Origin of the sequence: Bradyrhizobium canariense (assembly GCF_019402665.1) — a bacterium.
GTDB lineage: Bacteria > Pseudomonadota > Alphaproteobacteria > Rhizobiales > Xanthobacteraceae > Bradyrhizobium > Bradyrhizobium canariense.
This window is the reverse complement of record NZ_VSST01000031.1, coordinates 1-56,928: the sequence shown is the minus strand read 5'-3', so window position 1 is coordinate 56,928 and position 56,928 is coordinate 1. Positions and strand designations below refer to the sequence as shown.

At 63.8% G+C, this 56,928-nt stretch carries 52 protein-coding genes and 1 pseudogene (1 of these 53 only partly in view); 22 read left to right on the top strand and 31 right to left on the bottom strand.

The window, feature by feature from the left end:
- The 8 genes from FXB41_RS17010 to FXB41_RS16975 all read right to left on the bottom strand — a co-directional run.
- A protein-coding gene (locus FXB41_RS17010; protein ID WP_219682560.1) for a hypothetical protein crosses the window boundary here: on the bottom strand, positions 1-936 show its 5' portion. Its footprint begins 45 nt before the window's first position; only the first 936 of its 981 coding nucleotides appear in the window; the start codon lies at positions 934-936; its stop codon lies off the left edge, out of view.
- A gap of 717 nt (positions 937-1,653) precedes the next feature.
- Entirely contained in the window at positions 1,654-2,760 is a 1,107-nt protein-coding gene (locus tag FXB41_RS17005) for a polyamine ABC transporter substrate-binding protein (RefSeq protein WP_219682559.1), read from the bottom strand.
- Positions 2,761-2,765: 5 nt separating this feature from the next.
- A complete protein-coding gene (locus FXB41_RS17000; RefSeq protein ID WP_007592485.1) occupies positions 2,766-3,944 on the bottom strand; it encodes an aminotransferase in 1,179 nt (392 codons plus the stop codon).
- A gap of 8 nt (positions 3,945-3,952) precedes the next feature.
- The gene (locus tag FXB41_RS16995; protein WP_219682558.1) at positions 3,953-4,279 is read right to left on the bottom strand and encodes a rhodanese-like domain-containing protein; all 327 of its coding nucleotides are present in this window, start codon (positions 4,277-4,279) and stop codon (positions 3,953-3,955) included.
- A gap of 171 nt (positions 4,280-4,450) precedes the next feature.
- Positions 4,451-6,379, bottom strand: coding sequence for a potassium transporter Kup (locus FXB41_RS16990; protein WP_007592493.1), 1,929 nt, complete (start codon positions 6,377-6,379; stop codon positions 4,451-4,453).
- Between the two features lie 141 nt (positions 6,380-6,520).
- Entirely contained in the window at positions 6,521-8,419 is a 1,899-nt protein-coding gene (locus FXB41_RS16985; protein WP_007592495.1) for a potassium transporter Kup, read from the bottom strand.
- A gap of 273 nt (positions 8,420-8,692) precedes the next feature.
- Positions 8,693-9,523, bottom strand: a complete 831-nt coding sequence (locus FXB41_RS16980; RefSeq protein WP_007592497.1) for an OmpA/MotB family protein — start codon at positions 9,521-9,523, stop codon at positions 8,693-8,695.
- Positions 9,524-9,546: 23 nt separating this feature from the next.
- Positions 9,547-10,320: a motility protein A gene (locus tag FXB41_RS16975; protein ID WP_007592499.1), complete on the bottom strand. Its 774-nt coding sequence runs from the start codon at positions 10,318-10,320 to the stop codon at positions 9,547-9,549.
- Between the two features lie 160 nt (positions 10,321-10,480).
- On the opposite strand from FXB41_RS16975, the gene FXB41_RS16970 reads away from it, so the two are divergent.
- Entirely contained in the window at positions 10,481-10,657 is a 177-nt protein-coding gene (locus FXB41_RS16970) for a hypothetical protein (RefSeq protein WP_219682557.1), read from the top strand.
- Positions 10,658-10,675: 18 nt separating this feature from the next.
- Here FXB41_RS16970 and FXB41_RS16965 read toward each other — a convergent pair whose 3' ends face one another.
- The 4 genes from FXB41_RS16965 to FXB41_RS16950 form a co-directional block, all read right to left on the bottom strand.
- A complete protein-coding gene (locus FXB41_RS16965; RefSeq protein WP_007592501.1) occupies positions 10,676-11,395 on the bottom strand; it encodes an RraA family protein in 720 nt (239 codons plus the stop codon).
- Positions 11,396-11,526: 131 nt separating this feature from the next.
- Entirely contained in the window at positions 11,527-12,408 is an 882-nt protein-coding gene (locus FXB41_RS16960) for a CDP-alcohol phosphatidyltransferase family protein (protein ID WP_007592503.1), read from the bottom strand.
- An 86-nt stretch (positions 12,409-12,494) separates the two neighbouring features.
- Positions 12,495-13,199, bottom strand: coding sequence for a phosphatidylserine decarboxylase (locus FXB41_RS16955; RefSeq protein ID WP_256375820.1), 705 nt, complete (start codon positions 13,197-13,199; stop codon positions 12,495-12,497).
- Between the two features lie 77 nt (positions 13,200-13,276).
- A complete protein-coding gene (locus FXB41_RS16950) occupies positions 13,277-15,232 on the bottom strand; it encodes an ABCB family ABC transporter ATP-binding protein/permease (RefSeq protein ID WP_219682556.1) in 1,956 nt (651 codons plus the stop codon).
- A gap of 203 nt (positions 15,233-15,435) precedes the next feature.
- On the opposite strand from FXB41_RS16950, the gene FXB41_RS16945 reads away from it, so the two are divergent.
- The gene (locus FXB41_RS16945; protein ID WP_007592508.1) at positions 15,436-16,041 is read left to right on the top strand and encodes an LOG family protein; all 606 of its coding nucleotides are present in this window, start codon (positions 15,436-15,438) and stop codon (positions 16,039-16,041) included.
- On the opposite strand, the gene FXB41_RS16940 is transcribed toward FXB41_RS16945, so the two are convergent.
- The 4 genes from FXB41_RS16940 to cysS all read right to left on the bottom strand — a co-directional run bounded on the left by FXB41_RS16940 (position 16,038) and on the right by cysS (position 20,149).
- Positions 16,038-16,400 carry a VOC family protein gene (locus tag FXB41_RS16940; RefSeq protein WP_219682555.1) on the bottom strand — a complete coding sequence of 121 codons (363 nt, stop codon included), beginning with the start codon at positions 16,398-16,400 and terminating at the stop codon, positions 16,038-16,040. The two genes, FXB41_RS16945 and FXB41_RS16940, sit on opposite strands and share 4 nt — an antisense overlap.
- Before the next feature lie 146 nt (positions 16,401-16,546).
- Entirely contained in the window at positions 16,547-18,145 is a 1,599-nt protein-coding gene (gene cimA, locus FXB41_RS16935; RefSeq protein ID WP_007592513.1) for a citramalate synthase, read from the bottom strand.
- Positions 18,142-18,651, bottom strand: coding sequence for a GNAT family N-acetyltransferase (locus tag FXB41_RS16930; RefSeq protein ID WP_007592515.1), 510 nt, complete (start codon positions 18,649-18,651; stop codon positions 18,142-18,144). The genes cimA and FXB41_RS16930 overlap by 4 nt, the downstream gene beginning before the upstream one ends.
- A gap of 115 nt (positions 18,652-18,766) precedes the next feature.
- A complete protein-coding gene (cysS, locus tag FXB41_RS16925; protein ID WP_007592519.1) occupies positions 18,767-20,149 on the bottom strand; it encodes a cysteine--tRNA ligase in 1,383 nt (460 codons plus the stop codon).
- A gap of 293 nt (positions 20,150-20,442) precedes the next feature.
- On the opposite strand from cysS, the gene FXB41_RS16920 reads away from it, so the two are divergent.
- Both FXB41_RS16920 and FXB41_RS16915 read left to right on the top strand, forming a co-directional pair.
- Positions 20,443-20,748, top strand: coding sequence for a hypothetical protein (locus FXB41_RS16920; RefSeq protein WP_007592521.1), 306 nt, complete (start codon positions 20,443-20,445; stop codon positions 20,746-20,748).
- Between the two features lie 130 nt (positions 20,749-20,878).
- Positions 20,879-22,066, top strand: a complete 1,188-nt coding sequence (locus FXB41_RS16915; RefSeq protein WP_219682554.1) for a DUF2865 domain-containing protein — start codon at positions 20,879-20,881, stop codon at positions 22,064-22,066.
- Between the two features lie 167 nt (positions 22,067-22,233).
- Here FXB41_RS16915 and FXB41_RS16910 read toward each other — a convergent pair whose 3' ends face one another.
- The 3 genes from FXB41_RS16910 to FXB41_RS16900 form a co-directional block, all read right to left on the bottom strand.
- Positions 22,234-23,991: an NAD+ synthase gene (locus tag FXB41_RS16910; protein ID WP_219682553.1), complete on the bottom strand. Its 1,758-nt coding sequence runs from the start codon at positions 23,989-23,991 to the stop codon at positions 22,234-22,236.
- 98 nt (positions 23,992-24,089) lie between these two features.
- Positions 24,090-24,443: a diacylglycerol kinase gene (locus tag FXB41_RS16905; protein WP_007592527.1), complete on the bottom strand. Its 354-nt coding sequence runs from the start codon at positions 24,441-24,443 to the stop codon at positions 24,090-24,092.
- Between the two features lie 4 nt (positions 24,444-24,447).
- Positions 24,448-25,836 (bottom strand): class II 3-deoxy-7-phosphoheptulonate synthase, encoded by a 1,389-nt coding sequence (locus FXB41_RS16900; RefSeq protein ID WP_219682552.1) that lies wholly within the window; start codon positions 25,834-25,836, stop codon positions 24,448-24,450.
- A 181-nt stretch (positions 25,837-26,017) separates the two neighbouring features.
- Here FXB41_RS16900 and FXB41_RS16895 point away from each other — a divergent pair, with 181 nt between their 5' ends.
- Both FXB41_RS16895 and FXB41_RS16890 read left to right on the top strand, forming a co-directional pair.
- Positions 26,018-26,914, top strand: a complete 897-nt coding sequence (locus FXB41_RS16895; RefSeq protein ID WP_219682551.1) for an alpha/beta hydrolase family protein — start codon at positions 26,018-26,020, stop codon at positions 26,912-26,914.
- 136 nt (positions 26,915-27,050) lie between these two features.
- Positions 27,051-28,859 carry an adenylate/guanylate cyclase domain-containing protein gene (locus tag FXB41_RS16890; RefSeq protein ID WP_246648941.1) on the top strand — a complete coding sequence of 603 codons (1,809 nt, stop codon included), beginning with the start codon at positions 27,051-27,053 and terminating at the stop codon, positions 28,857-28,859.
- 130 nt (positions 28,860-28,989) lie between these two features.
- Here FXB41_RS16890 and FXB41_RS16885 read toward each other — a convergent pair whose 3' ends face one another.
- Both FXB41_RS16885 and FXB41_RS16880 read right to left on the bottom strand, forming a co-directional pair.
- On the bottom strand, positions 28,990-29,253 hold the full coding sequence (locus FXB41_RS16885) for a hypothetical protein (RefSeq protein WP_007592535.1): 264 nt from the start codon (positions 29,251-29,253) through the stop codon (positions 28,990-28,992).
- 187 nt (positions 29,254-29,440) lie between these two features.
- Positions 29,441-30,925, bottom strand: coding sequence for an aldehyde dehydrogenase family protein (locus tag FXB41_RS16880; protein ID WP_219682586.1), 1,485 nt, complete (start codon positions 30,923-30,925; stop codon positions 29,441-29,443).
- 113 nt (positions 30,926-31,038) lie between these two features.
- On the opposite strand from FXB41_RS16880, the gene FXB41_RS16875 reads away from it, so the two are divergent.
- Positions 31,039-32,121: a substrate-binding domain-containing protein gene (locus FXB41_RS16875; RefSeq protein ID WP_007592538.1), complete on the top strand. Its 1,083-nt coding sequence runs from the start codon at positions 31,039-31,041 to the stop codon at positions 32,119-32,121.
- Between the two features lie 33 nt (positions 32,122-32,154).
- Here the strand turns inward: FXB41_RS16875 and FXB41_RS16870 are convergent, their stop codons facing one another.
- Positions 32,155-32,730 (bottom strand): hypothetical protein, encoded by a 576-nt coding sequence (locus tag FXB41_RS16870; RefSeq protein WP_007592540.1) that lies wholly within the window; start codon positions 32,728-32,730, stop codon positions 32,155-32,157.
- Between the two features lie 157 nt (positions 32,731-32,887).
- On the opposite strand from FXB41_RS16870, the gene FXB41_RS16865 reads away from it, so the two are divergent.
- Together FXB41_RS16865 and FXB41_RS16860 are read left to right on the top strand one after the other, a co-directional pair.
- Complete coding sequence (locus FXB41_RS16865) at positions 32,888-33,826, top strand: LysR family transcriptional regulator (RefSeq protein WP_219682550.1); 939 nt, start codon at positions 32,888-32,890, stop codon at positions 33,824-33,826.
- A 95-nt stretch (positions 33,827-33,921) separates the two neighbouring features.
- A complete protein-coding gene (locus FXB41_RS16860; protein WP_219682549.1) occupies positions 33,922-34,869 on the top strand; it encodes a helix-turn-helix domain-containing protein in 948 nt (315 codons plus the stop codon).
- 37 nt (positions 34,870-34,906) lie between these two features.
- On the opposite strand, the gene FXB41_RS16855 is transcribed toward FXB41_RS16860, so the two are convergent.
- From FXB41_RS16855 to FXB41_RS16835, 5 genes are all read right to left on the bottom strand, one after another.
- Positions 34,907-35,491, bottom strand: coding sequence for a TIGR00645 family protein (locus tag FXB41_RS16855; RefSeq protein ID WP_219682548.1), 585 nt, complete (start codon positions 35,489-35,491; stop codon positions 34,907-34,909).
- 33 nt (positions 35,492-35,524) lie between these two features.
- Positions 35,525-36,160, bottom strand: coding sequence for a TerC family protein (locus FXB41_RS16850; protein WP_007592545.1), 636 nt, complete (start codon positions 36,158-36,160; stop codon positions 35,525-35,527).
- On the bottom strand, positions 36,157-36,519 hold the full coding sequence (locus tag FXB41_RS16845; RefSeq protein ID WP_219682547.1) for a hypothetical protein: 363 nt from the start codon (positions 36,517-36,519) through the stop codon (positions 36,157-36,159). Before FXB41_RS16845 ends, FXB41_RS16850 begins: the two co-directional genes overlap by 4 nt.
- Positions 36,520-36,521: 2 nt before the next feature.
- Entirely contained in the window at positions 36,522-36,995 is a 474-nt protein-coding gene (locus FXB41_RS16840) for a tellurite resistance TerB family protein (protein ID WP_219682546.1), read from the bottom strand.
- A 276-nt stretch (positions 36,996-37,271) separates the two neighbouring features.
- Positions 37,272-37,652: a nuclear transport factor 2 family protein gene (locus FXB41_RS16835; RefSeq protein WP_219682545.1), complete on the bottom strand. Its 381-nt coding sequence runs from the start codon at positions 37,650-37,652 to the stop codon at positions 37,272-37,274.
- A 165-nt stretch (positions 37,653-37,817) separates the two neighbouring features.
- Between FXB41_RS16835 and FXB41_RS16830 the strand changes: the two genes are divergently transcribed.
- The 7 genes from FXB41_RS16830 (at position 37,818) to FXB41_RS16800 (ending at position 46,300) form a co-directional block, all read left to right on the top strand.
- The gene (locus tag FXB41_RS16830) at positions 37,818-39,575 is read left to right on the top strand and encodes an MOSC and FAD-binding oxidoreductase domain-containing protein (RefSeq protein ID WP_219682544.1); all 1,758 of its coding nucleotides are present in this window, start codon (positions 37,818-37,820) and stop codon (positions 39,573-39,575) included.
- A 15-nt stretch (positions 39,576-39,590) separates the two neighbouring features.
- A complete protein-coding gene (locus FXB41_RS16825; protein WP_007592552.1) occupies positions 39,591-40,187 on the top strand; it encodes a redoxin domain-containing protein in 597 nt (198 codons plus the stop codon).
- Positions 40,188-40,237: 50 nt separating this feature from the next.
- Entirely contained in the window at positions 40,238-41,704 is a 1,467-nt protein-coding gene (gene pdxR, locus FXB41_RS16820) for a MocR-like pyridoxine biosynthesis transcription factor PdxR (protein ID WP_219682543.1), read from the top strand.
- A gap of 74 nt (positions 41,705-41,778) precedes the next feature.
- Positions 41,779-42,405 (top strand): FMN-binding negative transcriptional regulator, encoded by a 627-nt coding sequence (locus FXB41_RS16815; protein WP_219682542.1) that lies wholly within the window; start codon positions 41,779-41,781, stop codon positions 42,403-42,405.
- A 92-nt stretch (positions 42,406-42,497) separates the two neighbouring features.
- A complete protein-coding gene (locus tag FXB41_RS16810) occupies positions 42,498-43,325 on the top strand; it encodes a class II glutamine amidotransferase (RefSeq protein ID WP_219682541.1) in 828 nt (275 codons plus the stop codon).
- A gap of 21 nt (positions 43,326-43,346) precedes the next feature.
- The gene (locus tag FXB41_RS16805; RefSeq protein ID WP_219682540.1) at positions 43,347-44,573 is read left to right on the top strand and encodes a carboxylate-amine ligase; all 1,227 of its coding nucleotides are present in this window, start codon (positions 43,347-43,349) and stop codon (positions 44,571-44,573) included.
- 587 nt (positions 44,574-45,160) lie between these two features.
- Positions 45,161-46,300: a glucuronate isomerase gene (locus FXB41_RS16800; RefSeq protein ID WP_219682539.1), complete on the top strand. Its 1,140-nt coding sequence runs from the start codon at positions 45,161-45,163 to the stop codon at positions 46,298-46,300.
- A 7-nt stretch (positions 46,301-46,307) separates the two neighbouring features.
- Here FXB41_RS16800 and gor read toward each other — a convergent pair whose 3' ends face one another.
- From gor to rpiA, 3 genes are read right to left on the bottom strand one after another with little or no spacing between them, the layout of a single operon-like run.
- Positions 46,308-47,696 (bottom strand): glutathione-disulfide reductase, encoded by a 1,389-nt coding sequence (gene gor, locus FXB41_RS16795; protein ID WP_219682538.1) that lies wholly within the window; start codon positions 47,694-47,696, stop codon positions 46,308-46,310.
- A 55-nt stretch (positions 47,697-47,751) separates the two neighbouring features.
- On the bottom strand, positions 47,752-48,270 hold the full coding sequence (locus FXB41_RS16790) for a DUF2059 domain-containing protein (RefSeq protein WP_219682537.1): 519 nt from the start codon (positions 48,268-48,270) through the stop codon (positions 47,752-47,754).
- 2 nt (positions 48,271-48,272) lie between these two features.
- On the bottom strand, positions 48,273-48,986 hold the full coding sequence (gene rpiA, locus FXB41_RS16785) for a ribose-5-phosphate isomerase RpiA (protein ID WP_219682536.1): 714 nt from the start codon (positions 48,984-48,986) through the stop codon (positions 48,273-48,275).
- 175 nt (positions 48,987-49,161) lie between these two features.
- Between rpiA and FXB41_RS16780 the strand changes: the two genes are divergently transcribed.
- From FXB41_RS16780 to FXB41_RS16760, 5 genes and pseudogenes are all read left to right on the top strand, one after another.
- Positions 49,162-49,851, top strand: a complete 690-nt coding sequence (locus FXB41_RS16780; protein WP_219682535.1) for an HAD family hydrolase — start codon at positions 49,162-49,164, stop codon at positions 49,849-49,851.
- A 136-nt stretch (positions 49,852-49,987) separates the two neighbouring features.
- Positions 49,988-50,487, top strand: a pseudogene (locus FXB41_RS40845) (hypothetical protein).
- A gap of 108 nt (positions 50,488-50,595) precedes the next feature.
- Positions 50,596-51,630, top strand: coding sequence for a GTP 3',8-cyclase MoaA (gene moaA, locus FXB41_RS16770; RefSeq protein ID WP_219682533.1), 1,035 nt, complete (start codon positions 50,596-50,598; stop codon positions 51,628-51,630).
- A 169-nt stretch (positions 51,631-51,799) separates the two neighbouring features.
- Entirely contained in the window at positions 51,800-52,381 is a 582-nt protein-coding gene (locus FXB41_RS16765; protein ID WP_219682532.1) for a TRAP transporter small permease subunit, read from the top strand.
- A 27-nt stretch (positions 52,382-52,408) separates the two neighbouring features.
- The gene (locus tag FXB41_RS16760; protein ID WP_219682531.1) at positions 52,409-54,064 is read left to right on the top strand and encodes a TRAP transporter large permease; all 1,656 of its coding nucleotides are present in this window, start codon (positions 52,409-52,411) and stop codon (positions 54,062-54,064) included.
- 71 nt (positions 54,065-54,135) lie between these two features.
- Here the strand turns inward: FXB41_RS16760 and FXB41_RS16755 are convergent, their stop codons facing one another.
- Entirely contained in the window at positions 54,136-55,224 is a 1,089-nt protein-coding gene (locus FXB41_RS16755; protein ID WP_007592577.1) for a TRAP transporter substrate-binding protein, read from the bottom strand.
- Between the two features lie 278 nt (positions 55,225-55,502).
- Here FXB41_RS16755 and FXB41_RS16750 point away from each other — a divergent pair, with 278 nt between their 5' ends.
- Entirely contained in the window at positions 55,503-56,804 is a 1,302-nt protein-coding gene (locus FXB41_RS16750; protein WP_219682530.1) for a M20/M25/M40 family metallo-hydrolase, read from the top strand.
- Positions 56,805-56,928 lie beyond the last annotated feature (124 nt).

The following is a 56,928-nucleotide window of genomic DNA, read 5'->3' as shown; positions in this document are numbered from 1 at the left end:
TTCCTTGAGGGTGGCCAAGACGATCGCCGTCGCGGCGAGATCAAGCACCTGAAGCGATCGGTCTTCATCAAGAGCGCCGAGCTGCGGTCGCGGTATGAAAAAGTCTTCACCGTTGAAATTGACTTGTACGGCCGCGACCGGTGGTCCGGGGTTGCCGCGCCTGACGACAAACAAGTTCACCAGATGATGGTGTCCGTCCGGGCCTCCGAGAAGGACCTTCGGCTCATAACCTTGTGCCGAGTAGTTCTGCGCAGCGATGAGTTCGCCCAAGAAATATAGAATGCCTTCTGCCGACCGCATGTAGGTGGATTTGAATTCATAACCCAACAGTCGGTATGTTCTCAGCAAAATCTGAAACTGGTTCATCGAGCAGAATTCACGTGCCGAGTTGACAAATTCGTAGCGTCCCTTCGAGAGGCGGGGCGGCGGACAATTGAATTCGGAATGGTCCTGTAGATATTCATCTTCCGCAATTTGACGGCATATTTCCATGGTGCGCGGATCGGACTCGCGGCATTTGAGGTCCTTCATGCTGCGAGCCTTGGTATATTCTGCAGGTGTCAATTCAACCCGCTGAAAAAGGATGCGCTGAACGACTTCTTCGGGCCACTTCTCTGAATTGAAGTAATCAACGATCTTGCGGCTCAATGGCTGATGCATCGTGCTCGCAAACTGCACATGGTTCAGATTGTTCATCTGGAACGACGTGAACCCTCCTCCATAGGACACGGTAGGATTCAAAGAGTAGCCTGTGAGGGCACTCGGGCTTAAATTGAAAGTACCGTTGGTGCTGCCTGAGAACACCGGACTGGCGGAGACATCGCCGAGCCCCACGAACGACATAGGCGCGCGCTGGCTCGCACGAACGGCATTCAACAGGATTTGCCTATTGTTGGAGTCCCAGATGGCCGCGTCGTAAGCATCGGCCTTGTTCACGAGCTCGGCTCGGGTACAAGCCCCACACAACACGGACAAGAAAACGGATGACAGCACAAATGCACACTTAAACAAAGCAGCCCCCAAACTCCCGACGTTAAATTCATCCCACGATTGAAAGGTCGTACTGTTTCACCTCGGCCAGGCGCCGTCTAGCCTAGGTTGAGCTTTTTCAACGATCCGGTGGGGGCCATGAGACGGTAATTCGGTATTGACGTCGGAGCACGCAAGCTCCTTTGCACAAACTTCTCCTTCGTTGGACGGGGGTTTGCGTATGCGCAAACAGCGGCGCATGACCCCTGGGCTTCGCCGAGACAGCAGTGCGGTCGAGCTTGCCGCGAACACGAAGGTTTATGATCCGTGCTTGTGTTCCAGTGGCAAGAAATTCAAGAAGTTGCTGCGAACGATTGATCGACCTGACGGCTACGCGTCCAGCGCGTCACTTATCTAAGCCCGATGGCCACGATGCAATTTGCCGCTGTTTTGCCGACGAGGCAAATGACCGGAGCCTGTGACGTCACGCGCGTTCGGCCTCCATCGCGCTTCATTTCGCGCCCGCACGCGCGCTGCTTCGGGTCATTGCGCCGGCGCGTCGATTAAGCCAAGCCGCACTACGGCTTGGGCACTGCCAGCGGCGCGCCAGTCGCGATTCTACTGTGATGGGGTTGTTTTGCAGAAAATGACTTGCCGGGTTAATCCCAGCACGACCGCGGCGTCTCACCTTCCCGTCTTCACCCTGGTCCAGAGCCGATTGATAACCCGCTGGGTCGCCGGATCACGCGCCGTGATCACGAACAGCTTTGCGAGCGTCGCCTCGTCCGGATAGATGTTCCTGTCGTTCAGGATCTTCGGGTCGACCAGCTTCTGGCTGGCGAGGTTGCCGTTGGCGTAGGACAGGAAGTCTGTATTCTTGGCGGCCACGTCCGGACGGTAGAGATAGTTGATCAGCTCGTAGGCCTCCCTAACGTTCCTGGCGTCCGCGGGGATCGCGAGATTGTCGAAGAACATCTGCGCGCCCTCCTTCGGGATGGCGTAGCCGATCTCGATGCCGCTTTTGGCTTCGGCAGCGCGGGCGCGGGCCTGCATGATGTCGCCGGACCAGCCGACCACGAAGCAGATCTCGCCGGTGGCGAGCGCGCTTAAATATTCGGACGAATGAAACTTGCGCACGGAGGGCCGCACCTTGGCGACGACATCGGCGGCCTTTTCGAGGTCGGCCTGCTTGGTCGAGTTCGGATCGAGCCCGAGATAGTTCAACGCCGCTGGAAAGATGTCGTCGGCGGAGTCTAACATGTGCACGCCGCAATCCTTGAACTTGGCAAGGTTCTCCGGCTTGAACACGATGTCCCAGCTGTCGATCTTCGCATCCGCTCCGAGAATCTGCTTCAGTTTTGCGACGTTGTAGCCGATGCCCGTCGTGCCCCACATGTAATTGGCAGCGTAGACATTGCCGGGATCGTAGATCGCGAGACGTTCGGTCACCACCGGCCAGGCATTGGCCAGGTTCGGGAGCTCCGACTTGTCGAGCTTCTGGAAGATGTTGGCCTTGATCTGGCGCTGGAGGAAATAGGCGGTGGGCACCACGACGTCATAGCCGGATTTGCCGGCCATCAGGCGCGTCTCCAGGGTCTCGTTGGCATCAAAAGTGTCGTAGACCACCTTGATGCCGGTCTCCTTGGTGAAGGCCTCGAGAACGTCGGGCGCCACGTAGTTCGACCAATTGTAGAAGTTGACGACCCGCTCCTCGGCCCCTGCGGGGGCGGAGAGCAACGTCAGCGCGGCGGCGATCGCGAGGCCAAAACCAAAGCGGCTGACGTTCGTCATCTCTCCTACCTCTTGCGCCCGCGCACCGCGTCCGACAGCCGCTCCAGCGCGGTGTCGAGCGTCTCGTCCTTCTTGGCAAAGCAGAAGCGCACCACCGAGGTCACAGGGTCCTGCTCGTAGAAGGCCGACACCGGAATTGCCGCGACCTTGTAGTCCTTCACGATCCGCCAGCAGAACTCGGTGTCGCTCTCGTTCAGCCCGAGCGGGGACAGGTCGACGGTGAGGAAGTAGGTGCCCTGCGACTTCAGCACCGGGAAGCCGAGGCTCTCCAGTCCCTTGGCGAGGCGGTCCCTGCTCCGCGCCAGGTCCTTGCGCATCGACAGGAAATACTCGTCCGGCTTGCCGAGCCCGTAAGCGACGGCGGCCTGGAGGTTCGGCGCGGTGGTGAAGGTCAGGAACTGGTGCACCTTGGCGGCAACGCGCAGCAGCGGCGGCGCGGCGCAGACGAAGCCGATCTTCCAGCCCGTCAGCGAGAAGATCTTGCCGGCAGAGCCGACCTTGATGGTGCGGTCGCGCATGCCGGGGATGGTGATCAGCGGGATGTGCTTGTGCTCGTCGAAAGTGACGTGCTCCCAGACCTCGTCGCAGATCGCGATGACGTCGAACTCCTGGCAGTAGCGCGCCAGCAGCTCGAGGTCCTCGCGCGGAAACACCACTGCGGACGGATTCAGGGGGTTGTTGAAGAGCACCGCCTTGGTCTTTGAATTGAAGACGCTTTTCAGCATGTCCTCATTCAGCCGCCAATGCGGCGGCTCGAGCCGGACCAGGCGCGGAATGCCGCCGGCCTGGCGGATGATCGGCAGGTAGGAATCGTACACCGGCTGGAAGCACACCACCTCGTCACCGGGCTGGACGACGGCGAGGATGGCCGAAGTCAGGGCCTCGGTGCCGCCGGAGGTCACCATCACCTCGCTCATCGGATCGAGCTCGAGGCCGTGCCAGTGGCCGTAATGGGTCGCGATCGCCTGGCGCAGCTCCGGCAGGCCCATCATCGACGGGTACTGGTTGTAGCCGTTCAGCGAAGCCTCGGCCGCGGCGCGGCGGATGTCCTCGGGGCCGGGATCATCAGGGAAGCCCTGGCCGAGATTGATCGCGGCGTTGTCGCGCGCGGCCTGCGACATCGCCTCGAAGATGGTGACCGGAAGGTCCGCGAAGACCTTGTTGAGGGACGAGCTCTTGGACATCGGCGGGGTCAGCCGCCGACCTTGCTGGGAAGACCCGCCGCCTTCCAGCCGAGCATGCCGCCGGCCAGATGCTTGTCGTACGGCAGCCCTGCCGCCTGCGCCGCCAGCGAGGCCGTCACCGAACGCTTGCCCGAACGGCAGGCGAACACGACCTCCTTATCCTCGGGATCGGGGATCGCCTTGGGATCGAAGGTCGAGAGCGGCACGACCACGCCGAAAGGATAGGCTTCGGCCTCGACCTCGTTCGGCTCGCGCACGTCGACGAGGAGATAGCGGCCCTCCGCGACACCCTTGGAGACCTCGTCCGGGGTCAGATCCTGTACTTGATTTGCCACATCATCCTCCAACGTCGCGGGCCGCTGCCGGGGCGATCCCGGCGGCCGGCAACCTCGCCTCTCGGCCGGTGAAAATCAAGCGCTACAAAGGCTTGAGCTGCCTTGCGCAAGTTAAAGCTAAATCGCAGCGACTTGAAGCGCGACCTTCAAATGGAGGATCAGATCGTCGCTTCAGATGGTGACCTGGGTGCCGACCTCGACAACGCGGCCGGAGGGGATCTGGAAATAGTCGGTGGCGTCGTTGGCGGAACGGCTGAGCGAGATGAACAGCCGGTCCTGCCAGCGCGGCATGCCGGAATGGGCGGCCGGCTTGAGCGCCCGCCGCGACAGGAAGAAAGAGGTCGACATGATGTCGAACTGCCAGCCGAGCTTGCGGGCGATCGCCAGCGCCTTCGGCACATTGGGCGATTCCATGAAGCCGAACTTCAGCGTCACCTTGGAGAAGGTCGGCGAGATCTGCTCCAGCTTCACCCGCTCGGCCGGATCGATGCGCGGGGTCTGCGCGGTCTCGATGGTGAGAATGACGTTCTTCTCGTGCAGCACCTTGTAGTGCTTCAGACTATGCATCAGCGCCGTGGGCGCGCTGAGGGGATCGCTGGTCAGGAACACGGCGGTGCCGGGCACGCGCTGCGGCGGCCGCTTCTCCAGCATCGCCACGAGGTCGGCGAGCGGGAATTCGAGCTTGCGCGACTTCTCGAACAGCAGCCGGCTGCCGCGCCGCCACGTGTACATCAGGATGATCATGAGCGCGCCGAGCGCCAGCGGCACCCAGCCGCCCTCGAACACCTTGAGCAGATTGGCGGCCAGGAAGGTGAGGTCGAGAAACAGGAACGGCGCGATCAGGGCGGCAGCCGTGAACGGCGACCACCGCCATACCTTCCAGATCACCACGAAGCCCATCATCGCCGTGACGACCATGGTCCCGGTGACGGAGATGCCGTAGGCCGAGGCCAGCGCGCTGGAGGAGCGGAACAAGAGCACCAGCAGGACCACCGCGACCAGCAGGAGCTGGTTGATGCGCGGGATGAAGATCTGGCCGGAATGGGCTTCAGACGTATGGCGAATTTCAAAGCGCGGCAACAGACCGAGCTGGATCGCCTGACGCGTCAGCGAATAGGCACCGGTGATGACCGCCTGGCTCGCGATGACAGTTGCGGCGGTCGCCAGCACGACCATGCAGCCGCGGAAAAAACCTTGCGGAAAGAGCTGGAAGAACGGGCTGACGATCGCCCCGGGATCGCCGAGCACGAGCGCACCCTGCCCCAGATAGTTCAGCGCCAGCGACGGCAGCACGATGAACAGCCAGGCGGTCTGGATCGGCCGCTTGCCGAAATGGCCGAGGTCGGCATAGAGCGCCTCCGCGCCCGTGACTGCCAGGAACACCGCGCCCAGCGTCACGAAGCCGATGATGCCGTGGTGGAGCATGAACGACACCGCGTAGAGCGGGTTCAGCGCCAACAGCACCTGCGGCTGCTGGATGATCGGGTGGATCGCCGCGATCGCGATCACAGCGAACCAGACGCACATGATCGGGCCGAAGAAGGCGGCGACGCGAGCGGTGCCGCGGGATTGCACAGCAAACAGACCGACCAGGATGATCACGGTCAGCGGCACGATGTAGGGCTCGAAGTGCAGGGTGATGTCCTTCATGCCCTCGATCGCCGACAGCACCGAGAGCGCCGGCGTGATCACGGCGTCGCCATAGAACAGGGCGCCGGAAATGATGCCGAGCAGGACGATGGTTGTTCCGCGGGTGCCGACTGCGCGCTGGGCCAGCGCCATCAGCGCCAAAGTGCCGCCCTCGCCGTTGTTGTCGGCACGGAGCAGGATCACGACGTATTTGAGCGTCACCACGATGATGAGCGCCCACAGGATCAGGGAGAGCACGCCGAGCACGGCCGCCGGCGTCGGCACCCCCTCCGCGCCGGACGCCGCCATCACCGCCTCGCGGAACGCGTAGAGCGGGCTGGTGCCGATATCGCCATAGACGACGCCGATGCTGCCGAGTGTCAGCGCACCGAAACCGGCGGTGGTGTGGGCGTCGCCATGCCCATTGGCCGCCGCCGTTTCCGGGGCGGAAATCGCTACATCACTTGTCATGGGAGAGCCTGATGGCCTCTAAAAAATGCTTCACTGCACAACGGCGGGGAGCGCGGGGCTTATAGGCCTGCGCTACCGGCATAGCCTAGCCCGATTTTGGGGCTTAGGTATGCAATTTGGCATGTCTCTGCCAATCGCCGCTTAGATGGTGACCTGGGTTCCGACTTCAACCACCCGGCCCGTGGGAATCTGGAAATAGTCGGTGGCGTCGTTGGCGGACCGGCTCAGCGCGATGAACAAATGGTCCTGCCAAAGCGGCATGCCGGACTGCGCCGACGCCTTCAGCGAGCGCCGCGACACGAAGAACGAGGTCGACATGATGTCGAACTGCCAGCCCTGCTTGCGCGCGATCGCGAGCGCCTTGGGCACGTTCGGCTGCTCCATGTAGCCGAAGCGCAGGCGGACCTTGAAGAACTTGTCGCTGATCTTCTCCATCCGGAAACGCTCCGACAGATCGACCCGCGGCGTATGCGCGGTCTCGATGGTCAGGACCACGTTATGCTCGTGCAGCACCTTGTTGTGCTTGAGATTGTGCAGCAGCGCGGTCGGCACGAAGGAGGGATCGCTGGTCAGGAACACCGCGGTGCCCTTGACGATGTGCGGCGGCCGCTTCTCCAGGCTCCGGATCAAATCGTCCAGCGGCACCTCGATGCGGCGCGTTTTCTGGATCAGGATCGCGGACCCTCGCCGCCAGGTCCAGATTGTCCCGGCCATGATCGCGCCGAACAGCAGCGGCACCCAGGCGCCTTCAAGCAGCTTCAGAAGATTCGCGCTGAAGAAACTTATGTCGACCACGACGAAGGGCAGGATCACCGCTGCGGCCGTCGCGGCGCGCCAGTTCCACAATTTCCAGATCACGATGAAGCCCATGATGCCGTCGGCAACCATGGTGGTGGAGACCGCAATACCGTAGGCCGAAGCCAGATTGCTGGGGGTGTGGAACAACAGCACCAGCAGCATCACACCGATCAGGAGCAGCCGGTTGACACGCGGCAGATAGATCTGGCCGGCATGAGTTTCCGAGGTGAAGCGCACCTCGAAGCGCGGCAGGAGGCCGAGCTGCACAGCCTGATAGACCAGCGAATAGGCCCCTGTGATCACCGCCTGGCTCGCGATCACGGTCGCCGCGGTCGCAAGCCCGACCAGCGGCAGCACGAAGTGCTCGGGCACCATACGATAAAAAGAGTGCTCGATCGCGCTGGGGTCTGACAGCACCAAAGCACCCTGCCCGAAATAGTTGATCAGGAGTGAGGGCAGCACGAAGAACATCCAGGCCGACTGGATCGGCTTGCGGCCGAAATGGCCAAGATCTGCGTAAAGCGCCTCGCCGCCGGTCACCGCGAGGAACACCGCACCCAGCGTCACCAGGCCGATCGTGCCGTGCGACAGCAGGAATTGCAGCGCGTAATAGGGATTGATCGCTGCCAGCACCGACGGATCGTCGGCGATGTGAACGACGCCCAACACGGCAAGAACGGTGAACCAGACGACCATTACCGGCCCGAACGCCGAGGCGACCAGCGCCGTCCCCTTGCTCTGGACCGCGAACAGCAGCGCCAGGATGAGGACGGTCAGGGGAACGACATAGTGCTCGAAGGCGGGCGTTGCGAGCTTCAGACCCTCGACCGCCGATAACACCGAGATCGCCGGCGTGATCATGGAATCGCCGATGAACATGGAGGCGCCGACCACGCCGAGCGCCATCAGGAACCAGCTCCGCCGCCCGAGCGCGCGCTGGCCGAGCGCCATAAGGGAAAGCGTGCCGCCCTCCCCGTTGTTGTCGGCGCGCAGCAGCAGCAGCACGTATTTGGCGGTGACGACGATCAGCAGCGCCCAGAGGATCAGCGAGAGCACCCCGAGCACCATGACCCGCGAGACCGGCTGGCCATGGGCGGCACCCCTGACGGCCTCGTGGAATGCATAGAGCGGCGACGTGCCGATGTCGCCGAAGACAACGCCGATACTCCCGAGCGTCAGGCCCCAGAAACCAGAGGTGACCGGCCCGTCCGGAGCTTCGGTCGATGTGATGCTCGCCGTCATATGAAACTGGAACGCTTCTGCCCGAGAATTGATCCGGCGCCTTTTGACGGTTCCGGCGCCCCTGTCAATCAGCACATCACCATAGCAGGCGCCGGGACGGATGCTGTGACGGCGCAGCAACGGTCGTCGCCCACGCGACGACATGCCTCAGGTAAGATGGTGGCGCAAGAGCCCAGAGCCTTCCCGTTCCCGATTGAACGGGAATTGGCTCTACATCCTTGTTTTGTCGCGCTTTCTTCGCGCGAAACAGGGCCCGCTTCGCTCGAATGCGCCCTACGGCTTCAGATTCGGCGGTAGCGGCGGGTCTTCGCGCATCAGGGTGATGGTCACCCGCCGGTTGGCAGCGAGCGAGGGATCGTCCGGAAACAGCGGCTGGGTGTCCGCCTTGCCGGCGACGGCGAAGACATGGGCGGCCGGCAAGCCCTCGCGTTCGAGAATCTGACGCACGGCATTGGCGCGGTCGGCCGACAGGTCGAACGCGCCGTAGTCGCTGCGGGTCGGCACGAATCCAGCCGCGGTGTGGCCGGCGATGGAGACCCGCAGCGGCGTCGCCTTGAGCGGGACAGCGAGCTTCTCGATCAGGCGACGGGTGCGGTCATAGGGCACCTTCGAGCCGTCGGCGAACATCGAGCGGCCGTCCTGGTCCACGATCTCGAGGTTGAGGCCCTGCTTGGTCTCCTCGAACATGATGTGCTTGGACATCTCGGTCAGTTCCGGCATGTCCTGCAACGCCTGGCGCAGCGAGGCCGCAGCCAATGCAAAATTCCGGTCGACCTTGATCTTTGCGCCCGAGGTGCGGTCACGATCCTCCTGGTCCGGCGTCGGCGTGTTGGAGGAATCCTCAGGCTGAATGTGATCGACGTTCTTCAGCCGTGGGCGGGTCGGCAGGCCGTCGGATTCGACAATGCCGGAATAGCGCGCTTCGGTCTGGACACCAAAGGCGTCGCGCATGGAGCCTGCGACGACCTTCAGCTTGTTGGCATCCTGGGTCGAAAACGCGACGAGCATCACGAAGAAGCTCATCATCAGGCCCATCAGGTCGGCGAAGGTCACGAACCAGCCGTGACCGCCTCCGTGTGAATCGCCGCGCTTCTTCTTGGCCATGTCTCAAATCCCGACGCGCGGCCTCAGGCCGGCACCGGCTCGCCTTCAGCGTGGCGGTGCTTCTCGGGCAGATAGGCCAGCAGCATTTCCCGGACCAGCGTCGGGCTCTTGGAATCGCGGATCATCAGGATGCCGTCGATGATCAGCGTGCGGTTGGTCTCTTCGTCCAGGAGCTTGCCATGCAGCTTGTCGGCGATCGGGATACAGAACAGGTTGGCGACCAGCGCGCCGTAGAGAGTGGCGAGCAGCGCGGTCGCCATGAACGGGCCGAGCTTTGACGGGTCGGTCATGTTGGCGAACATCTGCACCATGCCGATCAGCGTGCCGACCATGCCGAAGGCAGGCGCGCAGTCGCCGATGGCGCGGTAGATCTTGCTGCCTTCGTCCAGATGCATCAGGAAATTGTCGCGGTCGCGCTCGAGATTGTCGCGAATGAAATCGAGGTCGTAGCCGTCGGCGACATAGCGGATGCCCTTGGCGAGGAACGGTTCGTCGGTCTCGACCTTTTCCAAACCCACCGGCCCCTGCTTGCGGGCGATCTCGGCGATGCGGGCGAGTTCGTCGACCAGATCATGCGCTGACAGACGGCTCATCGTGAAGGCAAACTTGGCGCCGAGCGGCAGGCCGTGGATCAGCGTCGAGAGCGGAAAGCGGATCATGGTCGCAGCCGTCGAGCCGCCGAAGATGATGATCATCGCATGCTCGGAAATGAACATGTGGAGATCGCCGCCCAGCAGCATCATCGTCGCGATGACGACAATGCCCGCCACGAGCCCGATGCTCGTCATGATGTCCATGGGAGACTCCAACGCGAACGCAACAACGGCCGTCCTGGCCGATGGCGCGGCCCAACCCCGAACCGCATCGGAAACCCTAGTGAGCCGCGATTAAAGACGCGTAAAGGTTAAGTTGAGCCGGCGCGCCTGGCGGCCGCAGCGCGCTGAAAGGCGCCGGCTTTTGCCGACTGCCGACACGGATTTCAACATTTTGCTAACCATACGGCGGCCCCGCACCGTCACCCAAGGCGGGACGCGCGAAGTCCTCGGCTGCGCTGCCGCGATGCTCGGCGAGCCGGATCAGGCCGCCTTGTTCCTGACGGAACAGGGCAGCCTGCGAGCGGCGTCGCAACCGTAGATCGTTCCGGTCCCGCCGTTAGTGAATCTCCGCCGAACGCTTCAGCGCAGCTTTCAACTTCTCCAACGAGAAGTCGGGGCTGCGGGCGATCTCGAGGATCGGCGTCTCGCGGCGGCCGCAGAGCTCGGCTGCCTCGGGCAACTTTGCTGCGATGTCGTGCGGGATCACGATGGCGCCGTGCAGATCGGCGTGGATCAGATCGTCCGACTTCACGGTCATGCCGGCAACGCGCACCTCGCCGCCAAAGCTCTCGGCATGCACCCATGCATGCGACGGGCCGATCGAGCCGGCCAGTGCCTGGAAGCCCGGCGCCCATTGCGGGATGTCGCGGATCGAACCGTCGGTGATGACGCCGAGGCAGCCGAGCGCCTTGTGCACGTTGCTCTGCACCTCGCCCCAGAACGCGCCGTAGCCGACGTCGGGACCGTCGATATCCTGGATCACCGAGATGCGCGGACCGTGGCCGGTACCGACATATTCGTAATAGTCGATGCGGCGCTTGGACTGCTCTTCCGCCGGTAGCGAGTTTTTCAGCACCGAGCGGATCGCGACCGTGCGGGCATAGCCGACGATCGGCGGCAGATCGGGAAATGGGCAGACCAGCGGCTTGGTGGTGTAGCCGATCAGCCGGCGCTCGGGCGCCACGATCTCCATGGCATTGCAGATCGTCGGCGTGTCATAGCGGCCCAGCGCTTCGAGGACGGAAGCGGGCAGCGGCCCGGTCGCGATATTCGTCACGGCGTTCTCTCCCAGATTGGCGGCCGCTGTTGGCGCGGTGCCGCCGTCACCAGGCGATATAGCCGAGATCGGGCCTCAACCCAACTCAGGGCACCTCATGGCAGATATCCAAGTCTTGCTGCTTAAGTGGCTCAGTGCAGCCGGTCAGGCCGGTCGTCGTCGCGCGGCGGCTCCGACAGGTTTGCCAGCGTCGGTGCCGACGGCGGCGACGAGACCTCGCCTCCCGCCGGCGCCGTGGCTTCCATCGCGCGCGCCTGGTCGCGATAGGATTTGTAGCCGAGCGGCAAAGCGAGCAGATACAGCACCGTGCCGATCGACAGCACGTGCCAGGGATAGGCGATCAGGATCGCGATGAAGACGATCACCGCGACGAACGCGGGCAGCACCAGTTCGGGCGGCACGCGCATGCGCTTGGTCTTGCCGGAGAACACCGGCAGGCGCGACACCATCAGGAAGGCGATCAGCAGCGTATAGGCAGCCGTCACCGCCGCAGGCAGCCGGCCGAGATCGAGGAACGCGACATAGATCGGCAGCAGCACCGTGATCGCGCCCGCCGGCGCCGGCACGCCGGTGAAGAAATTGGCGGCGAAGGCCGGCTTGTTGGGATCGTCCATGGTGGCATTGAAGCGCGCTAGGCGGAGGCCACCGGAGATCGCGAACACCATGGCGGCGATCCAGCCGGCATTGCCGAGTTCGTGCAGCTGCCAGAAATACAGCATCAGGCCGGGCGCCACGCCGAAATTGACGAAGTCGGCGAGGCTGTCGAGCTCGGCGCCGAACTTGGACTGCCCCTTGATCATGCGCGCGATGCGGCCGTCGATGCCGTCGAGTGCCGCCGCAAACACGATGGCGTAGACCGCGAGCGACATCCGCCCCTCGATCGAGAGCCGGATCGAGGTCAGGCCGGCGCAGATCGCCAGCAGCGTGATGACGTTGGGCACCAGCATGCGCACCGGGATCGGGCGGAACCGCCGGCGGCGCACATCAGGATCTTTGAAGTCGTAGGGCGTCATGGCTCGTCCTCACCTTGGGGCGAGATATAGCAAGCCGCGTTCCCCTCCGCCATTGCGGCGGAAGACCCTTCGGGCCGACTTATTGGTTAATTGGAGCGGTAGGCGCGGCTCGGGTCGTCTCCGGCGAGATCGGCCAGAATCGTCTCGCCGGCGATCGCGGTCTGGCCTTCCGAGACCAGCGCCCTGGTGCCCAGCGGCAGATAGACGTCGAGCCGGGAGCCGAAGCGGATCAGACCGAAGCGCTCACCGGCGCCGATTGCCTGCCCCTCTTTGACGAAGCAGACGATGCGCTTGGCGACGAGCCCTGCGATCTGGACCACGCCGATCCGCGCCGTCGGCGTCGTGATCGCCAGCGAGTTGCGCTCATTGTCCTCGCTCGCCTTGTCCAGCTCGGCATTGATGAACAGGCCGGGACGGTAGGCGATACGGTCCACCCGGCCCGTGATCGGGCTGCGGTTCACATGGCAGTTGAACACGCTCATGAACACCGAGATGCGCGGCAGTGGCCGGTCGCCGAGCCCGAGCTCGGCCGGCGGCAGCGCCATGGTGATCATCGAGACGCGGCCGTCGGCCGGCGACACCACGAGCCCCTCGCGCACAGGAGTCACACGCACGGGGTCGCGGAAGAACAGCGCGCACCACACGGTCAGGATGGTGCCGATCCACCCCAAAGGCGACCACAGCCAGAACAGGACGAGGCTTGCCAGCGCAAAGCCGCCGATGAAGGGATAACCCTCCTTGTGGATCGGCGGGATCTGACGCTGGATCGAATCGAGAATGGACATCGCTATCTGCCGCTCAGGGTTGATGGCGCAGGTCGTCCCGCGCGGTGGTGTTGTTTAGGCCAGAGTTGGGACCTGAGACAAGGTCACTCCGCCGCCGCAGGCGTCGTCAGGACATCGGCGACCGGCGGTGGCTCCCGGTTGGGCGCCTCGTCAGGGTCGGCCATCCTGGCCAGTTTCTCGCGCGCCGCCTCGGCCTCGCGCTGCCTGTTCCACATGCTGGCGTAAAGCCCCTCCTCCGCGAGCAGTTTCGCGTGGGTGCCGCGCTCGGCGATGCGGCCCTGGTCCAGCACGATGATCTCGTCGGCGCCGACGATGGTCGAGAGCCGATGGGCGATCACCAGCGAGGTGCGGTTCTTGGCCACGCGCTCGAGTGCGCCCTGGATCTCGTGCTCGGTGTGGGTGTCCAGTGCGGAGGTCGCCTCGTCCAGCACCAGGATCGGCGGCGCCTTCAACACGGTGCGCGCGATCGCGACCCGTTGTTTTTCACCACCTGACAGTTTCAGGCCGCGCTCGCCGACCTGGGTCTCGTAGCCTTTCGGCGCCATGCGGATGAAATGATCGATCTGCGCCAGCTGCGCTGCCTGCTCGACCTCGGCATCGCTGGCGTCCCAACGGCCGTAGCGGATGTTGTAGCGGATGGTGTCGTTGAACAGCACGGTGTCCTGCGGCACCATGCCGATGGACGCGCGCAAGCTCGCCTGCGTGACTTCGCGAATGTCCTGGCCGTCGATCAGGATCTTGCCGCCGGAAATGTCATAGAGGCGAAACAAAAGCCGCGAGATGGTCGACTTGCCCGCACCTGACGGGCCGACGATCGCGACCGTCTTGCCGGCCGGCACCTCGAAGCTGATGCCCTTGAGGATCGGACGGGACGGCTCATAAGCAAAGCGCACGTCCTCGAAACGCACATTGCCCGCGGAGATCACCAGCGGCTTCGCGCCCGGCCCGTCCTTGATTTCGGCCTCGCGCCCAAGCACGTTGAACATCTTCTCGATGTCGATGATCGCCTGCTTGATCTCGCGATAGACCATGCCCATGAAATTCAAGGGCTGGTAGAGCTGGATCATCATGGCGTTGACCAGCACGAAATCGCCGACTGTGTTGGTGCCGTTGCGCACGCCGATCGCGCACATCAGCATGGTCGCGGTCAGCCCCAGCGTGAAAATCACGGCTTGTCCGGTGTTGAGCACGGCAAGCGAAGTATAGGCCTGGACGCTCGACTCCTCGTAACGCGCGACCGATCGATCGTAGCGCTGCGCCTCACGGGTCTCGGCGCTGAAATATTTGACGGTCTCGTAGTTGAGCAGCGAGTCGATCGCCTTGGTGTTCGCCTCGGTGTCAGCATCGTTCATCTTGCGGCGGATGCCGATCCGCCACTCGGTCGCGATGTAGGTGTAGTACATGTAGACCGCGACAGTGACGAGGGTCGCGAGCACGTAGCGCCAATCGAACTGCCACAGCAGCACGGCCATCAGCAGCGAGACCTCGACGATGGTCGGGATCAACTGCAGGATCACCATGCGCACGATGACCTCGATGCCCTCGCGGCCGCGCTCGAGCACGCGCGTCAGGCCGCCGGTCTTGCGCTCCAGATGGAAGCGCAGCGACAGCTCGTGCATGTGGATGAAGGTGATGGTGGCGAGCTTGCGCACCGCGTGCATCGCGACGCGCGCGAAAATGCCGTCGCGCCATTGCGTGAGCACCGCCATCACGATGCGCATCACGCCATAGCTGGCGGTCAGCAGCAGCGGCGAGGCGATCACCCAGAGGTGCCAATTGTCGGCCTGAACCGGCGCGGTGTTGGCGCCGGTCAGCGCGTCGGTCGCCCATTTGAAGCTGAAAGGAACCGTCAGCGTGATCAGCTTGGCGGCGAGCAGCAGCACCATCGACCAGACCACGCGCATCTTCAGGTCGAAGCGGTCGCCCGGCCAGATATAGGGCCACAGATGCGCCAGCGTGCCCATCAGCGTGGCCCGCTCCAGCGGCCCCCCGGCGGGATCAGGAACGTTGGGGCCGGCGGGCAATTGAGCTTGGTCCATCAAGAAGCCTGAAAAAGCCCGTCGGATGCGGGCTGCGTTGCTATTAAGGATTTTCGATTGTCATATAGAGCCTTATCGATGCCCATGCACCCCGCCAGATGGCGAATCTTCGATTGTTCGCCGTCGTTTACCGGTAGATTTCCGGAAGTCCCGAATCACCGATTGGGCTTGACGCCTCTCCGCTGCAATGCATCATGGCACCAATGAGCACGATCAAAACCGTCTGTGTCTATTGCGGCTCCGGCCCAGGAACCAATCCCCGTTTCACCGAAGGCGCCAAGGCGTTCGGCAAGGCGCTCGCCGAGAACAACATCCGCCTCGTCTACGGCGGCGGCTCGCTCGGCCTGATGGGCTCGGTCGCGACCTCCGTGCTCGATCACGGCGGCACTGTCACCGGCATCATCCCCGATTTCCTGCGGATGCGCGAAAACGCGCTGACGCGCGTGCAGGAGATGATCGTCACCCCCGATATGCACGAGCGCAAGCGGCTGATGTTCGAACGCTCCGACGCCTTCGTGGCGCTGCCGGGCGGCGTCGGCACGCTGGAGGAACTGGTCGAGCAATTGACCTGGAAGCAGCTCGGACGTCACGCCAAGCCGGTGCTGCTGGCCAACATCGATAATTTCTGGGAGCCGCTGTTCTCGCTGCTGTCGCACATGCGCCAGACGGAATTCATCCGCGCCGGGCTTTCGGTCGACATCCTCAAGGCCGATCGGATCGAAGAGATTTTGCCGAAGCTGAAATCGGCGGCAGCGCAGATCGAAGATGCGGAAAAGCAGATCGCCCCGGAAATGGCGCGCAAGCTCTAGTCCGCAGGAAACGTCACCGCCTCGATCCGGTTACCATCGGGGTCGAGGACGAAGGCTGCATAATAACGCACGCGATCGTGCGGGCGGATACCCGGCGAGCCGGCGGACAGCGCCGCGGCGTGAAATGCATCGACCTCGGCGGTCGTCTTGGCCCGCAGGCAGATATGCACGCCGCTCTCCGGCGGCACGTGCGGCATGCCCTCGCGCAGATTGATCCAGAATTCGGGATAGGCCTTGCCAAAGCCGATCGTCCGCGGCCGCGTGACGATGCGCGTGAGCCCAAGGGCCCCGAGCGTTGCTTCGTAAAATGTCGCCGAACGTTCGAGATCGCTGACGCCGACGGAGATGTGATCAATCATGGGTCGCGCTCCCCTCTCTCCTCGTCATTGCGAGCGAAGCGAAGCAATCCAGACTGGCGCGGTGGACGCAGTCTGGATTGCTTCGTCGCTTCGCTCCTCGCAATGACGGCGTTTGTGGCGCCGCCATGGCTCACGGACACTATCCCCTACGCTGGCGCGCCCGACTTCACCAGCTTGTAGATCACCGAATCCATCAGCGCCTGGAACGAGGCGTCGATAATGTTGGGGGACACGCCGACCGTGGTCCAGCTGTCGCCGTTCTCGTCCTCGCTCTCGATCAGGACGCGCGTGACCGCGCCGGTGCCGCCGTTGAGGATACGCACGCGATAGTCGATCAGCGTCAGGCCTTCGATATATTTCTGGTACTTGCCGAGATCCTTGCGCAGCGCGACGTCGAGCGCGTTGACGGGACCGTTGCCTTCGGCCGCCGAGATCAGATGCTCGCCGGCGACGTTGACCTTGACCACCGCCAGCGCCACGGTGACGCGCTCGCCATGCGAATTGTAACGCTGCTCGACATTGACGTCGAACTGCTCGACCTCGAAATAATGCGGCACCTTGCCGAGCGTGCGCCGCGCCAACAGCTCGAACGAGGCGTTGGCGGATTCATAGGCGTAGCCTTGCGCCTCCCGCTCCTTCAACTCCTCGACCAGCCGCGACAGTTTCGGATCGCTCTTCTCGTAGGCGATGCCGGCGCGGTCGAGCTCGGCGATGACATTGGAGCGTCCGGCCTGGTCGGACACCAGCACCTTGCGGTGATTGCCGACCAGTTCCGGCAGGACGTGTTCGTAGGTCTGCGGATCCTTCAGCACGGCGGAGGCATGGATGCCGGTCTTGGTGACGAACGCGCTCTCGCCGACATAGGCTGCATGCCGGTTCGGCACGCGGTTGAGCATGTCGTCAAGCGTGCGCGACACTTTGACCAGGGTCGCGAGCTTCTCCGCTGTCACGCCGATCTCGAAGGCGTCGGCAAACTCGGCCTTCAGCTTCAAGGTGGGGATCAGCGAGCAGAGATTGGCGTTGCCGCAGCGCTCGCCGAGGCCGTTCAGCGTGCCCTGGATCTGCCGCGCGCCGGCGCGCACCGCGGCGAGCGAATTCGCCACCGCCTGCTCGGTGTCGTTATGGGCGTGAATGCCGAGATGATCGCCGGGGATGTGCTTCGTCACCTCGGCAACGATCGCTTCGATCTCGTTGGGCATGGTGCCGCCGTTGGTGTCGCACAGCACCACCCAGCGCGCGCCGGCGTCATAGGCAGCTTTCGCGCAGGCGAGCGCGAAACCGGAATCCTCCTTGTAACCGTCGAAGAAATGCTCGCAGTCGAGCATCACCTCGCGGCCGGCGGCCTTCGCCGCCGCAACGCTGTCGCGGATCGACGCGAGGTTCTCCTCCTTGGTCGTCTCCAGCGCAACGCGCACCTGATAGGCCGACGACTTCGCCACGAAGCAGATCACGTCGGCTTTGGCTTCCAGCAGCCCGGCCACACCGGGATCGTTGGAGACCGAGCGCCCCGCCCGACGTGTCATGCCGAACGCAGTGAAGCGCGCATGCGAAAACTTCGGCTTGGTGCCGAAGAACTCGGTGTCGGTCGGATTGGCGCCGGGATAGCCGCCCTCGACATAGTCGATGCCGAGTTCATCGAGCATCTGGGCAATGATTTGCTTGTCGGTCAATGTGAAATCGACCCCATTGGTCTGCGCACCGTCACGCAGCGTGGTGTCGAACAGATAGAGACGCTCCTTGCTCATTGCAGCGCTCCCGACGCGGGGCCACTGCCGAGCGTCTTTTGCATAGTGGTGTTGGCCAGCCACTCGTCGTTGACGGTGATGCTGTTGCGCTGCATGGCGACATAGCCGCGCTTGGCGAAAAAGCCCTGCGCGTTATCGCTGGCGTCGACCGTCAGCTTGTCGGCGCCGCGGCCGCCCGCAAGCTTTTCCAGCGCATCGACGAGCATCGTCGCCAGACCCTGCCCGGCCACGGCCGGATGCACATAGAGCATGCGGATATGGTCCTTGCCCCGCAGCGACGCAAAGCCCACCGGTGATCCCTCCAGCGTTGCGATCAGCGTCAGGTCGGAGGCGAGCCCCTTGCCGAACTCTTCGTCCTCCACCGACGCCATCCAGGCCTGCTGCTGCGCTTCGCTATAATCGTCGCCGGTCAGCTCTTCGATGCTGGCCGTGAAGATCGCGGCGAGAACCGGCACGTCCTCCGGCAGGAAGGGCCGCAAGCCGGGCTTTGGGAGTGCTTGTGCCATCGTCTTTACCACATCCCATAGAGTTTCAGTGCCAGCGCCACGGCGGCGCCGAGCAGCAGGATTTTCAGCGCGATGTAATAGAACCAGTGCCGCGGAAAAGGCGTGTCGGGCCGCTTCATCGTGCGACCTCCCACGTCGTGCCTTCCTTGGAGTCCTTGATCGCAACGCCCATCGCGGCAAGCAGATCGCGGATACGATCGGATTCCGCAAAGTCTTTGCGCGCACGCGCCGCCGTCCGCTCCGAGATCAGCCGCTCGACTTCCTTGGCATCGACGCCGCTCGCCTGCTGCTTGCGCCCTTCCCACTGTGCGGCGCTCTCGGAGAGAAAGCCGAGCAGCCGCAACGAACCCGCGAGGGCACCAACGTCGCTGCCGCGCAGGCCATGCAGCGCCGCGATGGCCAGCGGCGTGTTGAGGTCGTCGAGCAGCGGCTCGATCACCGACGGGGCGGGCTTGCCGGGTACGACGTCAGCCGCAACCCGATACCAGTCGTCGAGCGTCCTGGCGCTCTCCTCCAGCGACTTCGTCGTCCAGTCGATCGGCGAGCGGTAATGCGTCTTGAGCATATTCAGGCGCAGCACTTCGCCCGGCCATTCCGCGAGCAGCTCGTGAATCGTGACGAAGTTGCCGAGCGACTTCGACATCTTCTCACTCTCGACCTGCAGGAAGCCGTTGTGCATCCAGTAGTTAGCCATGCGCTCGCGGTGGAAGGCGCAGCAGGTCTGCGCGACCTCGTTCTCGTGATGCGGAAACACGAGATCGATGCCGCCGCCATGGATGTCGAAGTGCTCGCCGAGATGCTTCCAGGCCATGGCCGAGCACTCGACGTGCCAGCCCGGCCGCCCCTGCGCGGCGACGCCGGCCGGTGATGGCCATGACGGCTCGCCGGGCTTGGACGGCTTCCACAGCACGAAGTCGGTGTTGCCCTTCTTGTAAGGCGCGACATCGACGCGGGCGCCGGCGACCATCTCGTCCAGCGAACGGTTGGACAGCGCGCCATAGCGCGGCAGCCCGGAATCGACCGCGTTCATCGCCTGCGGCGAGAACAGCACGTGATCCTCGGCAACATAGGCAAAGCCGCCGGCAACCAGCCGCTCGATGATCTCGCGCATCTCGCCGATATGCTCGGTCGCGCGCGGCTCGACGCTCGGCCGCAGCGCGCCGAGCGCGTCGACGTCGGCGTGAAACTGTTTGCCGGTCTGCTCCGTGACTTTCCGGATCGCCGCGTTCAGCGGCAGGCCGGGGAAATCCCGCGCCGCGCGGTCGTTGATCTTGTCGTCGACGTCGGTGATGTTGCGGACATATTTGACGTGCGCCTCACCGTAGAGATGGCGCAGCAGCCGGAACAGCACGTCGAACACGATCACCGGCCGGGCGTTGCCGATATGGGCGAAGTCATAGACGGTCGGTCCGCAGACATACATGCGGACGTCCTTGGCATCGAGCGGCACGAAGGTGCGCTTTTCCCGGCTCAGCGTATCGTAAAGGCGCAATTCCATAAGGATACCCGTCGGCTGTTGGCCGGGCGTCCAGTGCTCTCAATGGTTTTGAGAAAAGACGGCTCCAGCCAGCGAATCGCTAGCTCGTAATCTCGCGGCAAATGGCGCAAATGACGAGGAGACCGTTCATGACGGAACATATGGGCTATGAGGCGGCCCCGCGTCAAGAGAGCCGCGAAAATGCCGCTTTATCTCCGCAATGCGCAGCCGCCGCGCATAGATGGTTCATATCCTTAACCATTTGAGCCCATTCTGGAACTGGCAGTTCCTATTTTTTGCCCTCCGGTGTTTTCATGCGATCATTGCTCGCGCTCATTTCCTGCGCCTCCATCCTTGTCGTTTCCAGCGCTCTCGCCGAGACCCGCGTCTTCATCATCCCCAACCAGGCGGATGGCTACGGCGTCGATCAGTGCCTGGCCAAGAGCGACAAATGCGGCGCGCAGGTCGCCCGCACCTACTGCCAGTCACGCGATTTTGCCCAGGCTTCGGCCTATCGCCGGGTCGATCCCGACGAAATTACCGGCTCTGTCCCCAAATCCGGCGCAAACTGCTCCCATGGCCATTGCGATGAATATGTCGCAATCACCTGCCAGCGCTGAATTCGCTCGGAACTGGCGTACCTTAGGCCCAATCGCTGGCCTCTGAAACGACGTGACGATGCCGCAGGAAGCGGCTATGGGAGGGCGCGCTTCGGCCCCCCACATCACGCGTGGCCGTGACCTCGCTAGAATGGCGGATATGCCTGAATTTTTGTCTCTCTCCCGTGCTCGCTCGATCCTTGCCTGCGCCGTGCTCTTGAGCACGGTCGTGCTCGCCAATGGTGCCTCCGCACAGGCCGGCCCGCCGGGACCGCCGCCTCAGCCCGGCCAGAACGGGCTCGGACCCAACCCGATGTGCGCGCGCCTGGAAGGCCAGCTCGCCGGTCTCGATCGTGGCAACGGCGGTGATCCCGCGCGCGAAGACCAGATCCGCCGCTATCAGGAATCGCAGAGCAAGCAGCAGGCCGAGCTCGACCGCGTCACCATGCAGGCCAAGCGCATGGGTTGCGATTCCTCCGGCTTCTTCTCGCTGTTCAGCGGCCAGTCCGCGCAATGCGGTCCGGTCAACACCCAGATCCAGCAGATGCGCGCCAATCTGGACCAGATCACCGGCAATCTCGAACGCCTGCGCGGCGGCGCCGGCGGCTTCAGCCCCGAGCGCGACAACCAGCGCCGCTCGGTGCTGGCAGCACTGGCGCAGAACAATTGCGGCCCGCAATATGCCAACGCCGCGCAGTCGCAAGGCGGCGGCAACTTCCTGAGCAATCTGTTCGGCGGCAACAACCCCAACAATCCGCAAAGTGTGCCGCCGTCCGATCTCGGCCCGCAATCAGGCACCTATCGCACCGTGTGCGTGCGCACCTGCGACGGCGCGTATTTCCCGGTCTCGTTTGCGACCGTGCCGGCGCGCTTCCCCGACGACGAGAAGACCTGCAAGGCGCTGTGCCCGGCCGCCGAAGCCGTTCTCTATACCCATCGCAATCCCGGCGAAGACATGAATTCCGCGGTCTCCACCAGCGGCCAGCCCTATACGGCGCTGCCGACCGCGTTCAAATTCCGCAGCGAGTTCAACCCGTCCTGCTCCTGCAAGGCCGCGGGCCAGACCTGGGCCGACGCGCTCAAATCGGCAGACGACAAAGCATCGGCCGAGCAGCAGGGTGACATCATCGTCACCGAGGAGAGCGCCAAGAAGATGCAGCAGCGGCAGCTCAACAAGGGCACGCCTGCGAATGCCAAGAAGGGCGCGGCGCCGGCGCCGACGACGGCTGGCGCGCCGGCAGCAACGCCGCCGGCGGAAACCGGCACCCCTGCGACCTCGTCCGAGAACAAGCCGATCCGTTCGGTCGGCCCGAGCTTCCTGCCGCAACAGCAGAAGTAGGCGGCCACAAATTCAACTGTCATGCCCGCGAAGGCGGGCATCCAGTACTCCGCGGCGGCAGTTGGGTTTCGACAACATCCGCCGCGGCGTACTGGATCATCCGCCTTCGCGGATGATGACAGCGTCGTACGTGACGACACCGTCCATCCCACGACCTTCGGCCAGCCTTACCCCTCGAACGCGTCGATCGAGGCTTTGCTCCCACGCGACACCAGCGTCTCGTCCGGGGCGGCGAGCTGCTCGCCTTTATCGCGAAAGCGGTTGGTGATGGGATAGCGGCGGTCGCGGCCGAAATTCCTGGCCGTCACCTTGACGCCGGGCGCGGCCTGGCGGCGCTTGTATTCGGCGACATTGAGGAGATGATCGATGCGGGTGACCGTCTCGCGGTCGAAGCCGGCGGCGATGATTGTGTCGAGCGGCTCTTCGCGCTCGATCAGACGCTCCAGGATGGCATCGAGCACGTCGTAAGCGGGCAACGAATCCTGGTCGGTCTGGTTCTCGCGCAGCTCCGCGGTCGGTGGACGCGTGATGATGTCGGGCGGGATCACCTCGCCGGCCGGCCCCAGCGCCCCCTCAGGCTTCCACGAATTGCGCAAGCTTGCGAGCCGAAACACCTGTATCTTGTAGATGTCCTTGATCGGATTGAAGCCGCCGTTCATGTCGCCATACAGCGTGGTGTAGCCGACCGACATTTCCGACTTGTTGCCGGTGGTCACCACCATCAGGCCGGTCTTGTTGGAGATCGCCATCAGCAGCGTGCCACGGGTCCGGGCCTGGAGATTCTCCTCGGTAACATCGGGCGGCAGATTCTTGAAGACGCCGGACAGGATGGTCTCGAACCCGGTCACCGCCTCCGCGATCGGCAGCACCTCGTAGCGGATGCCGAGATGGCCGGCGAGCTCGCCGGCGTCCGCGATCGAGTGTGCCGCGGTGTAGCGATAAGGCAGCATCACGCCGTGCACCTGATCGGCACCGAGTGCATCGACCGCGATCGCCGCGCAGAGGGCAGAGTCGATACCGCCGGAAATGCCGAGTAGCACACCGGGAAAGCCATTCTTGGCGACGTAGTCGCGTAAGCCCAGCACGCAAGCCGCGTAGTCGGCGTGGTCGCCCTCGGGCTGCGCGGCGATCGGACCGGTGCAGCGCCAATCGTCGCCGCTTCTCGTGAAGTGCAGTGTGGTGATGCTCTCCGCGAACGCCGGCAATTGCGCCGCGAGCGAAAGGTCGCCGTTGAGCGCGAAGGAAGCACCGTCGAACACCAGCTCGTCCTGGCCGCAAACCTGGTTGAGATAGACCAGCGGCAGACCGCTCTCGGTGACGCGCGCGACCGCGACCGACAAGCGCACGTCGGCCTTGTCGCGGGCATAAGGCGAGCCGTTCGGCACAAGGATGATCTCCGCGCCGGTCTCGGCCAGCGTCTCGACCACGTTCTCGTAGTTCTCGGACTCCTCCAGCCAGATGTCCTCGCAGATCGGCACACCGATGCGCACGCCGCGCACGGTGACGGGGCCGGCCGCGGGACCGCGCGAAAACAGCCGCTTCTCGTCGAACACGCCGTAGTTCGGCAGATTGCATTTGAAGCGCAAGCCAGCGATACGGCCGCCGTCGAGCAGCGCACAGGCATTGTAGAGCCTGCCCTCCTCGACCCAGGGCGTGCCGATCAGCATCGCCGGCCCGCCATCGGCGGTCTCGCGCGCCAGCGCTTCGATCGCAGCGCGGCAGGCGGCCTGAAACGAAGGCTTCTGCACCAGATCTTCCGGCGGGTAACCGGCGATGAACAATTCCGGAAACAGCACGAGATCGGCGCCGTCGGCGGCTGCCCGCACGCGCGCCGCGCGCGCTTTCGCGGCATTGCCGTCGATGTCGCCCATTGTGGGATTGAGCTGGGCGAGCGTGACCGCGAATGCATTGAGACGTTCGGTCATGGCCACCGCGCTCCGATCAGAGCATGATCCGGAAAAGTGTGAAGCGGTTTTCCGAAAAGATCATGCTCAAAACAACAACCTAAAGCGCGATTAGCGCTTTAGAGGAATCCCAATCGCTCGATGATGGCGATGATCCAGAATGCGCCGGCCATCAGGAGCGCAAGACCGACCGCGGCCGAACCCATGTCCTTGACCCGTCCGATCTGCTTGTCGTGATCCATGGTCAGCCGGTCGGCAAGCTTCTCGATCGCAGTATTGAGCAGCTCGACCACCAGCACGAACGCGACCGCGCAGATCAGCTCGACCGCGCGCATCGCAGTCGCGCCGACCAACCACGCGAGCGGCAGCGACAAGAGGAGCGCAACGATTTCCTCGCGGACCGCCTGCTCCGAGCGGAACGCAAAGGCCAGACCGTTACGGGAATTGATCGTGGCCTTCCAGATCCGCAGCAAGGTCTTAGAGCCCCGCTGCGACCGGGATCGGCCTGACCTTGCCGGCGCGTTCCTGCTTGAGCAGTTCTGCGACCAGGAAAGCCATGTCGATGGATTGCTCGGCGTTGAGCCGGGGATCGCAGACCGTGTGGTAGCGGTCGTTGAGATCCTCGTCGGTGATCGCGCGGGCGCCGCCGAGGCACTCGGTGACGTCCTGGCCGGTCATCTCCAGATGCACGCCGCCGGCATGGGTGCCTTCCGCGGCGTGGATCGCGAAGAACGACTTCACCTCGGAAAGAATGCGGTCGAAGGGCCGCGTCTTGTAGCCTGACGTCGAGGTGATGGTGTTGCCGTGCATGGGATCGCACGACCACACCACCACTTTGCCCTCGCGCTTCACGGCGCGGATCATGTTCGGGAGGTGCTCGCCGATCTTGTCGGAGCCGAACCGCCCGATCAGGGTTAGTCGGCCCGGTTCGTTGTCGGGATTGAGCACGTCGATCAGCTTCAGCAGTTCGTCGGGCTTGAGCGACGGGCCGCATTTGAGCCCGATCGGATTCTTGATGCCGCGGAAATATTCGATATGGCCGTGGTCGAGTTGGCGGGTGCGGTCGCCGATCCAGATCATGTGACCCGAGGTCGCGTACCAGTCGCCGGTAGTGGAATCGACGCGGGTCATGGCCTGCTCGTAGCCGAGCAGCAGGGCCTCGTGGCTGGTGTAGAAATCGGTGGCGCGCAGCTCGGGGTGGGCCTCGAGATCGAGGCCGCAGGCGCGCATGAAGTTGAGCGCATCGGAGATGCGGTCGGCCAATTCCTTGTAGCGGCGGGACTGCGGCGAGTCCTTGAGGAAGCCGAGCATCCACTGATGCACGCTGCCGAGATTGGCGTAGCCGCCGGTCGCGAACGCGCGCAACAGGTTCAGCGTCGCGGCCGACTGGCGATAGGCCATCAGCTGGCGCTGCGGATCAGGGATGCGCGCTTGCTTGGTGAAGGCGATGTCGTTGACGATGTCGCCGCGATAGCTCGGCAGCTCGACACCGTCGATCTTCTCCATCGGCGAGGAGCGCGGTTTTGCGAACTGGCCGGCGACGCGCCCGACCTTCACCACCGGGACGGCGCCGGCATAGGTCAGCACCACCGCCATCTGGAGCAGCACACGAAAGAAGTCGCGGATGTTGTTGGCACCGTGCTCGGCAAAGCTCTCGGCGCAGTCGCCGCCCTGCAGCAGGAAGGCCTCACCGGCCGCGACCCGCGCTAAGGCCTTCTTCAGATTGCGCGCCTCGCCCGCGAATACCAGCGGCGGAAAGGTCGCAAGCTGCGCCTCGACGTCGGCCAGGGCCTTGGCGTCGGGATAATCGGGCACCTGTAGCACCGGCTTGCTGCGCCAGGATTCGGGCGTCCACCGCTCGGACATCGCAATCTCTCCGTGAAGCAAAAAGCACAACCTGATCTGTGGGTTGCGAGGGTCGCCTTATACACAGGCTGGCCACCGGCCGCCAGTTGTAAATCCAATTGGCACTGCAAAGCCTTGCGGGGAAAGCCAAATTCGCATTTGCTGGGAAACGGCGAGGAAACCGGCAGGATACCTTCTGCCCATGGGCGTGGCACTGGACGACGTTTTCATCGACGAGATCAGCTTCCCGGCGACCGACGGGTATGCGCTGGCCGGCACGCTATTTCTGCCGCGCGGCACCAAACGCCATGCCGTGCTGGTGAATTCGGCGACTGCCGTCCCGCGAAAAATCTATCGCGGCTTTGCCTCCTATCTCGCCCATCGCGGCTGCGCGGTCCTGACCTACGACTATCGCGGCATCGGCGACTCCCGGCTGCCGGCGATGGTCGGCTACAACCAGCCGAAATCGCTGGTCGGCTTCAAGGCCTCGATGTCGGACTGGGCCGCGCTCGACGTCACCGCCGCAGTGCACTGGATGCGGGAGCGCTACAACACCCTGCCCTTAGCCTATGTCGGTCACTCCTTTGGCGGCCAGGCGCTCGGGCTGATCGCCAACAACGCGGACATCTCGCGCGCCGCGTTCGTGGCCTCGCAGGCGGCGACCTGGCGGCTGATGACATCGCCGGAAAAATACCGCGTCTTCGCTTTCATGAATCTTGTCGGTGTGCCGCTCGTCCACGCGCTCGGTTACGCGCCGGGCTGGGCCGGCATCGGTGAGGATTTACCCAAGGGCGTCTTCCTGCAATGGGCCGAGTGGGTTTCGAGCCCCCGTTATCTCTTCGATTCAAAGCTGCCGGCGCTGGAGAATTTCGCCAGATTCAAGGGCGAGCTGCGCACACTCTGCTTCTCCGACGATCCCTGGGCAACGCAGCCCGCGGTCGAGTTGCTTGCGAGCGGATTCACCGCGATCAAGCCGGAGGTGGTCAACGTGAAGCCGTCCGACGTGGGCGCCAAGGCGATCGGCCATTTCGGCTTCTTCCGCCCTGACCATCGCGACACGCTGTGGCGTGGCGTCGCGGAATGGATCCAGGGGGAATGAGAATACAGCATGAAAGGCGTGGACCGACACATGCTCCTTCCCTGAGTGAAGCAGACCTGAGCACGATGATCCGGCATTTCGTCTTGTGACCCCGGACGAACGTCGGTGCTAGCCGAAAGCAGCTCTGCGTGCTTTGATGCGCAGGGCCAAATATCTTATTTTAAAGGCCATTTTGTTAGGGGCCATTTTGACCGGCGAGCGCGTGGAACGACGACTTGTAGCGGTATTGGCTGCCGATGTCGCCGGTTACAGCCGTCTCATGGGCGCTGACGAGGAAGGCACGCTGGCCCGGCTGAAGGCGGCTCGAAGGATCGTTGTCGACCCCACGATCGCTGCGCATCGCGGCCGCATCGTCAAGACCACCGGCGACGGCATGCTGGTCGAGTTTGCGAGTGCGGTGGACGCCGCGCGCAGTGCGGTCGAAGTCCAGCGCAGAATGGCGGCGCAGAACGCCGACGTCTCCGCGGCAATGAGGATCGATTTCCGGATCGGCATCCACATCGGCGACATCATCATCGATGACAACGACATCTTCGGTGATGGCGTCAACATTGCCGCGCGCCTTGAAGGAATAGCCGACCCCGGCGGCATCTGTATCTCCGACGATGCTCGTCGGCAGATTCGGGGCAAGATAGACGTCGTCTATAACGATATGGGTCTGCAAGCACTCAAGAATATCGCCGAACCGATGCATGCATGGCGCCTCCTTGTCGATGCGAATTCCTCTGCAGCATCAACGCCAGCACAAGCGCCCGAAATTGCGCAACCGCTGGCGCTTCCGGACAAGCCGTCCATCGCGGTGCTGCCGTTCCAGAACATGAGTCCCGATCCGGACCAGGAGTTCTTCGCGGACGGAATCGCGGAGGACGTCATCACGGCATTGTCGCGATATTCCTCACTGTTCGTCATCGCCCGCAATTCGTCATTTTCCTTCAAGGGACGCGCGGTAGACGTAAAACAAGTCGGCCGCGAACTGGGCGTTCGCTATGTGCTTGAGGGCGGCCTGCGAAAATCCGGCAACCGCGTCCGAGTCACCGCACAGCTTGTCGAAGCAGAGACAGGCAATCATGTCTGGGCGGAACGCTACGACCGCGATATAGCCGACATCTTCTCCGTACAGGATGACATCGCGCAGTCCACGACCATCGCCATTGCGCCGGTCATTGCCGGCGCCGAGCAACAGCGGGCAATGCGCAAGCCACCCGCAAGTCTTGATGCCTGGGGTGCCTACCAGCGTGGGATGTGGCATCTCGGCAAGGCGAGTACCGAGGATGATGCGCTTGCCGGAGAATTCTTTCAGCGGGCCATCGATCTCGATCCGATGTTCGCGCCCGGATATATCGGGCTCTCCACCGTGCTCAGTCGGTCGAAAGGAACACAAGTCGAAGAAGAAGAATTGGCGCGACGCGCGGTCGCTCTGGATCGCGGCAACGCAGACGCCCATTCACGCCTGGCGCTGGCGCTCAACGCTCGGGGCGATCACGGCGGAGCACGTGCGCAGGCCGAGCGTGCGCTGGCACTCTGCCCGAATCTCGCACCGGCTCACGGAGCGCTGGGCGTCATTCTCGCGTATTCTGGCTGTCCCAAAGAGGGCCTCGTCGCCCTCGAGACGTGCATTCGGCTGGACCCTCGTGACCCATCGCTGGTGAATCGCTTGAACCAGGTCGCGTTGGCTCACTATTTTTGCCGGGACTACACGGCCACAGTCGAGGCGGCGGAGCGCGCGATCCGAACATTTCCCGATTTTCCCTCCCCCTACCGCTGGCTTGCCGCAGCTCTCGGCCAACTCGGTCGAACCGCTGAAGCCGACGATGCGCTGCAGAAAGCAATCGCAATTTCATCAGCATCCTTCGAGTTTCAGGTCCGTCAACGGCCACCGTGGTTTCGGCCAGAAGATCACGCCCTCATGTTGGACGGCCTTCGTAAAGCCGGTTGGGAGGATTGAAGAGGCAGTTGACCGATTTCCATTCACGGCCCGTCGTGTCGGTGATGTAGCGCGGGGTCCGACGCAAGCGGCAAGCCGCCGGCCTGGGCGCGAACCGCCGCGGTTGCAGTCGGAACGACGAGTATGCGTCCTAGCGAATGATTGTCGTCAGCGACGAATAGCGCTTGTTCGGCTTGGCTTCGCCGGGCGCGAATTGCGCAAAGGCGTCGCTGACGCGGACGGCCGGCGGCGTATCGCCGGCGAAACGAAACTCCTTTGGCCGCGGCGCGTAGAAGCTGGCGCTGTAATAAGCATCGTCGAAGCGCGCCTCGCCGATCCCGAACATTGCGTCGCACGCGAACAGAAGTGCGTAGACTCCCGCGACCGCGACGACGACCTCCCTGAGAACTGACATGCTGATGCCCAACCCTGTTGCAGACAGGATGCACGCCGGTTCCAAAGCCGGGGTTTAAGGCCGCACAGTTCTTGTCCGCAGGGTTTGCCGCCGCTGAGCGGAATGCAGACAATTTTACCGATCTCGAAAAAAGAGCCCGCCGGATCGGGTGATCAGGCGGGCTCCAGGCTTGGCCGCTCGGGAGGTATCAAACGGCCAGATTCATCCAGACAGCCTTGGGCTCCGTGAAATTGTCGAGCGCCGCGGTGCCGTGCTCGCGGCCGAGGCCGGAGTCGCGCTCGCCGCCCCAGGGCAGGCGCACGTCGGTGTAGCCATAGGTGTTCATCCAGACCGTGCCCGCGCGCGCCCGCTTGGCGAAGCGCTGCAGCTTGCCGATGTCGCGGCTCCAGACGCCGGCGGCGAGGCTGTAAGCCGTGCCGTTGGCAATCCGCAAAGCGTCGGCCTCGTCCTTGAACTTGATGACGCTGACGACGGGGCCAAAGATCTCTTCCTGCGAGATCCGCATCTCATGCGCGACATTCGCGAACACCGCGGGGCTGATGAAGTAGCCGCGATCGCCTACCTTCTCGCCACCGGTGACGAGGGTCGCGCCCTCCTTCCGGCCGATATCAACATAATCGAGGACCGATTTCATCTGCTTCTCGGATATGACGGGGCCGAGCGTCGTCTTGCGGTCGAGCGGGTCGCCGATCCTGAGCGACTTTGCGCGCGCTGCCAGTCGCTCGACGACTTCGTCATAGGCCTTCTCCTGCACCAGCACGCGGGAGCCGGCCGAGCAGACCTGGCCGGCATTGAAGAAGATGCCGGAAGCCGCAGCTTTCGATGCGGCTTCGAGATCGGCATCGTCGAAAATAACGTTGGCCGACTTGCCGCCCAGCTCGAGCGAGACGCGCTTGAAGTTGCTTGCGGCGCCCTTCATGATTCCCCGCCCGACACCGGGAGAGCCGGTGAAGGTGACCTTGTCGACGTCGGGGTGATTGACCAGCGCGTCGCCGACGACGCGGCCGGGGCCAGTGACGACGTTGAAGACGCCCGCCGGCAGGCCGGCTTCAAGCGCGAGCTCGGCGATGCGTAGCGCCGACAACGAGGTCAGCTCGGCCGGCTTCATCACGATGGTGCAGCCGCAGGCCAGCGCCGGCGCAAGCTTCCACATCCCGATCATCAGCGGGAAATTCCAGGGCACGATCGCCGCGACCACGCCGACCGGCTCGCGCACGGTGTAGGTCAGGGCATCATCGCGCACGGGCACGACGTCGCCGCTGATCTTGTCGGCCCAACCGGCGTAGTAGATCAGCGTGTCGACGGCGGCCGGAAAATCCTGCCGCGATGTCGCGGAGATCGGCTTGCCGGCGTCGATCGATTCGAGTTCGATGATCTCCTCGGCGTGGGCCTTGAGCAGGTCAGCCCAGCGCAGCAGGATCTGGCCGCGTTCGGACGCCCGCATCGTGCGCCAGGAGCCTTCGAAAGCCCGGCGCGCGGCGGCGACCGCATGCTCGACATCGGCCTCGTTGCCTTCGGCGACGACGGCGATGACCTGCCCGGTGGCCGGATTGAGCGACTTGAAGGTGCGACCGGAGCTTGCGGGGACGCGGCGGCCGTCGATCAGCAGATGCTGTGGCCGGGACATGAACTCGGTGGCCGGCGAATGTGCAAAGTCATATGCAACAGACATCATATTTCCTCCAGTTCTGGTATGCCAGACTAGATGTCTGTCGAGCGGAGTAAATATGATATGGTTTGCAAATGGACGCTCCTGATATGAAGTCCAGTTCATAAAGACGACCAATGCTTCAGATCGAGATCGAGGCCGTATGGCGGTTTCGCCGCGAGGGCAATCCGCGCACAGCCATCATCATGCTCGGCGTCCTCAACGAAATCCGGAGGACCGGGAAGATCACCAGCGCGGCCAAGGACGCGCACCTCTCCTATCGCCATGTCTGGAATCTGATCGAGCAATGGTCGGAGTTCTTCGGCACGCCGCTGGTCGAGACCCAGCGCGGCAAGGGCTCAAAGCTCACACCGTTCGGCGAGCGGCTGGTGTGGGCGGGCGAGCGCATGCAGGCCCGGCTCGGACCTCAGCTTGAAAACCTCGCGCAGGAATTGGCGAGCGAGATCAAGCCGTTCCTCGAGCAGCGCCCGTCGGTGATCCGCGTGCATGCCAGCCACGGCTTTGCGGTGGCAAAACTGCGCGAATTCCTCGACCGCGAGCCGGGCATCGGCGTCGATCTGCGCTATGTCAGCAACCAGCATTCGCTGGTCTCGCTGGCGCAGGGCGCCTGCGATCTCTCGGGCCTGCATCTGCCGCACGGCGCGCTGCGCGCCCAGGGCATCAAGGCTGCGCGCGAATGGCTCGATCCACGCGAGGATCGCATCGTCAGCTTCGTCACACGCGAAATGGGATTGATGGTCGCGCGCGGCAATCCGCTGCGCATCGCTTCGCTCGACGATCTCACCGGACCAAAAGTCCGCTTCGTCAATCGCGACCACGATTCCGGCACGCGGCTCCTGTTCGACCAACTGCTCGCGGCAAGCGGAATTGACGAGAGCCGTATCAACGGCGCGCAGCAGATCGAGTTCACCCACGCCGCGGTCGCGGCCTATGTCGCGAGCGGCATGGCCGATGCGAGTTTCGGCGTCGAGGCCGCCGCCCGGCATTTCGGCCTCGATTTCATCCGGCTCCTGACCGAGGATTATTTCTTCGTCTGCAAGCGCGCGTTCCTGGACACCGGGCCGATGCAGCGCATCCTGGAGATCATCCGCAGCGCCAATTTTCGCGCGGCTGTCGCTACGCTACCCGGCTATGTGCCGTCGGACACGGGCACCGTCACCGGTGTGAAGGCGTTTCTGGAGATGCACGCCGTGCGATAATGCCGAAGGATGCCGTCGCCTTATCCGCGCCGGTCAGATCGCCGGCTCGTCCTTCAGCGCCGACAGGACCCGCTCGCCCTGCGCGGTCAGCCGGTACGTCACCAGCGGACGGCTCGACGGTGGTTTGCGCGCGAGCTCGACGATGTAGCCGCGCACCATCAGGGCTTCGAAGCTGCCGTAATAGCCGAACATGCTGATCTGGTTCTGCCTGAGCAGCTTGAACTCGCGCAAGAGACGGATCTCGTTGCCCGACAGCAGCGACCGGCGCACGCGCTGAACGAACCGCGCGCGCTGCTCGAACCAGTTTTGGTCCGGCAGTTCGTGCAAGGCCGGTGCCGGGGCCCGTTCGCAGGGACGCGCGTCCTGCGCAATCTCGACCGTCACCTGCGGCAGGCACGGCATGCTGCTGCTGACAACCGCGTCCTTCGCGACGTCGAGCAACGCGAGCGGCCAGCGCCGCTTGTTGTCCACCATGACCGGCGGTGGCATGACGCTGTCGCGCACCAGCTGCTCGAAGCGTCCGGCGGTGACGCCGACATAGGCCGCCGCGCGACGGCGATCGACCAGACGCGTATCCGGCGCGACCTCGCAAACAATGTTCTCGTCCACCCCGGATCCCCTGGCGCCTCGTTGCGCATGGCATGACGGTCCGGCGGGACCGGCCAAGCCGGGCGCGAACCTAGGTGGGAGGAGCGTGCTCGAAAAGCACAGAATTTCGTACATATTGATGCCGTTTCGGCAACAGCTATAGTGGGCCGGGGATCCCATGCGCTTTCACTCACCGGCCATCCAGTACTTCCACGCCGTCCGCCGCACCGGTTCGATTCGGGCCGCGGCGCGCCTGCTGAACGTTGCCTCGTCGGCCGTAAGCCGCCAGATTCTCAAGCTCGAACAGGAGGTTGGGTCACCGTTGTTCGAGCGCAATGCGCGCGGCCTGACGCTGACGACGGTCGGCGAGATGTTGGCCCGGCACGTCATGAACGTGCTCCAGGACCTCGACCGCTTCCGCTCGGACGTCGCGTCCCTGTCGGGGACCTGGCACGGCACCGTCAGCATTGCCTGCATCGAGTCGCTCACGGAATCGGTGCTGCCGGACCTGATCGCCTCACATCGCGGCCGCGCCCGGCGCGTCAGCTTCACCACCGAGGTGAAGGGATCGACGGATGTGCTGGAGGCCCTGAGCCGCGGCGAGGCCGACATCGGCATCGCCATGGCGCTGCGCCATCCGCCGGACCTGCGCCAGGTCGCCTTGAAACGGTTTCGCCTCGGCGCCGTCGTCGCGCGCGAGCATCCACTGGCGCGCCGCAAGACGGTCACCCTAACCCAATGTCTCGCCTTTCCCGTCATCCACGCGCTGCCGGAGCTGTCGATCTATCATCTGCTCCAGCCGCTGATCGCGCAGCTGTCCGAGACGCCGGAGCCTGCCATCCAGGCCAACTCGATCGACCTGATGCGCGAGCTCGCCGCGCGCGGCCTCGGCGTCGCCTTCCAGACCCAGCTCGGCATCGACAGGCTGTCGCGCGACAGCCGGCTCGTCTTCCTGCCACTCGACAATGCCGGCAGTCCGGTGTGGTCAGATCTCGGCATCTACGTTCGCGCCGAGCGCACCCTGCCCGCCCACACGGAATCCTTCCTCCAGGAGCTGGTGCGCGAGCTGGGCGAGCGCGAGCGGCGGGAAAACGCGGCCTATCCGCAGGTTGCGTGATGAAGCGTCGCAGTAGTTTCCCGGGATAGGGCCGACGGTCGACCATCTGATACCGTTTGTATTTTGCGGCTCATCCCTCGCGCCAGGATCCCGAAATGCCGCTAGCTCGGCTGAAGCCTTCGCGAATCCTCGGCATCGAGCGCTTCTCGGATTTCGCCGAGTTTCGCGCCAACGAGGTGCTCGGCCTCGGCATCAGCACGCCGCTCCGCCCGCGCGAATTCTCGCTGTCTCGCGCCATCCTGCCGCTCCAGGATGGGTTGTTCGTGCTCCAGCGCTCCTTTGCACGGCGATTTGAGGCCGAGATCGGCACGGACAATGGTGTCGGCCTCGTCGTCCCCCTCACGTTTCACTCCACCTCCAACGGCCGCGAGGTCGACAATTCAACGATTGCGATCATGCGCGGCAAAACCCCCGTCGACGCGATCGAGCATCATCCCAACACTTACCTGATGCTGCGCTTCAACTCGGACATGCGCCATCGCGGCTGGACGGATTTCGACACCGGCCTCGCATATGTTCGCGCGCAGGACCATCCGATGGCGCGCCTACGTGCCGCTATCCTGGAGATGTTCTCACTCGCCTCGGCGTGCAACGATCCCCGGCAATTCGAGGCGCTCAACCGCCCCATCCAGGAGACGCTGCTCGCCTGCCTCGACGACACCCTGGCGCCGGCCGGCGGGCTGACTGCGCGACGCGCATCGTTCGCCAAGCACTGCAAGCTGATCGCGCGCCTCGACGAAATGGTCATGTGGTCCGGCAGCAAGGCACTCTACAGTGACGACCTCGCCTCTGCGCTCGGCGTATCGGTGCGTACGCTGCAGACCGCCGCACATGCGGTGCACGGCGTGAGCCTGCACCACTATCTGCGCCTCAAGCGGCTGTGGTCCGCCCGCATCCAGCTCATGGTCGGAGGCGGCGGCATGAGCGTCAAGGCCGCAGCGCTCGGCAACGGCTTCTGGCATCTTGGTGAGTTCTCGCGCGGCTACAGATTGGCGTTCGGCGAGGCACCCTCCGAGACGCTGGCGCGGAGCCGACGTCCCTGAGCGCAGCCTTCGGGCTTTGAGCGGCCGTCGGTCACGCTCAGCCTTGGCCGGCTCCCTTGCGCTGGCCGCCCTCGCTGAGGCGGTCGACCCAGGCGATGCCGATCGCGGAGATGATGAAGGTCAGATGGATCAGCACCTGCCACATCACGCCGCTCTCGGTGAAATTGCTCCGCGTCGTGCCGAGATTGCCCGCCTCGATGAAAGTCCTGAGCAGCGAGATCGAGGAGATGCCGATGATTGCCATCGCAAGCTTGATCTTGAGCACGCTGGCATTGACGTGGCTGAGCCATTCCGGCTCGTCCGGATGACCGCTGAGGTTCAGGCGCGAGACGAAGGTCTCGTAACCGCCGACGATCACCATCACCAGCAGGTTCGAGATCATCACGACGTCGATCAGCCCGAGCACGACCAGCATGATCTGCTGCTCGCTGGCGTCGAACGAGTGCACGACCAGGTGCCAGAGCTCCTTCAGGAACAGCAGCACATAGACGGCCTGCGCGACGATCAGCCCGACATAGAGCGGGACCTGCAGCCAACGCGAGCCAAAGATGAGTTGGGCAAACGGGCCGATTTGCGGCGCCGACACGGTATCCACCGAAGGTGCTTTGGATTCGGACGTCATTGATCACTCCGGATGATGGACAGGCGCGCTGCCTCAGAGACTCGCGATCACAGGCGCGAGCTCGAGCGATCCGCGATAGATCATCTCGAAGGCGACGTAAACGATGATAGCGAGGCCGACATAACCGATCCAGCGCTGCTTCTGGAGTACGCGGCCGAGCAAATCGGCGGCGACGCCCATCAGCGCGACCGACAACAGCAGGCCGAAGGCGAGGATGTAGGGATGCTCACGGGCAGCACCCGCAACCGCGAGCACGTTATCGAGCGACATCGAGACGTCGGCGGCAACGATCTGCACGGCCGCCTGCCTGAAGGTCTTTCGGGAGGCAGGAGCAGCGCCGCTGCCACCATGGCTGAACGCGAGCTCGTTCGCATGCGCGGACTGCTCGCGCAGCTCCCGCCACATCTTCCAGCACACCCAGAGCAGCAGCACGCCGCCGGCGAGCAACAGCCCGATCACTTGCAGAAGCTGGGTCGCGACGCCGGCAAAGACGATGCGCAGGGCGGTCGCGGCGATGATGCCGACGACGATGGCGCGCCGGCGCTGCTCGGCCGGCAGGCCGGCTGCGGCAAGGCCGATGACGACGGCGTTGTCGCCGGCGAGCACGAGGTCGATCAAGACGACCTGAAGCAGCGCGGTCAACGCTTCGGTGGTGATGAATTCAGTCATGATTGGTCATTTTTCGGTGCGGCAGGATCGAGCCATTGCGGCTTCTTCCGCTCGACCCAATCCAAAACCTTGCTGCGCGAGGATCGCAGCGCGGGCACGTCTTCCGCGAGCAAAGCGAGGCCGAGCGGCAGCATCCAGACGCCGAGCACCGGCAGGAACGAGAGCACGCCGCCGACAATCAGCAGCGCGCCCGAAGGGATTCTCACCCAGCGGCTGGACGGCTTGAGCAGATAGGTGACGGTGTCGCCCATGCGCGGCGGCAGGCGATGGACAAGCTTGTCGAGGCGCGGGTCGCCGCCAGCCATCTGGCCGGTAGCGCCCGCAGTCCCTGTCTTATCCTCGTCCGAAACTGCGCTCATGCTTACTCCTCGGCGGCGATGCGCTGTTCGGCGCGCACTGCACGGGGCGCCACCTGCTTTGCACGAGGCAGCACCAGCGTCAGCAGGCGCAACAGCTTGATCGCCTGCACTTCGTGGGGATGCACGTCCTCGTCCGCGGCCGCGACGCGCTCCGACAGCTCCATCAAATGAGCCGACAGCGGCAGGTCCGAAACCGGACGCAAGTTCTCGATCACCACATTGGCGAAATCCGGTTCCTCGAGCCGTTCGGCAAGCTCGTCGAACATGGCGTAGAGCCGGTCCTCGGATATGTGCGGTGCCAGCTTGCGATCCCGGATGAAACGGACGACCTCGTCGCGTTCGACCGGCGAAACTTGGCGGTCGGCAACCGCAACCAGCGCGCCGACGATCACCAGCGCCACCGCAGCCTGCTCGTTCAGGCTGGACGGCTCCGTGATCTCGATTTCGATCGGATTTGAATGCTTGGCGTCAGACATCGTTGCTCCCGTATCTTGCGAAATATCCGCACGGAGCTGCGATGGGGACGATTGAGTCGGAGAGGCTCTCAAGAAGGCCCGACGATCGGCCGATCCATCGCATTCGCGCGGGACAGGTCATCCGACATCACGAGGTTTTGCCGACAGCGTCGGCGTCCTCGCCAGAGGGGCCCGGATTCTTGTTCCTTCCACACATAAAGATGGGCCTGTCGGAATCAAGGCGACGCGGCTGCGACCAGCCGCCGCATCGGGTTCCGTGTTGCGACCGAGCCCGTGTTACCCCATCCGCTCGACAAGATGCGCCCGCGAGGGTGACGGCTCGAACCTGTCGCCGAAATACTGCGTCTCGTGCGCCACGAGGCCGTCGCGGAATTCCATGATGCTCACGACGTAAGACGGCACCCCGTCATAGGTCAGCACGAATTCGCTCACCCAGAGATCGTTGCCGCCGACGATGCGCCGAACCGTGAAGCGCTTCTTGTTCGGTTGTACGAACCGGCTCTGCTGGATGTTGCTGCGACCGCGAATCCGCTCGCCGGATTGCGGATAGTCGAGCACCGCGTCCTCGCGGTAGATGTCGTGCTCGGCCTCGAAATCGTTCGCGTCCGAAGCGTCCCAATGGCGCTGGAGCGCGGCCAGCTTACCCTGATCATCCATCGTGATCTCCCGTTTGACTGTGTTCTCGTTATGCCATCTGAGATTGGCCTCAAGGCCGCCGGTGGCAAGGCTTGCTCGCAACGTCTAACAACGACTAACGAGCCAAAAACCCCATCCGAATGCAAGGATGACGGCAGAACCGCGCAGTCAGATCGGGAACACGCAATGGCAAATCTGCTTTCGGTCAATGTCGGCCTGCCGCGCGACGTCGCCTGGCAGGGTCGGACCGTCCACACCGGCATCTGGAAGGCGCAGGTCGCAGGCCCGCGCAGGGTGCGCCGGCTCAACATCGATGGCGACGGCCAGGGCGATACGGCCGGTCATGGCGGCGAACATCGTGCCGTATTCGTCTATCAGGAGGAATCCTATCGGTACTGGCAGGAGCATCTGGGTCGATCGAACCTCGTTCATGGCCAGTTCGGCGAGAACTTTACGGTCGAGGGCCTCGCCGACACCAACATGTGCATCGGAGACCGCTACAGGATCGGCTCCGCGGTGTTCGAAGTGACCCAGCCGCGCGTCACCTGCTACCGGCTCGGCATTCGCATGGACGAGCCGGACATGGCTGCGCTGCTGGTCAGACACGGGAGGCCCGGGTTCTATTTTCGTGTGATCGAGGAAGGCGACGTCGAGGCCGGTGACGAGATCAATCAGGTCGCCGCCGGGCCCGAGCGCATGAGCGTGTCCGAGATCAATGCGCTGCTTTACCTGCCGCCGCACCCGCACGAACGCCTGGAGCGCGCGCTGCGGATTCCTGCGCTGAGCCGCGGCTGGCACCGTTCCTTCGAGGCGCTGCTCGAGCAGCAGAAGGACAACAAGGCCGCGGGAAACGCCGGGCTTGGGCCGGCGGCGAGCGCTCCTCCGGCCTGGCGCGGATTCCGTTCCTTTCGCGTGGCGCGCAAGATCGCCGAAAGCGACAACGTGACGTCGCTGATCCTCGAACCCGTCGACGGACATCCCGTGGCGGCCGCCCTGCCCGGTCAGTTCGTCGTCATCAGGCTCGAGCCTTCCCGTGCGCAGCCGATGACGCGCAGCTTTTCGCTGTCGAGCGGCTCCGATGCCGCGTCCTATCGCATCAGCATCAAGCGCGAAGTTCACGGCGCCGCCAGCCGTTACATCGCCGACGAGCTGGTGGACGGCGCTGCCGTGCAGCTCGGTGCGCCACGCGGCAGTTTCACGCTACGACCGGGCACCGGGCCCGTCGTCCTGCTGAGCGCCGGTATCGGCGTCACCCCGGTGCTCGCGATGCTCCACGCCCTCGCCGCTGAAGCGACGACGCGGGACGTGTGGTGGCTGCACGGCACCCGCAACGGCCGCGAACATGCGTTCGCCGCCGAGACGCGCGAATTGCTAGGTGGGCTCTCTCGTCACCATAGCCACGTCTGCTACAGCGCGCCTGACCCGGGCGATCGTCTCAATGTCGCGTTCGATACAGCCGGACATCTCGACGCACGCCTGCTCCAGAGCCTGAGCGTGCCGCGTGACGGCGATTTCTATCTGTGCGGACCGACAGCTTTCATGAGCGATCTGAAAGCTGGCCTCACCACGTTGGGCATCGCACCGGATCGCATCCACACCGAATTGTTCGGCGCCGGACCATCCTTGACGCCCGGCATAGCATCCTCTCCGCAGAAGCGAGCGCACCCGCCGGTCGGCGCTCCTGGCCCCGGCCCGATGGTTTCGTTCGCCCGCAGCGGCCTCAATGTCCGCTGGGGACCGGCCTATGCCAGCCTGCTGGAATTGGCCGAAGCCTGCGACGTTCCCGTGCGCTGGTCGTGCCGGACCGGCGTGTGCCACAATTGCGAGAGCGGATTGATCGCAGGGACGGTCGACTATGCGCCGGATCCGCTCGATCCGCCGGCGGACGGCAATGTCCTGATCTGCTGCGCACGGCCCCGAAACGACGTCGTGATTGATCTGTAAAACTGGGAGAGCGTAATGCGACCTGACATCATGCCGGGAGTAACCTTCCCGGATTACGAGCTCAGCGACCACACCGGCAAGCACCGAAAGCTCTCCGAACTGCAGGCGGGCGCTCCCATGGTGCTCGTGCTCGGCCGCGGCGGATACTGTCCGAAGGATCGCCGCCAGGCCGAAGGCTTGCTCCAGCTCCATCGCGAGATGGAGGTGGGCTATTGCCGGATGGTCACGATCACGACCGACAACATCACCCAGACCAGCGAATATCGCAGCGGCGTCGGAGCGCACTGGCCCTTCCTCTCGGATTCGCGGCGCCTCGTTCAGAAGGATCTCGACATCGCCGAATACACCGACCCCGTCCACAATCCGATGATTCCGCACGTGATCGTGCTCGAGCCCGGCCTCGTCATTCACAAGATCTACAACGGCTATTGGTTCTTCGGCCGTCCAACCGTCGAAGAGCTCCGCCAGGACCTCAGGGCAGTCGGCATGAAGTGCCGGCCGGATTGGGACATCACGACGCCCGGCCTTAGGGCACTGTGGGACCAGGGCCGCAAGGAGCATTTTCATCCCTACGGCAAGGCTTACGTCGAAACTCTCGGCGAACGGGATTAGAACCACATTCCGACATCGTCCGCTCGGGCGAATGCCGGCTTGGAATGTGGATGACCCAGATGAAGACCAATCCCGCGCCCCGTGCCGACCGCGTGGGCGCGCGCCAGATCTACGAGGCCTTGAGAGATCAGATCCTGGCGCGGGTGTACGGGATCGACGGTTTGCTGCCGTCCTCCCGCGCGCTGGCCGGCGAGATGGGCGTGGCACGCTCGACCGTGACGATCGCCTACGAACAGCTCGCCGCCGAAGGCTTCATCGAGACACGCCATGGCGCGCGGCCGCGTGTGGCTCGCGCCGTCGTCGAGCGAGGACACGCGCGCGTAGTGTCGCGACCGTCGGCGCGGAAGGTGCGGCTGTCGGCTTTCGGGGACCGGTTGCTTCAAGACCCGCCGCGCTGGACCGAACCGCCGCGCGGGCTCGTCGCCAACTTCCGCTATGGCGAGCTCGCGCCGTCGGATTTCCCGGTAGTGGCATGGAAGAAGGCCGTGACTGCTGCGATGGCACGCAAGCCCGAGCGGCTGGCCTATGATGACCCCTGCGGCGCGCTGCGGCTGCGGACCGCGCTCCAAGGCTATCTGTGGCGGTCGCGCAGCGTCCGCTGCGAGGTCGATCAGATCGTCGTCGTCAACGGCTCGCAGCAAGGCCTCGACATCTGCGCGCGCCTGCTGCTCGATGCCGGCGACCGCTTCGTGATGGAGGATCCCGGCTACCAGATGGCGCGGCATACTTTTGCGGCGACGGGCGCCAAGACGATCCCGATTCCCGTCGACGCGGATGGATTGGAGACCACGCGGCTCGAGGGCGTCGAAGCCCGCCTCGCCTATGTCACGCCGTCGCATCAATATCCGCTCGGCGGCGTCATGCCGATCGGACGCCGGCACCAATTGCTCGCCTGGGCCAGGGCAAACGACGCCTACGTGATCGAGGACGATTACGACAGCGAGTATCGCTACGACACCAAGCCGATCCCGCCGCTGCATGCGCTGGAAGGCGGCGGCAACGTGATCTATCTCGGCACCGTCTCCAAGACGCTGTCGCCGACCTTGCGGATTGGATATCTGGTGGTGCCCAGCGCCCTGCGATCCCTGTTCGCCGCCGCCAAGCAGATCATGGACCGGCACACGCCGCTGATCGAACAGGACGCACTCGCGTCGATGCTGGAAAGCGGCGCCTATGACGGCCACATCAGACGCGTGCGCCGGCGCAACGCCGAACGCCAGCGCACGCTGCTCGACGCGCTTCGCCGCCGGTTCGGGGATCGCGTCCGGATCGAGGGCACGGCCGCCGGCCTGCACATCGTGGCGTGGTTCGACAACCTGCCACAGAAGCGAGAGGACGCGTTGATCAAGGCGGCCCATGCAAAGGGCGTCGGCATCTATCCCGTCTCGGCACTGTTCGTCGGACCTCGCCGACCGCGGAAGACAGTCGGCCTCGTCATGGGCTATTCGGCACTGGAGGTGTCACAGATCGAGCGCGGCTGCAGGCTTCTCGCACAGGCCGTCGCCGAACTGGACTGATTAAATAGGCGATAACTGGCAGTTTATTATAGGCCAGATTCCGGCTATCTCCAGACCAACACCGGAGATAGACCATGTACATCCCTCCCGCCTTCAAGGACGATATCGAGAGCATCCGGGCGACCATTCGCGGCGCCCGCCTCGCCAGTCTGGTCACGGCCACCACCGAAGGCCCGGTCGCCACACCGCTGCCGCTCTTTCTCGATGAGAGCGAAGGCGAGCATGGCGTGCTGTACGGACATGTGGCGAAAGCCAATCCGCAATGGAAACTGCCGCCGATCGGAGATGCGCTGGCGATCTTCAGCGGTCCCGACGCCTATGTGACGCCGTCCTGGTACGCGACCAAGCAGGAGACCGAAAAGGTCGTGCCGACCTGGAACTACGTCGCGGTGCATGCCTACGGCCCGGTCGAATTCTTCCAGGAGCCCGAGCGCCTGCTCGACGCCGTGACGCGGCTCACGAACAGGCACGAAGGATCGCGTGCCAAGCCTTGGGCCGTGACGGATGCCCCTGCGGATTTCATCGCCGCGCAGCTGCGCGGAATCGTCGGCGTGCGCATTCCCGTCGTGCGGTTCGAAGGCAAGCGCAAGATGAGCCAGAACCGTCCCGAGGCCGACCGGGTCGGCGTCGCGCAAGGTCTCGCATTGAGCGAGAGCGCAGGTGATCGCGAGGTTGCTCCATTGATTCCGGTGCCGGTGTAGTGACCACTTGGTTCCCGACACTCGCTGTCGGGAACCATCCTCCTGTCAGGTTCGTTGATACATTTCAGCAAGCATCTCCTGACAGGATTCCCATGTGTCGCTGGATCGCATACCGTGGCGAGACCACGTCCTTCGAGCCCTACGTCACCGAGCCCGAGCATTCGCTGATCGCGCAAAGCATCCGCTCGCTCCAGTCGACGGCCGGCTCGAATGGCGACGGCTTCGGTCTCGGCTGGTACGGCGAGCATCCGGAGCCTGGTCTTTATCGTGAAACACGCCCGGCCTGGTCGGACGAAAATCTCCGCTATCTCTGCCGGCATCTGCGCTCGCATCTGTTCTTCGCCCATGTGCGCGCCGCCACCGGCACGGCGGTGACACGGCAGAACTGTCATCCCTTTGCCTGCGGCCACTGGATGTTCATGCACAACGGTTTCGTCGGCAGCTGGAATCGCCTACGGCGCAAGGTCGAGGCGCTGATCCCCGACGCCTACTATCCTTCGCGGACAGGCACGACCGATTCGGAAGCCGTGTTTCTCGCCATGATGGGCGCGGGGCTCGATGCCGATCCCTTGGGTGCGACGCATCGCGTGCTGCGGGCCCTCGTCGATCTCGTCAACGAAGGCGAGCTTCGTGAGCGGCTACGCTTCACCAGTGCCATCGCCAACGGCCGCGATCTCTATGCCTTCCGGGTCGCGGTCAACGATGCCGCCAACACGCTGTATTTCCGCGAGGCTGGCGGCCAGGTCATCGTCGTGTCCGAGCCGTTCGACAAGGAAACGGACTGGACGGAAGTGCCCGCGAATCACGCGCTGGTCGCACGTGCGTCCGAAAGCGCGAAAATTGTTCCGTTCGACCTTGCAATTTCCGGTGGGCTCGACGCGGAACCCGCCCCCGTCAGAAGGATTAACGCCCGCAGGTAAATACCTTGGCCGGGTGGCACAATGACATTTGCATCAGACGTTTTAAAACTGCTGCGGCTCGATTCCTCGGAAGACAAGCAGCACCTCGTCATTCGCTCGGCCGGCGGACGCGGCAAGGCTGCGGAATATTCGTTCGGCATCGAGGAGGAATACTTCCTCGCCGATCGCCGTAGCCTGGAGGTCGCGATTCAGACCCCCAATGAGCTTTTCGAATCTGCAAACTGGTCGACAGGCGGCCAGGCGATGCGGGAGATGTTGCAGTCCCAGCTCGAGGTCGCCACCAACGTTCATGTCGACGTCGCCGACGCGCGCGAAGAGCTTCGCTTCCTGCGGCGCGAAGTCGCGAACGTCGCGGCACAATACGGCTTCGTGATCATGGCCTGCGGCACGCATCCGACCGCGGTCTGGCGCATGTCGCAGCCGAGCCCCAAGCCGCGCTACGAGGAGATGATCGAGGATCTGCGCAGCATCGGCCACCGCAACCTGATGTGCGGCATGCATGTGCACGTCCAGCTGCCCGATCCCGAAAAGCGCACGGCGGTGATGCGAGCGATGCTGCCGCATTTGCCGTTGTTCATCGCCCTGTCGGCCTCCTCTCCGTTCTGGAATTCACACAAGACCGGTCTGAAGGGCTACCGGCTCGCCGCTTATTCCGAGCTGCCGCGCACAGGCCTGCCCGAATTGTTCGAGAGCAGGCAAGATTACGACGAATATGTCGGCGCCTTGCAACGCTCCGGCGTGATCCCCGATGAAAGCCACATCTGGTGGGCCATGCGCCCATCCATGAAGCACCCGACCCTCGAGTTGCGTGCGCCCGATACCTGCACCTTCGTCGACGACGCCGTTGCCATTGCCTCGCTCTATCGCTGCCTGACGCGCTATCTCTACCTGCGACCTCATCTGTCGAAAGAGGTCACCGCGGTCGAACGCGCGATTGCGGTGGAGAACAAATGGCGAGCCCAGCGCTACGGCACCGATTGCATCTTTGCCTCCAGGGAGGGGCCGGTCGAGATCTCCGAACTGCTCTCCCGCGTGATCGAGGACGTCGCCGGGGACGCGGCCACGCTGAACTGCGCCGCCGAGGTCGAACACTGCCGCACCATCGTCGAGCGTGGCAGCTCGGCTGAATTCCAGCTTCGTGCCTTCCGCGACAATGCGGAGGACATCGCCGCCGTGTCGCGCTGGATCGCAGACGCGACGATCTCGGGGACGAGCGCCGCGCCGGCAAGCGTCCCTACGCCCTCATAGCGCCCGCGCAAGCTTCGGGAGCAACAATGTCGCTCCTGAATTCGGAAGCTCGCGGGGAGAACCATGAATCGCGTCAAATGTTGTGCCGGCTGCGGCCATGGCCTCATTCCGATGCTCTCGGCCAAAGGTCGTGCGGAGCTCAGCTGCCTCTGGTGCGAGCTGATCGAGGCGCGTGCAGCAGACATGGCGAAGTGGGCTGACAGCCCGTACGGAAAGCGCGAGCGGACGGTGCGTCGATCTTTCGAATGAACGGCTTCAGACCCCCGGCCGCCAACTTCTCCTGATCGGCGCGGCTGCACGTCCGCGCCAGAATGCCGACAAATTAGACAAGACACGTCTCGTCGCCAGGCTTGCAGACTGGGCGAACATGGCCATGCAGGCTGGCGAAGCGTGTCATCTAACCTCAGGTGCAACCTTGATTTTTCTTCGAGTGGCGGCGGGTCGCAAAGCCTCCGTGCCGCGCGGCGCCGAGACTGGCCCAAAATTCGCAAGGCAGCATCAGGCCTGATCCCCTGCTCTCCTGATTGCAGCAGCAAGATGCGTGCGCCGAGAGAGACCGGGTGAGCGGCCTAGAATCGGAGACTGCCATGAACGTGCATGCCGCCGGCGATCTCAAAATCACCGGCCTGACCCGCCCGGACGGCGCCCCCCTTCGCCTCAACGACCGGGATTTCGTGGCGATCGACCGCGACCGGAATGCGAAGTTCGAGGCGACGTACCGGCCGCAGGCCCTCTACAATCGCGCCAACGAGGGCTTTCACGCCAACAACGAAACTTTCCTGCTGCACGAGGTCGCGACCAATCTGCCGATCTATCTGCCCGACACCGGACCGACAGATTTCCATCTTCATCTGCCACCGGGCGGCTTTCAGCTCGTGCTGGTCACCTCGGGCGCGTTCACCTTCGATTATGACGGGCGCTTCTACAATGTCGGCCCGGGCGCGGTGATGCTGCAAAGCGCGATCGTGCACCGCCAGCTATTTTATACCTGGTCCGGATTGTCGACCGAAGAGAATTTGAAGACGCCACAAACGGTGGCGCCGGATCCAATTTCCATGGGCTATTCCGGCAAATTCCTCGAAGCCTTCATCACCGATCCGACGACCTTTCCAAACCCGACCATTGTCGGCCCGGATCAGATCAACGAAGACGAGACGCCACGGGTGGCGTGGAGCCACTCTCTGCATGATCGCCCTGCGGACGCAGGCTTTTGGCTCCAGGACCCGCTGGCGCTCGATGCTCTGTTCAAGCCGCTCACCGACAGCCCGGTCAAATCATCCATGCCGGTCTATGTGCGCGACATCGGCATCGAAGTGCCGAGCGGTCATCTCGTCGCCGGCCACATCATCGCAACCGACCCGCGCGGCCAATCGCTGTTGCCCAAGAGCACGGCGGCAGCGGCGGACACCACCTGTTTCGCCAAGGGCGAGGTCGTGATCTACCGCGTGATCCGCGGCACGGCCGAATTCAGGAACAAGACTGGCGAGACCTTTGAGCTCACGGCCGGCGACGTGGTGACGGCAGGCAAGAACGCCACAAGCCTCGTCGGTATCGGTGAGAACACGCAGGTCCTTCGGCTCGGCCTTCTCAAAAGCATGAACGACCTCCGCAGCTGGACGCCGACGCAACGCGACGAGATCGACGGCCTCGCCGGTCAGATCATCACGCAGAAGGACATCCGTCTTCTGCGGACCGAGGGCAAGCCGGTCGGATATTTGTACGGCTGAGCGGAGTTTACTCCGCCGCCTGGCGGACGTGGTGGGCGGTCGGGGTGCGCATGGTGACGAGCTCTTCGGCCGCGGTCGGATGCAGCGCAATCGTCGCATCGAAATCGGCCTTGGTCGCCTTCATCTTCACCGCAATCGCGACCGCCTGAGTGATCTCGGCCGCGGCATCGCCGACGATGTGACAGCCTAGCACGCGGTCGGAGGCGCCGTCCACGACGAGCTTCATCAGCACGCGGGTATCGCGGCCCGACATCGTCGCCTTGATGGGCCGGAACGTGGTCTTGTAAATGTCGACGTGGCTGAATTGCGCGCGGGCCTCGGTCTCGGTGAGGCCGACGGTGCCGACCTCCGGCTGCGAGAACACGGCCGTCGGGATGTTGGCGTGATCCACCTGCACCTCGCGCTTGCCGAACACGGTGTCGGCGAACGCATGGCCCTCGCGGATCGCGACCGGCGTCAGGTTGAAGCGATGGGTGACGTCGCCGATCGCATAGATGCTGTCGACCGAGCTCTTGGAGAAATGGTCGACGGCGATGCCGCCGTTCCGCGGATTGATGGCGACGCCGGCCTTCTCCAGGCCGAGATTGGCCACCGCCGGATGGCGGCCGATCGCGAACATCACCTGGTCGGAGGCAAGGCTCGATCCGTTCGACAGATGCGTGGTGAATTCCTCGCCGTGCCGATCGACCTTCGTCACCGTGCAGCCGGTGAGGATGGTGATGCCCTGCTTCTCCATCTCGGCGCGGACGTGAGCGCGAACATCCTCGTCAAACCCGCGAAGAATGTTGTCGCCGCGATAGATGACTGTGACGTCGGAGCCGAAGCCGGCGAAGATACCGGCGAACTCCAGCGCGATGTAGCCGCCGCCCTGGATCACGATCCGCTTCGGCAGCCTGGTCAGGTGAAACGCCTCGTTGGAGGAGATCACGTGCTCGATGCCGGGAATCGGAGCACCGTGATTGGGCGCGCCGCCGGTGGCGATCAAAATGTATTTTGCGGTGATCTTCCGGTCGTTCTCGAGCAGGCGGACCGTGTGTTTGTCCTCGATCACCGCCCGGCTCTTGACGATCTGCGCGCCTGACTTCTCGACATTGGCGGTGTAAGCCGCCTCCAGACGCGCGATCTCCTTGTCCTTGTTGGCAATCAGCGTCGGCCAGTCGAAGGTCGCAGGCGGAACGGTCCAGCCAAAGCCGGCGGCGTCCTCGATCTCGTGACGGAAATGCGAGCCGATGACGAACAGCTTCTTCGGTACGCAGCCGCGGATCACGCAGGTCCCGCCCATGCGGTACTCTTCCGCGATCATGACGCGGGCGCCGTAGCCGGCCGCGATGCGGGCGGCACGCACGCCGCCCGAACCGCCACCGATGACAAAGAGGTCGACGTCGAATTCAGCCATTGTCCACTCCGACCTCTTTCAGAACATGATCCGGATTCTGATCAGATAGGAACTGTCAGATCTCCTTGCCACGCTTGCGCATCTCGGCGCGGAAGTTGCCCATCACGGTCTCGGAGAAATTCTGGGCCCAGGAGTTCATGAAGGCCATGCTCAGCCCGATCGCGCGCGGCTCGGCCTCGATCAGCTTCTTGCCCAGCGGCGACTTGTAGAAGGTGACGAGATCCTTCAACTCCTGCTCGGTGAACTCGCTGGCATAGACCTGCGCCATGCCATCGCCGATTTCGCTCTCGCGGCCTTTGAGCTGCTGGGCGACGATCTGGGCGACCTCGGTGAGGTCCTTCTGGTAGTTCAGGTTCTGCTGGATCAGCGCGATCTTGGTCTTCTCGACCAGGCCGGGCACCGCGTTGGCGTACATCGCACTGGCGTTCTTGATCGCCAGGATCTCCTTGGCGGCCGCGACAGCGGCCGGCGACGATTTCGGCGCCGCGGCCTGCTGGGCCCCGGCCGGGGCGACCGAGAGGGCCAGTCCCACAGCGAGAGTCGCGACCGGCAACAATTTCAAAACGCTCTTCATTCCTAGTCTCCTTTCGGCTTTCGCCGTTCAATCACGCGAATTCCTTCGCCACCCGCCAAAACAGCCGAGCTGGCCAAGCCGATGAACAAACCATGTTCGACGACGCCGGGGATCGCGCTCAACGCCGTGGCAAGGCGGGCGGGATCCTCAATCTTTTCGAGCTGGGCATCGACGATCCAGTGGCCGCCATCGGTGACGAAAACGTGGCCGTCCTTGCCGTTGCGGACCGCCATCTGCCCGGAAACGCCGCATTCCGCAAACGCCTTCTCGATCGCGCGCCGCGTTGCGCCGAGCCCGAACGGGATGACTTCGACCGGCAGCGGAAAGCGGCCAAGTGTCGGGACCCATTTGGTGTCGTCGGCAATCACGATCATGCGATCCGAGGCGGCCGCCACGATTTTCTCGCGCAACAGCGCGCCGCCGCCGCCCTTGATCAGATTGAGTTCGGGATCGATCTCGTCGGCGCCGTCGACGGTGATGTCGAGATGGTCGATCTCGTCCAGCGTGGTCAGCGGCACGCCGCAGCGGATTGCATCGAGGCGCGTCGCCTCGGAGGTCGGCACGCCGATCACTTTGAGTCCAGCGCGGACCCGCTCGCCGAGCAGCTCGACGAAATGTTTTGCGGTCGAGCCGGTGCCGAGCCCGAGCTGCATGCCGTCACGGACGTCCTCGAGGGCGCGCGCCGCAGCCTGCCGCTTCAACTGGTCCATATTCACGTTTGCGCCGTCCCTGAATTACGAGTGTCGTGCCTTATAGGCTCGCGGCGGCCTGTGTAGCCTCGTTTTCCCTCGGAGAACAGGGTCTGGGGAACAGGCCTCCCGCCCCACCTTATAAGGTGATCTTATGGCTTCCGCCCTTGCGCGGGCGGGGCCGCGCCGGTAGCGCTGGACCATGACCTCCCCCCACACCATCGTCTTCGATCTCGACGGCACGCTTGTGGATACGGCGCCCGACCTGATCACCGCGCTCAATTACGTGCTCGACCGCGAAGGGCTGCCGCCCGTGCCGATGGCCTCGGCCCGCAACATGATCGGCGCCGGCGCCCGCAAGCTGATCGAGCGGGGGCTGGAGGCCGAGGGCCGCAGCGTCACGGTTGCCGACATGGACCGGATGACGGCCGATTTCATCGCTTATTACGCTGACAATATCGCCGTCGAATCCCGGCCCTTCGAGGGACTGGAGGCCACACTCGACCATTTTGCGGCCCAGGGCCATCGTCTCGCGGTCTGCACCAACAAGCTGGAATGGCTGTCGAAGCGCCTGCTGGACCAGCTCGACCTGAGCCGACGCTTCGCCGCGATCTGCGGCGCCGACACTTTTGGCGTCCAAAAGCCCGATCCGACCATTTTCCGCGAAACGGTGGCGCGGGCCGGCGGCGAGGTCAAAGCCAGCATCATGGTCGGCGACGCCGGACCCGATGTCGGCGTGGCCCGGCGCGCCGGAGTTCCCGTGATCGGGGTCAGCTTCGGCTATACGGACGTCCCGATCGCCGAGCTGAAGCCGGACCGGCTGATCCATCACATGCGCGACCTGCCGGCAGCCGCCAGCAGCCTGATGACTGCGCAGGCAGATCTCAAATAGCTGAGATAGCTTGATTATTCCGCAGAAATCCCGCGTTAACCATCTATTAACTATGCGAGGCCCGCCGGTTGCTCGCTCGGAACGACACTCCTAAGTTTGTCCGGGGTGTGGCGGTTCGCCGCACTAGGTGAATGTCATGCGTCGTGTCATCTCGTTTTCATTAGCTGGAGTGAGCGTCCTCGGGGCAACGAGCCTTGCCGGCTGCTCCTCGATGTCTTCAACTTCCTGGAACATGTTCAAATCGGCCCCGCCGACCGTCCAGGTCCGGCTCGAATCCAATCCTGCGGGTGCTGACGCCACGACCTCGCTCGGACAGGGCTGCAAGACCCCCTGCTCCGTATCGGTTCCCGCCCCCGACGTCCCCTTCACGGTCGCTTTCGCGCTGCCGAAATACCAGCCGGTAAGCGTGCCGGTGAACGTCATCAAGAACCCGGCGACTTCACGACGCCCGCCTCGGTCACCACCGACCCCAACCCGGTTTTCGCGGAGCTCCAGCCGGCCGTTCCGCCAAAACCGGTCCGCAAGCCGCACCGGCTGAAGAAGCCGAAACCGGCGGCGCCCGCCACCGCCCCGGCTGCTGCTGCCGCACCGGCTGCGGGCTCGCCGTTCCCCGATCCGAACACGGGCAAGCGCTGACCTCCGTCATCCCCCCAATTGTCTCTGACGCCTCCGATGCTTAGATTGCGTTCAGGGCGCCGCTGAAGCAAAGCTGCTCCCGCCGCCGCAAGTGACAAGGCATTTGGTATGAACGGACTTTCCGCGAGCCCCCGCGCCGCGCTGTCGAGCGCGATGACCGATCCGTTCGGACGGACCATCTCGTATTTGCGCGTGTCCGTCACCGACCGCTGCGACCTGCGCTGCTTCTACTGCATGTCGGAAGACATGACGTTCCTGCCCAAGGCTGACCTGCTGACGCTGGAGGAACTCGACCGGCTCTGCTCCGCCTTCATTGCCAAGGGCGTGAAGAAGCTGCGGCTCACCGGCGGCGAGCCGCTGGTCCGCCGCAACGTGATGACATTGGTGCGCTCGCTGTCGCGGCATCTCAAGAGCGGCGCGTTGAGCGAGCTGACGCTGACCACCAACGGCACCCAGCTTGCGAAATACGCGAGCGAACTCGCCGATTGCGGCGTCCGCCGCATCAACGTCTCGCTCGACACGCTCGACCCACAAAAGTTTCGCGAGATCACCCGGTGGGGCGAGATCGACAAAGTGCTGGAAGGTATCGAGGCGGCACGCGCTGCGGGCCTCGCGGTCAAGATCAATGCCGTTGCGCTGAAGAACCTCAACGAGGACGAGCTTCCCGACCTGATGCGCTGGGCCCACGGCAAGGGCATGGGGCTGACGCTGATCGAGGTCATGCCGATGGGCGAGATCGGATCCGGACGAATCGACCAATACCTGCCGCTGTCGCTGGTGCGCGCGCGCCTCGCCCAGCAGTTCACGTTGACGGATCTGGCCGAGAGCACCGGCGGGCCCGCGCGCTATGTCAGCGTCGCCGAGACCGGCGGCAAGCTCGGCTTCATCACCCCGATGACCCATAATTTCTGCGAATCCTGCAATCGCGTGCGCGTCACTTGCACGGGAACGCTGCACACCTGCCTCGGCCACGAGGATGCCTCCGATTTGCGCAAACCTCTGCGTGCATCGGACGACGATTCGCTGCTTGCGGATGCGATTGACCGCGCCATTGGCCTGAAGCCCAAGGGCCACGATTTCATCATCGACCGCCGCCACGACCGCCCCAGCGTCTCCAGGCACATGAGCGTCACCGGCGGCTAGCATCGGCTGCCCGGCCGCGGCTTATTCCCCTTAACTATCAACAAACTTCCGATTGACTGGCGGCAAACTCGCTGGTTTGGTGCGGCTGCCTCATGCCTGCGCGGCGAGACAAGCCAACGCGCCACTCGGCGCAGTCAAGACGGCCGGGGCAAATCGGGGAGGACCAATCTTGCAAGCGCTCCTGAAGCTGAGCAATGGAATTGACGCGTTCACACGTTGGACGGGCAAGCGTTTGGCTTGGCTGATCCTGCTCGCCGTCGTCATCTCGGCGCTGAATGCGATCATTCGGAAGACGTTGGACACGTCCTCCAACTCGTGGCTCGAGCTGCAATGGGTGCTTTTCAGCATTGTGTTCCTGCTGTGCTCGTCCTGGACGCTGCTCGATAACGAGCACATCCGCATCGACATCTTCAACAGCATGATGCCGAAGCGGGCTCGCAACATCATCGACATCATCGGGCACATCTTCTTCCTGATCCCGCTGACCGTTGTCATGATCGTCACCGGGGTACCGTTCTTCCTGCGCTCGCTCCAGATCAACGAGCAATCCGGCAATGCGGGCGGCCTGCCGCAATGGCCGGCAAAAGCGCTGATCATGATCGGCTTCGCCCTTTTGCTCGTTCAAGGCATTTCCGAGCTGATCAAGCGAATCGCGATCATGCGCGGCATGATCCCGGACCCTCACGAGTCGCAGGTGTCCGCACTGGAGGCCGAGGTCGAGCACCTCGTCGAAGCGATCGAAAAAAAGTAGCCGTTGGCGACGGTTTAGGGGGAAGTCATGACCGCGTTTATTATCGCCAATCTGGCGCCTATCATGTTCGCGACGCTCGTCGTCGTGCTGCTGCTCGGCTATCCGGCGGCATTTTCGCTCGGCGCCGTCGGCCTGTTCTTCGCCATCATTGGCGTCGAGCTTGGTCAGTTCCACCCGGACTTTCTCCAGGCTTTGCCGGAGCGCGTCTACGGGGTCATGAACAACGACACGCTGCTCGCCATTCCCTTCTTCACCTTCATGGGACTGGTGCTCGAGCGTTCTGGCATGGCCGAGGATCTGCTCGACACCATCGGCCAGTTGTTCGGCACCATCCGCGGCGGCCTTGCCTATGCGGTGGTCTTCGTCGGCGCCCTGCTTGCGGCGACCACCGGCGTCGTGGCGGCCTCGGTGATCTCGATGGGCCTGATCTCGCTGCCGATCATGCTGCGCTACGGCTATGACCGCCGCATGGCGACAGGCATCATCGCGGCCTCCGGCACGCTGGCGCAGATCATTCCGCCCTCGCTCGTCCTGATCGTGATGGCCGACCAGCTCGGCAAGTCGGTCGGCGACATGTATGAGGGCGCGTTCATTCCGGGTCTCGTGCTCGCGGGTCTCTATGCAGGCTACGCGTTTCTTGTGACCCTGATTTTCCCGAACGCCGCCCCGGGCCTGCCCAAGGAAGCCATCGGCTTCCGTGAGGAGAGCGGCGACCGCGGCCTGAGGTCGCTCGGCGTGCTGTTCCTGGCGAGCTGTGTGTTCGGCTGGTTCATGATGCGGAATTCGGAGACCCACGGCGCCGACTTCGTCGTGCTCAGCATGTTCTTCGGCATCCTCTTCGCGTTCTTCGTCGCCATCGCGAACTGGGCCATCGACAAGCTGACGGGCTTCCGTTTCCTCTCCAAGATGGCGCAACAGACCACCTTCGTCATGGTGCCGCCGCTGTTCCTGATATTCCTGGTGCTCGGCACGATCTTCATCGGTGTCGCGACGCCCACCGAAGGCGGCGCGATGGGCGCAGCCGGCGCCCTCATTCTCGGTGCCATGAAACGGCGCCTGACCTGGGACCTCGTTCGTCAGGCCACCGAATCGACGGCAAAGCTGTCCGCCTTCGTCGTCTTCATCCTGGTCGGCGCGCGCGTGTTCTCGCTCACCTTCTACGGCGTCAGCGGCCATGTCTGGGTCGAGCACCTGCTGACCTCCCTGCCCGGCGGCCAGATCGGCTTCCTGATCTTCGTCAACGCCTTCGTGTTCGTGCTGGCGTTCTTCCTCGATTTCTTCGAACTCGCCTTCATCGTGATCCCGCTGCTCGGGCCGGCTGCCGAACATCTCGGCATCGACCTGATCTGGTTCGGCGTCATCCTCGGCGTCAACATGCAGACCTCGTTCATGCACCCGCCGTTCGGATTTGCGCTGTTCTATTTGCGCTCGGTCGCGCCGAAGGAGCGCTATACCGATCGTGTCACCGGCAAGCGGATGGAGCCGGTCACAACGGGACAGATCTATTGGGGCGCGGTGCCGTTCGTGGTCATCCAGGTCGTCATGGTGCTGCTCGTGATCATGTTCCCGTCGATGGTGATGCACTACAAAGGCGTGCAGTCCACGATCGATCCCAACAGCATCAAGATCGAGATCCCGCAGATCGACCTGCCGCCGCTCGACTTCGGCCAGCCGAAACAATAGCGCCCGCCCCGAAAAAAGAACCCGGAGCTTTCGCTCCGGGTTCTTTCGTTTGGGCCGATCGCGTCCGGCGATCAGCTCTGCGAGTTGCGCGCCATGAAGTTGTCATAGCCGACTTCAGCAACCTGGAACCACTGATATCCGTTGTTCGAGAACGCGGTCAGGGATTCATAGACCTTCTTGAAGTCCGGGTTGGTGGCCGAGACTTCGGTGTGCAGCTCCTTTGATGCCTTGAAGCAGGCCTGCATGATCTCGGGCGAGAACGGATGCAGCTTGGCGCCGGCCGCGAGCAGACGCCGCAACGCCGGTGGATTGGACTGGTCGTACTTTGCCATCATCCAATTGTTGGCGTAGTGTCCCGCCTGCTCGAGGATGCTCTGGTAGTGCTTCGGCAGCGCATTCCACTTGTCCTGGTTGACGAAGGCCAGAAGCATCGGCCCGCCTTCCCACCAGCCCGGGAAGTAATAATGCGGCGCGACCTTGACGAAGCCAAGCTTCTCGTCGTCATAGGGCCCGACCCATTCGGCGGCGTCGATGGTGCCCTTCTCCAGCGCCGGATAAATGTCGCCGCCGGCGATCTGCTGCGGCACCGCGCCTAGTTTGGCCATCACCTTTCCGGCAAAGCCGCCGATGCGGAATTTCAACCCGCTGAAGTCCTGGGGCGTCTTCACCTCCTTGCGAAACCAGCCACCCATCTGACAGCCGGTATTGCCGGCAAGCAGCGAGACGACGTTATACTTCTTGTAGAACTCGTTGAGGATGTCCCTGCCGCCGCCCAGCATGTACCAGGCTTGGTTGATGCGCATGTTCGGTCCGAACGGCACAGCCGAGCCGAAAGTAAAGGTCGGGTCCTTACCGAAATAATAGTAGGACGCGGTGTGGCCGATTTCGCAGGTGCCGTTCTGCACGGCATCGAGCACCTGAAGGCCCGGCACGATCTCGCCGCCGGCAAATGTCTGAATCTGAAATTTGTTGTCGGTCGCTTCCGCGACCATCTTGGCCATCATCTCGGCGCCGCCATAGAGCGTATCGAGTGATTTCGGCCAGCTCGTCGGCATGCGCCATTTGATCTCGGGCGTCGTCTGCGCGATCGCTGGAGCGGCAAGCGTGGCGACACCCGCCGCACCAAGCCCGGTGACCTTGATAAAATCTCGTCTTTTCATGATTTCCTACCCTGATGGATTGTGACCTTGGGCCTTCTTGCCGAGGCTTGGAGGCCAGCATGGAACAAGTGTCGTCCGATTTCCATCCCTCACGATGTGAGGGACAAAAATGCTCAGCTCCCACGCCATCCGATCCTACGACTTTAGGCTTAGGCGGCCGGCGCCCTGGCCCTTCCCATCACGTCAGCCTCGGCCGGGCATGCCGGGTGCCCCGGGCGCGTGACAAGCGCCGGAAACACGGGCATACCGCGCCATCCCCCAACCTAGGGCCGCCACGCATGTCTCGATCCCACCCTGCTCCATCGCTCGTTGCTCCGTTGATCGCGTCGCTCTGGCTGGCATGTGCGGCAATGCCGGCGCATGCGGAGCCCAGTGCGAATGTCGTGGCCGACGTCCATGCGCTGGCGCAAAAGGAGCAGCAGCCGCTGCTCGACACGCTGCGCGATCTCGTCAGCATCGAATCCGGCAGCAAGGATGTCGAAGGCTTGAATCAGATCGCCGAGCGCGTTGCCGGCCAGCTCAAGCAGCTCGGCGGCACGGTGGAGATCCTGCAGCCCACCGACGTCTATCGCCTCGACGACACACCCGAGAAGATCGGCCCGGCCGTACACGCCGTATTCAAGGGCACAGGCAGCAAGAAGATCATGCTGATCGCCCACATGGACACCGTGTACCTGAAGGGCATGCTGAAGGATCAACCGTTCCGCATCGAAGGCGACAAGGCCTACGGCCTCGGCATTGCCGACGACAAGCAGGGCGTCGCGCTCATTCTTCACACCGTAGCGTTGCTGCAGAAGCTGAGCTTCCGGGATTACGGCACGCTCACGGTGCTTACCAATGGCGACGAGGAGATCTCGTCGCCCGGCTGGCGCAGCACCATCACCAGGTTCGCCGCGGATCAGGATGTGGTGTTCTCGTTTGAAGGCGGCGGCACCGACGGCACGCTGCGGCTGGCCACCAGCGGCATCGGCTCGGCGTATCTCACGGTACAGGGCAAGTCGTCGCATGCAGGCTCGCGGCCCGAGGGCGGCGTCAATGCACTGTACGAACTCTCCCATCAGCTGCTGCAGATGAAGGACCTGTCCAAACCGGAGCAGGGCCTGAAACTGAACTGGACGGTCTCCAAGGCCGGTACCAACCGCAACGTCATCCCCGCCGAGGCCACGGCCCAGGCCGATGCGCGCGCCCTCAAGGTCGCCGATTTCGACGAGCTGGAGAAGGCGCTGCAGGACAAGATCAAGAATCACCTGCTGCCCGACTCCAAGGTCGCGCTCAAATTCGAGGTGCGCCGTCCGCCGCTGGAGGCCAACGACGCCTCGCGCCGCGTGGCGGCCTACGGCAAGACCATCTATGGGGAGATCGGACTGCCCCTCAAGGTCGACGAGAAGGCGACCGGCGGCGGCACCGATGCCGCGTTTGCCGCGCTGAAGACCAGCGGAGCCGTGGTCGAAGGCATGGGCCTGTCGGGTTTCGGCGCGCATTCCAACGACGCCGAATATGTCAAACTCGACAGCATCGTGCCGCGCCTTTATCTGACCACGCGCATGATCATGGATCTGTCCACCGGCAAGCTGAAATAGCGCTCTCTTCCTTCTCCCCTTGTGGGAGAAGGTGGCGCGAAGCGCCGGATGAGGGGTTGCCTCCGCGCATTCAACTCGCAGTCGGACTCGCGGAGAGAGACCCCTCACCCGGCTCGCCGCTGTC

Bases quoted from the DNA above. Each gene is read 5' to 3' on its own strand.
- FXB41_RS17005 (WP_219682559.1), bottom strand. From the start codon at position 2,760: ATGACGAACGTCAGCCGCTTTGGTTTTGGCCTCGCGATCGCCGCCGCG.
- FXB41_RS17000 (WP_007592485.1), bottom strand. From the start codon at position 3,944: ATGTCCAAGAGCTCGTCCCTCAACAAGGTCTTCGCGGACCTTCCGGTC.
- FXB41_RS16990 (WP_007592493.1), bottom strand. From the start codon at position 6,379: ATGACAAGTGATGTAGCGATTTCCGCCCCGGAAACGGCGGCGGCCAAT.
- FXB41_RS16985 (WP_007592495.1), bottom strand. From the start codon at position 8,419: ATGACGGCGAGCATCACATCGACCGAAGCTCCGGACGGGCCGGTCACC.
- FXB41_RS16980 (WP_007592497.1), bottom strand. From the start codon at position 9,523: ATGGCCAAGAAGAAGCGCGGCGATTCACACGGAGGCGGTCACGGCTGG.
- FXB41_RS16975 (WP_007592499.1), bottom strand. From the start codon at position 10,320: ATGGACATCATGACGAGCATCGGGCTCGTGGCGGGCATTGTCGTCATC.
- FXB41_RS16960 (WP_007592503.1), bottom strand. From the start codon at position 12,408: ATGACGCCCTACGACTTCAAAGATCCTGATGTGCGCCGCCGGCGGTTC.
- FXB41_RS16950 (WP_219682556.1), bottom strand. From the start codon at position 15,232: ATGGACCAAGCTCAATTGCCCGCCGGCCCCAACGTTCCTGATCCCGCC.
- FXB41_RS16945 (WP_007592508.1), top strand. From the start codon at position 15,436: ATGAGCACGATCAAAACCGTCTGTGTCTATTGCGGCTCCGGCCCAGGA.
- FXB41_RS16940 (WP_219682555.1), bottom strand. From the start codon at position 16,400: ATGATTGATCACATCTCCGTCGGCGTCAGCGATCTCGAACGTTCGGCG.
- cimA (WP_007592513.1), bottom strand. From the start codon at position 18,145: ATGAGCAAGGAGCGTCTCTATCTGTTCGACACCACGCTGCGTGACGGT.
- FXB41_RS16930 (WP_007592515.1), bottom strand. From the start codon at position 18,651: ATGGCACAAGCACTCCCAAAGCCCGGCTTGCGGCCCTTCCTGCCGGAG.
- cysS (WP_007592519.1), bottom strand. From the start codon at position 20,149: ATGGAATTGCGCCTTTACGATACGCTGAGCCGGGAAAAGCGCACCTTC.
- FXB41_RS16920 (WP_007592521.1), top strand. From the start codon at position 20,443: ATGCGATCATTGCTCGCGCTCATTTCCTGCGCCTCCATCCTTGTCGTT.
- FXB41_RS16915 (WP_219682554.1), top strand. From the start codon at position 20,879: ATGGCGGATATGCCTGAATTTTTGTCTCTCTCCCGTGCTCGCTCGATC.
- FXB41_RS16910 (WP_219682553.1), bottom strand. From the start codon at position 23,991: ATGACCGAACGTCTCAATGCATTCGCGGTCACGCTCGCCCAGCTCAAT.
- FXB41_RS16900 (WP_219682552.1), bottom strand. From the start codon at position 25,836: ATGTCCGAGCGGTGGACGCCCGAATCCTGGCGCAGCAAGCCGGTGCTA.
- FXB41_RS16895 (WP_219682551.1), top strand. From the start codon at position 26,018: ATGGGCGTGGCACTGGACGACGTTTTCATCGACGAGATCAGCTTCCCG.
- FXB41_RS16890 (WP_246648941.1), top strand. From the start codon at position 27,051: ATGCGCAGGGCCAAATATCTTATTTTAAAGGCCATTTTGTTAGGGGCC.
- FXB41_RS16885 (WP_007592535.1), bottom strand. From the start codon at position 29,253: ATGTCAGTTCTCAGGGAGGTCGTCGTCGCGGTCGCGGGAGTCTACGCA.
- FXB41_RS16880 (WP_219682586.1), bottom strand. From the start codon at position 30,925: ATGTCTGTTGCATATGACTTTGCACATTCGCCGGCCACCGAGTTCATG.
- FXB41_RS16875 (WP_007592538.1), top strand. From the start codon at position 31,039: ATGCTTCAGATCGAGATCGAGGCCGTATGGCGGTTTCGCCGCGAGGGC.
- FXB41_RS16865 (WP_219682550.1), top strand. From the start codon at position 32,888: ATGCGCTTTCACTCACCGGCCATCCAGTACTTCCACGCCGTCCGCCGC.
- FXB41_RS16860 (WP_219682549.1), top strand. From the start codon at position 33,922: ATGCCGCTAGCTCGGCTGAAGCCTTCGCGAATCCTCGGCATCGAGCGC.
- FXB41_RS16855 (WP_219682548.1), bottom strand. From the start codon at position 35,491: ATGACGTCCGAATCCAAAGCACCTTCGGTGGATACCGTGTCGGCGCCG.
- FXB41_RS16850 (WP_007592545.1), bottom strand. From the start codon at position 36,160: ATGACTGAATTCATCACCACCGAAGCGTTGACCGCGCTGCTTCAGGTC.
- FXB41_RS16845 (WP_219682547.1), bottom strand. From the start codon at position 36,519: ATGAGCGCAGTTTCGGACGAGGATAAGACAGGGACTGCGGGCGCTACC.
- FXB41_RS16840 (WP_219682546.1), bottom strand. From the start codon at position 36,995: ATGTCTGACGCCAAGCATTCAAATCCGATCGAAATCGAGATCACGGAG.
- FXB41_RS16835 (WP_219682545.1), bottom strand. From the start codon at position 37,652: ATGGATGATCAGGGTAAGCTGGCCGCGCTCCAGCGCCATTGGGACGCT.
- FXB41_RS16830 (WP_219682544.1), top strand. From the start codon at position 37,818: ATGGCAAATCTGCTTTCGGTCAATGTCGGCCTGCCGCGCGACGTCGCC.
- FXB41_RS16825 (WP_007592552.1), top strand. From the start codon at position 39,591: ATGCGACCTGACATCATGCCGGGAGTAACCTTCCCGGATTACGAGCTC.
- pdxR (WP_219682543.1), top strand. From the start codon at position 40,238: ATGACCCAGATGAAGACCAATCCCGCGCCCCGTGCCGACCGCGTGGGC.
- FXB41_RS16815 (WP_219682542.1), top strand. From the start codon at position 41,779: ATGTACATCCCTCCCGCCTTCAAGGACGATATCGAGAGCATCCGGGCG.
- FXB41_RS16810 (WP_219682541.1), top strand. From the start codon at position 42,498: ATGTGTCGCTGGATCGCATACCGTGGCGAGACCACGTCCTTCGAGCCC.
- FXB41_RS16805 (WP_219682540.1), top strand. From the start codon at position 43,347: ATGACATTTGCATCAGACGTTTTAAAACTGCTGCGGCTCGATTCCTCG.
- FXB41_RS16800 (WP_219682539.1), top strand. From the start codon at position 45,161: ATGAACGTGCATGCCGCCGGCGATCTCAAAATCACCGGCCTGACCCGC.
- gor (WP_219682538.1), bottom strand. From the start codon at position 47,696: ATGGCTGAATTCGACGTCGACCTCTTTGTCATCGGTGGCGGTTCGGGC.
- FXB41_RS16790 (WP_219682537.1), bottom strand. From the start codon at position 48,270: ATGAAGAGCGTTTTGAAATTGTTGCCGGTCGCGACTCTCGCTGTGGGA.
- FXB41_RS16780 (WP_219682535.1), top strand. From the start codon at position 49,162: ATGACCTCCCCCCACACCATCGTCTTCGATCTCGACGGCACGCTTGTG.
- moaA (WP_219682533.1), top strand. From the start codon at position 50,596: ATGAACGGACTTTCCGCGAGCCCCCGCGCCGCGCTGTCGAGCGCGATG.
- FXB41_RS16760 (WP_219682531.1), top strand. From the start codon at position 52,409: ATGACCGCGTTTATTATCGCCAATCTGGCGCCTATCATGTTCGCGACG.
- FXB41_RS16755 (WP_007592577.1), bottom strand. From the start codon at position 55,224: ATGAAAAGACGAGATTTTATCAAGGTCACCGGGCTTGGTGCGGCGGGT.
- FXB41_RS16750 (WP_219682530.1), top strand. From the start codon at position 55,503: ATGTCTCGATCCCACCCTGCTCCATCGCTCGTTGCTCCGTTGATCGCG.